A 46,887-nucleotide genomic window follows, 5' to 3' on the forward strand; every position below is an offset into this window, starting at 1 on the left:
TCGTCCACGAAAGTGACCTCCCGCAGGTTGGGCAGCAGGTCGAGATCGTCGAGCGACCTGACGTCGAACAGGTCGTCCTCGCCGTCCCAGGCGGGCGTCCGCGTTCGTCCGGTGGCGGGTCGTCCGTCCGGTGGCTCAGGCGATGAAGTCGTTCTCCAGGTCGCGCTGGTAGCGCTGCTTCAGCGTCGGCATCATCGCGTCGATGAACGAGACGCTGTCCGGGTGGATGGGCCCGTACAGCTCCGTGAGGGCCTGGTCCACCTGCTTGGCGCTCGGGTGCCCGTTGCGCTCCTCGACGTACGCGCGGTACGCCTCGTACGCCGCTTCCTCGAACTTCTCCTGGTCCAGGTCCGCGCCGGCCTCGTCCCGGGGGGCGGGTACGGGCGACTGCTCGGCCGGAGCCGCCGGGGCCGCCGGGGCCGCCGGGGCCGCCGGGGGTACGGGGGTCTGCGCCGCCGGGGTCTCGACCTGCTGGGGGTTGTAGTCGCCCTTGTACTTGGTCGCGTCCGGGGCCACGGGACCGGCGAACCAGGCGCTGTTGTGGGCGGCGGGCATGGCCGTCGGGTCCACCGCGAAGGCCGGCGGGGTGTGCGCGGCGGCGGGCTGGGGCTGGACCGCGGGCTGCGGCTGGGGTTGGGGCTGCGGCTGGTCCGGTGCCCGCACCTGGTCCGGGACCGTGGGGCCGGCCGTCGTCCCCTGCTCGGGGTGTGCGGGGGCGGCCGCCGCCGGCAGGGCCGGGGCGGCGGGGCCGGCCTGGGTGACCTGCGCGGCGGGGGCGGCTTCCGTCGCCGTAGCCGTCGTTGCCGGGGGCAGCAGGACCGGGTCGATGCCCGCCGCCGCCAGGCCCTCCGGGGCGGTCTGCGACAACGGGACGCCGATCCGGGCCAGCCGCAGCGGCATCAGCGCCTCCACCGGCGCCTTGCGGCGCCAGGCCCGCCCGTACCGGGCCTGGAGGCGCGCCTGGTAGATCAACCGGTCCTGCTCCATGGTGACGGCCTGCTCGTAGGAGCGCAGCTCCCACAGCTTCATCCGGCGCCACAGCTTGAACGTGGGGATGGGGGAGAGCAGCCAGCGCGTGATGCGCACGCCCTCCATGTGCCGGTCCGCGGTGATGTCCGCGATCCGGCCCACGGCGTGCCGGGCGGCCTCGACCGTGACCACGAACAGGATCGGGATCACGGCGTGCATGCCGACACCGAGCGGATCCGGCCAGGCCGCCGCGCCGTTGAACGCGATGGTCGCCGCGGTCAGCAGCCAGGCGGTCTGGCGGAGCAGGGGGAACGGGATCCGCATCCAGGTCAGCAGCAGGTCCAGCGCCAGCAGGACGCAGATGCCCGCGTCGATGCCGATCGGGAACACCAGCGAGAAGCTGCCGAACCCTTTTTGCAGGGCCAGGGCCCGTACGGCGGAGTACGAACCCGCAAAACCGATGCCCGCGATGACCAGGGCTCCGGCGACCACGACACCGATGAGTATCCGGTGCGTACGTGTCAGCTGCATCGCGGCCACACGCGATCCCCTCCCCTGTTCGAGCTACGGCAGGCACAGCGTACGGGTGACTGGATGTCAGTGGTCCCGTAGGTCCCCCCAGCGGCGTGCTACTGGGCCGGAGCCGATGCGGACTCGGAAGCGGAACCCGACGGTGCGGCCGACGGGGAGCCCTCGCCGGCGGACTGCGAAGGCGCCGCCTCCTGGTTCGCGGTGGCGATCGACGCCACGCTCTCCTTGGCCGCCGCGATGGCGTTCTCCAGCAGCTTCTTCTTGTCCGGGGCGCCGGCGCCCTCGTAGGCGGCGCCGTTGTAGTCGACGGTGATCACGACGTTCTGGGTGCGGGTCACGATGGTCGTGTTCGAGAAGTCGACGTCCTTCTTGACCGCGTACACGACGGACGAGGCCTGGTCGCCGACCCCGCCGGCCTGCTCGACCTTGACGTCGTTCGCGCCCTCGGTGGTCTTCGACGCCTCGATTTGCTTGTTGTACTGCTCCTCGGCGCGCTTGTTGCCGCTGCCGAGCGAGGCGTGCGAGTCGTAGCGCACGAGGGAGATGGACAGCCAGCGGTACTGCGAGCCCTTCAGGCCGTCCGTGTCGAGGCCGTTCCAGGAGCAGCTGGCGCGGCTGGCGAGGTCGTTCGACTTGGTCGCCGTGCCGTTCTTCTCCTTCGCCTCGGGGACGTAGGTGTCGATGGACTTCGCCGCGACGGTCTTGCAGGGGTCGGGCAGCTTCGCGAACGCCACCTTCTCCAGCACGGGCGCCGCCTTCGCGCTCGGCTTGGACGACGCGGTGGATTCGGACTTCTTGCCGGAGTCCTTCGCCGAGTCCTTGCCCGAGTCGGAGGAGCACCCGGCGACGGTGAGTATCACCGGGACGGCTGCGCAGGCGAGGACGCGGGTGAGGCGCGAGGCTGATCGGTGCATGGTTCCTTCAGACGTTGAGGGTCTACTTTCGGACCCGTTGCGGGCGCGGGACCCGTGCAACGGTAGCCCGACCGGGCGTCCGCCTGCTGTGCGCGCCGTCACGCGGGCCGCGCGCAACCCCCGGCGGGCGGGGCTGTCAGTCGCTGAACCGCTCCACCAGGGCCTCGGCCAACACGCGGGCCTTGTCCTGCGTTTCCGTACTCGGGGGCACGGTGCCCGGCCCGGTCGGCTGGACGCTGTACTCGACGGTGACGATCACGTTCGAGGTGCGGAACACGATCCGTACGGTGCGTGGCCGGGCGGCGGTGGCGCCGGCCGCGCTCAGCTTGTCGTCGAGGTAGGCCTCGTCGCCGAGCCCCTCCAGGACCCGGGAGCCGAGCTCGGGCGGGGCGCTGGGGGAGGGCGAACCGGAGGGGGAACCGGCAGGGGAACCGGAAGGCGCACCGGAGCCGGAGGCGGACGGCGCGGCGGGGCCGCTCGCGGGGGGCGCGGAGGGCGCCGTCGAGGGGGCGGCGGGCGGTGCGGTGGTCGGGGGGTTCGGGGCGGGGTTCGCGCCCGGGTTGGCGCCCGGCGCCGTGCCGGGGTTCGCGCCGGGGGTTCCGCCCGGGGTTCCGCCGGGGGTGGTGACCGGGCCGGGGAACGGCAGCTGGGCCGCCGTCAGCCGGCTGACGTAGACCTCGTGCGCCTTCTCGTCGTCGCTCGTGGTGGCGCGGTCGTACGAGACCACCCGCTCGAAGTTCACCGACAGCAGCAGGGTCCCCTCGGGGACCTGCGAGTTCCAGCGGCAGCCGACGTGCCGGTCGCCGTCGTACGAGGCGTCCGCGATCCCCTCGTAGAGCCGCTCGCGCGCCTCGGTGGTGAGGGAGTCGGCGGCCGGGAGCATCGCCCTGAGCGGCTTGCCGTCGGCGGCCTTGCACGGTTGCGGCAGGCTGCGGTACTTCCCGGGCTGGGCCGGCGCGGCGGTGCTGCCGCCGTTCTTCGGGTCGTTCGTACCGCCGCCGTTGCCGTCGGTGCAGCCGCTGAGGCCCGTCACGGCGGCCGCGATCGCGGTGAGCATCGCGATGCCCGGGAGGACCCGCCGACGTACCGTCTTGCGCTCCACGTCCACTGGCTCCCTGGCTCCCTGGGGAAAATGCGTTGCCGCGACTTGGGCGCGGATGGACACAATGTCTATCGCACACGCTGGTGCCGGCGCCGGTCCCCTGACTGTTTTGGGGTGATGAGCGCCGCTTTTTTCGTATTCCTAATTTTCTGTGGTTTCCGGGGGTTTGACGCCGTATGTCGTACGTAGAGGTTTCGGGAGGAAAGGTCCCGATCCGCATGTGGACGGATCCGGCGTCGGTCGAGGACAGCGCGATGCGCCAACTCCACAACACCGCCGGCCTCCCGTGGATCAAGGGCCTGGCCGTCATGCCGGACGTCCACTACGGCAAGGGCGCCACGGTCGGCTCGGTCATCGCCATGAAGGACGCGGTCTGTCCGGCGGCGGTGGGCGTCGACATCGGCTGCGGCATGTCCGCGGTGAAGACCTCCCTGACGGCGAACGACCTGCCGGGCGACCTGTCGAAACTGCGGTCCCGCATCGAGCAGGTGATTCCGGTGGGGGCGGGCATGCACCGCGAGGCCGTTGACCCGACCCGCCTGTACGGGTTCACCGATGCGGGGTTCGGGGACCTGTGGCAGCGCTTCGACCACGTCGCGGACGCGGTGAAGTTCCGTCGGGAGCGGGCTGGGCGACAAATGGGAAGTTTGGGGCAAGGCAACCACTTCTGGGAACTTTGTATCGATGTCTCCGGTTCGGTGTGGATCATGTTGCACTCCGGATCCCGGAACATCGGCAACGAGTTGGCGGACTTCCACATCAACGTTGCCCGTGGGCTCTCCCACAACCAGGGCCTGGTCGACCGGGACCTCGCGGTGTTCCTCGCGGCGACGCCGGAGATGCGCGCCTACCGGGACGACCTCTTCTGGGCGCAGGAGTACGCGAAGTACAACCGCGCCGTGATGATGAGCCTCTCGAAGGAGGTCATCCGGAAGGAGTTCCGGAAGGCCAAGGTCTCCTTCGACCAGGAGATCAGTTGCCACCACAACTACGTGGCGGAGGAGCGGTACGACGGCATGGACCTGCTGGTCACGCGGAAGGGCGCGATCCGCGCCGGCAGCGGTGAGTACGGGATCATCCCGGGTTCCATGGGGACGGGCTCGTACATCGTGAAGGGCCTCGGCAACGAGAAGTCCTACAACTCCGCCTCGCACGGCGCGGGCCGCCGGATGAGCCGTACGGCGGCGAAGAAGCGGTTCTCGGCGCGCGACCTGGTGGAGCAGACGCAGGGCGTGGAGTGCCGCAAGGACTCCGGGGTCGTGGACGAGATCCCGGCCGCCTACAAGTCGATCGACCAGGTCATCGAGCAGCAGACCGACCTGGTCCAGGTCGTCGCGAAGCTGAAGCAGGTCATCTGCATCAAGGGCTGAACAGACCGTGCGAGGGGCGCCACTTCGGTGGCGCCCCTCGCACGTGCCCTCGCTTACTGCGGGGCGACGGCGACCCGGCCGCTGCGGATCCGCCACAGGCGCATGACGCAACTCTGTTCAGTGCGGTCCAGGGCCGTGGCCGCCGCGGCCGCGTCACCGAGGCGGACGAGTACGGCGTCGTCCTGGGCGGTCCAGGGACGTCGCGGCGGGGCCACCCGCATCCCGGCGGGCCTGATCCAAGCCTGGATCGCGTCGGCGTTCGCCCTTTTGTGGGCGAGGGCGAGGCAGCCGTCGTAGTAGAGGTGCGCGGCCAGTTGCTGGGCCGTCTCCTTGTAGTAGCAGACGTTGTAGACGCCGTCCCGCGCGTTTCGGGAGATGGTGCGCCCCGTTCCGGTGATCTTCTTGCCGTAGTGGCAGAGGAAGGCCGCCAGGGCCGTGCTCGCCGAGGTCAGGGACAGGAACGGAAAACCCTGGGCGGTCCAGCCGAGGGACCCGTCCGCGTCGATGATTCCGCGGAGGTAGTCGGGGCGGGCGAAGTCGGTGCGCGGCGGTTTGACGCTCAGGGACTTCTTGCCGTAAGGAATGCCGAGTTCGTTGATGATGGTCCTGGCCTCAAGAGAGCACAGGGTCCAGGTCGCCGAATGGTGAAGCTCTGAGAAGTTCGTGCTCCTCGTGCGTTCGGTGATGGAGCTGGAGTAGGGCGTGAGCCGCTGGAACTCGCGGAGAATGTGGATGTCCCGAGCGTTGATCTCAGCGATGAGCTTGCCCTTTTGTCCTTGACCTTGGGCGAGGTGCCCGTCGGCCTGGAGGAAGCCGAACATGTAGGCGTACTCGGGGATTCGGAGATCCATGAAGCGCGAGGCGCTAGGGTCCTGGTCGGCCATGAGGAAGCTGATCCCTTCCTTGTGGGTGAGGCCCTCACCCGGGACTGCCATCCCGGGTGAGGGCTGTTTCCTTTCGCCCGACGGTAGGTTGCGCGTTCGCCCGACTTGGTCGCTTTGGCGAGCCATCACTCGAACGTGTGGCGGAATGTTCCGTTCTTCATGGAGGCGCCCTTGACCGACTCCGCCCGCACGGCTGGGGGTTCCCGAACCCCTCGCCTTTCGGGTGGTTGGCAATGGAGCGCCGGGTCATCCGGGAGGGGCGCGGTCGGCGCTGTTCCGATCGTGATCCGGGCGCGTCCGGGATGTGGTCGGCGGCGTGTTTCCATGCGCTGTTCCGGTCGTTCGGTGGGTGGGGGAGTGGGTCGTCGTGGCTGGTCGGTGGCGGGTGCGGGCGGTGGTGGCCGGGGTGGTGGCGGTATGCGTGCTCGGGGTCGGTGGGTGTGCGGGCGGGGATGCCGACGCCAAGGCTGCCGCGCGGCCTTCGGTGGCGCCCGTGGCGACGGTGATCGGGGTGTGGCAGGCGCAGCAGGTGTTCGACCGGTACGTCGCGGCGCGCGGGGCGGCCGTCGCGGGGCTGGACGCCGACGGCTTCGCCCGGGTGGAGACCGGGCCGCTGCTGGCGGAGAGCCTGGCCGTGATCGAGGCGCGGCGCAAACGGAAGGCCGACTGGGAGGCGGGGGTGTTCCGGCGGCCGGAGTTCCTGATTCCGGCGGAGCGGGACCAGCCCGGGTACCCGCGTACGTTCGTCGCGTTGAGTCGGGGTGATTCGCCGATCGACAACCCGCGGGCGCGCGCCGTGCACTACTTCGTCCAGGAGGCGGCGGGAGCGGAGTGGAAGGCGGCCGTCCTGTCCTGGGTGTACGACACGCCCCGCAAGGCAGGGGTGTTCGAGGACAACGCCGGCGCGCTCCACGGCTACGACGTGCGACCCCGTGAGGTCGCGGCTTTCGTGCGGGGCGCGGGGGGCGAGGCCGCGCTCTCGCCGAGGGCCGACGCGGACCGGGAGGTGTGCGGGCGGTACGCGGAGTGGATGAGCTTCACCGCGCCGGAGGGCCGGACGGAGAGCGCGGACTTCGTGCCGGGTCCGTTGACGAGCGGGGTGGTCGAGGCGGCCAACGCGGCGGCCGGTGGGAACTGGCGGATCGTGACCCGGGAGCAAGCCTTCGCGCCGGCGGCCGGCGGGGTCGAGCTGCCGGTGGTCCGGTTGGCGGACGGGAAGGCGCTGGTGACGTGCGCGTTCACCCGGACCGATCGGTGGACGGGCGACCGTTCGGTGACGTTCCCGCAGGGCGGCGTGGGTTCGCACGCCGACGTGGAGGTGCTGCTGGGCGCCGGGGAAGCGCCGCAGAGCGGTGGGGAGTCGCGCCGGTGGCGGCGGACGACGGTGCGGTGGAGCGTGACGGTGACGTTGGAGGTGCCGGAGCGGGGTCCGGCCGAGGCGGTGGCGTGCAACTGCCTCCGTCCGCGCCCACTTTCGGCGGAGGGAGACCCCGAGTAGGACCGCGACGGCGAAGGTGTTCTGGACCGGGGTGTGTGGCATGGGGAGATCCCGTGTGCTCGTCGCCGTGCTCGCTCGGTGAAGGACGCCGAGGTGTGCGGGGCCCGTGAGCGGGTGGAGGCTCCCTTCGGGAGAGCGCCGGAGCTGCTGCGGCCGACGTACGGGGTCGTGAACGACGACGTGCGGCTCGCGGCGAAGGCGTGCGGGGACAAGGCGCTGATCACCTGGACGCACGCCTTCACGACCTGGGGGCAGACGCCGCCGACGCCGCGGCTGCGGGCGGGGGACATCGTGCTGCCGCACGTCACGCCGACGCCGGCGGCCGACCTCCGGTGTGCCTTGGACGCGGCGAGGGCCGCCGGGCTGGAGCCGGCGGCCCTCGTGCGGCACCTGAAGTCGGCCGGGTTGGTCTGACCGGCGCGGCCGGACCGGGTCGGCCCCGAGGGGTTACAGCTCGCGGTGGACCTTCGTGTTCGAGGCCTGGGCGCGGGGGCGGACGACCAGGAGGTCGATGTTGACGTGGCTGGGGCGGGTCACCGCCCAGGTGATGGTGTCGGCCACGTCGTCGGCGGACAGGGGCTCGGCCACGCCCGCGTAGACCTTGGCGGCCTTCTCGGTGTCGCCGCGGAAGCGGGTGGTGGCGAACTCGTCGGTCTTGACCATGCCGGGCGCGATCTCGATGACGCGGACCGGCTGGCCGACGATCTCCAGGCGCAGGGTCTCGGCGATGACGCGGGCGCCGTTCTTGGCGGCGACGTAGCCCGCGCCGCCCTCGTAGGTGGAGTGGCCCGCGGTGGAGGAGAGGACGACGACCGTGCCGTCACCCGAGGCGGTGAGGGCCGGGAGCAGGGCCTGGGTCACGTGGAGCGTGCCGATGACGTTGACCTCGTACATCGTGCGCCAGTCCGCGGGGTCACCGGTGGCGACGGGCTCGGCGCCGAGGGCGCCGCCGGCGTTGTTGACGAGGACGTCGACGGAGGGGAAGCGCTCCAAGGAGACGGCGAAGGCGTCGACGGCGCCCCGGTCGGTGACGTCGAGGGCGTGGGGGGTGGCCTCGTGGCCCGCGGCGGTGAGCTCGGCGGCGAGGGCCTCGATGCGGTCCTTGCGGCGGGCGGTGAGGACGACGTGGTAGCCGGCTGCGGCGAGCTGCCGGGCGGTGGCCGCGCCGATTCCGCTGCTCGCGCCGGTGATAACGGCGGTGCGGGTGGCCGTGCTCATGGGCGGGGCTCCTCGTTCGTTCGTACGGGCGATTTCCGTCAGCATAGGCCGGGACGGGAGGTCGGGCGGGCGCGTGTCGGGCCGCCCGCTCAGTGACTGCGTGGCGCGTACATGATGATGGCCATGCCGGCGAGGCAGACGAGGGCGCCCGTGACGTCCCAGCGGTCGGGCCGGTAGCCGTCGGCGACCATGCCCCAGACCAGGGACCCCGCGACGAAGACCCCGCCGTAGGCGGCCAGGACCCGGGCGAAGTCGCCGTCGGGCTGGAGGGTGGCGACGAACCCGTACAGGCCGAGCGCGATCACGCCGGCGCCGATCCAGGCCCAGCCCCGGTGTTCGCGCACGCCCTGCCAGACGAGCCAGGCGCCGCCGATCTCCAGGAGGGCGGCGAGGACGAAGAGGAGCGCGGAGCGGGCGATCGGCATGGCCGGAAGCCTACGCAGGCGGACGGGGCGGGGGTCGTCCGGCGAATGGGGGGAGGGCTCGCCCTCGTTCGTGTGATGGTCCGATCGGGGGGCGGGCGGGCCGGCTAGCGTCCGCGCGAGGAGGTGGTCGCGGTGCGTCGTGGTGCCGTACGGAGTGTGGTGGTGGCGAGCCTGCTGGTGCTCGGCGGGGCCGGGCAGGCCGGCGCCTGGGCGGGACCGGAGGCCGATCTGGCCTACCACGGGCGGGTGTCCCTGACCCAGGGGCAGCTGCGGGTGTGGATGGTCCCGGAGAACGATGGCCCCTCGGCGCTGGCGAACGCGACCCTGCGGGTCCGCCTGTCGGTGGACCTCGCCGACGTGCAGCACCTCGCCGGGGGCTGTGCGCGGGCCGGACAGCGCGAGGTGGTCTGCGAGACGGGCCCGCTCCCGGAGCACGGCAGGGGCCGGCACATCGGGCTGGCGCTGAACCTGCGGGAGCGGCCGTCGGAGGTGGTGGTGCGGATCGACACCTGGTGGAACGGCGGGGCGACCGACCGCAACCGCACCAACGACGACCACGTGGTGTTGGCCCTGGACACGGGCGACGACTACGCGTTCTGAGCGGCGGCGCCCCGAGCGGGGCGCGCGGTGCCGGGCGGCGCGCGGTGCCGGGCCGGCGTCTTCGATACCGGTCGCCCGCGCTCGGGCCGCCCCGCGCCCCCGTACTACCCCGCGCCGCCGCCGAACTCCGCCACCGCGTCGACCACGATGCGTTCCAGGCGGGCGTGGTGCGCGCCGCGCCAGTAGACGCGTTCGCAGGCCGTGCACTCGGCGAAGACGTCGTACGAGCGCTGCGTGCCGTGTTCCAGCCGGTCGCCGACGCTGTCCTTGTCGGCCGCGCTCAGCGGGCCGTTGCAGGCGGTGCAGCGGGTCCAGGGGGTGAGCACGGGGGCGAACCGACCCAGGACGTCGCGCAGTTGCTCGTCGGGGTTGTCGCTGTAGACGTACGCGCCCGCGAACAGCTCGCGGCGGCGCAGCAGTCCACGGTCGCGGGAGAGCAGGACGCGTTGTTCGGCCGCGGAGCGGGTGGCGAGGGCGGGGTCGCCGATGTCCTCGTTCTCGTACGCGGCGTCGACGCCGAGCAGCCGCAACCGGCGGGCGAGGGTGCCGAGGTGGACGTCGAGCAGGAAGCGCAGCGGTGCGCCGGCGACCCGTTGGGGCCGGTCCACGCCGAACACCTCGACGGACTCCCCCTCGCGGGGGACGTACGAGAGGGGTACCTCGGTGCCGTCGACGAGCAGTCGGCCGACCTCGGTCAGGGGGACGCCCGCCGACTCGACGACGTGGCCGACGCTGGACGCGCCGTCGGTGGTGGTCGGTACGCGTTCGGCGCGCCGGCTGGGCGGGGCGAAGAGGCGCAGTTCGGGGGCGAGGGTGAGCTGAATGTCGGGACCGTTCACGGGGTCAGCATGCCATCGCGGTCCCGGCCCGCGCCGCCGGATTACGGCGGTCGCGCCCGCCGCCGGAACGGCCGGAACCGAGCGGGCGGAGGGCACGGAGCCGAGCGGGTCGAACGGCCGGGCGGCCGGAGCGCCCGCGCGCCCGCCCGCCGGTTCAGGAAGCGGTCGGGGTCAGCTCCAGGCGCCAGTCGTTGCTGGGGTGCGGAACGCCGGCCGGGTACTCGAAGTCGACCTCCCCCCGGCAGGTGAACCCGCCGCGCCGGCAGACCGCGTTGGACGCCGGGTGGTCGATGCCAGGGAAGGCGTGCATGGCGCGGCGGTTGCCGTGGGCGGTGGCGTGGCGGACGAGTTCCGCCAGGGCGGCGACCGCCAGGCCCCGGCCCTGGAACTCGGGGAGGACGGCCCAACCGGTCTCGTACACCGGCTCGTCGCGCCAGTCCCGTTCCCAGTAGCCGATCGAGCCGACGGTCTCGTCCGTGTCCGTGAGCACCACCCGGAACATCCGTCCGGCGGCCGGTTCGCCGGCGCCGAGTTCCTGGTAGCGGCGGTGCCGGTCGGCGAGCTTCTCCGGTGACTCGGGTCCGCCGAGGTGCTCGGTCATGACGGGCTCGTTCTTGCGCTCCAGCAGCCAGAAGTCCCCGGCGGCCCAGGGCTCCAACCGTACGTGTGTCTCCATGGACCCACGCTACGCACCCCGGCGCCCGGCCGGCCCTCCGCGCGGGTCGGCCCGGTCTGGTCGGCCCGGTCAGGGCCAGACCAGGCAGTACGGCTGGTGGCCCGCCTCGTGGAGGCGGTGGGAGAAGTCCTGCCACTCGTGCAGGAGCTGGTAGACGTTGAACGCGTCCCGCGGGCCGCCGCGGTCGGGGACCGTGGACCAGATGAAGGCGGCCGCGCCGACGGATTCCTCTCCCACGCCGCGCAGCGGGTCGACGACCGTCATGGGGAGCTTGACCACCGCGTAGTCGGGGTGGAGGACGACCAGCTCCAGCGGCGGAACCTTGTGGAGGGGTATGCCCTCGATGCCGGTCAGCACCATGGCGGCGACCGTCTCCGGCTTGATCTTGGTGAACATGCCGCCGGTGCCGAGCTCGTCGCCGCCCAGTTCCTCCGGCCGCATCGTGACGGGGACGCGGGCGGCGGTCGCGCCGTCGGGGGCGCCGAAGTACTTGTAGGTCACTCCCATGCCGCGGCCCCGGGGGAGGCCGTCCGGGCCGAGGGCGCCGTCAGGGTCTCGGGTGGGGCCCGGTACGGGGTCCGCGGCTTCCGCTCCGCGGCGCCGGTGCTTGCCTCGGCGGCGGGCATCACGGGCGCGCTGCGGGTCCAGGCCGTCCGTGCCCTCGCCCGGTCCACCACCGCGTTGCATATCTCCACCCGACTGGTATTGCCTGCCCCGGCCCCGCGGCCCCCGCCACGCAGCCTGATCATCATGGCAGTGACCTCCCCCGCGGCGGCGCGGTGAAACGCCCGTCCGCAAGTCTGTCGCGGCCTCTGAGACCATGGCTGGTGTGAGCTACCCGTACCCGTATGAAGCCCCAGTTTCGCAGACGCTCTTCGAGCGCGCGTCCCTCGTGACCCCCGGCGGCGTGAACTCTCCGGTCCGCGCCTTCCGTGCCGTGGGCGGTACGCCCCGGTTCATGGTGTCCGGTACCGGTCCCTACCTGACCGATGCCGACGGGCGTGAGTACGTCGACCTGGTCTGCTCGTGGGGACCGATGATTCTCGGCCACTCCCACCCGCAGGTGATCGAGGCCGTCCAGGCCGCCGTTGCCCGCGGCACGTCCTTCGGCACGCCCGGTGAGGGCGAGGTCGCCCTCGGCGAGGAGATCGTCGCCCGCATCGAGCCCGTCGAGCAGGTGCGCCTGGTGTCGTCCGGCACCGAGGCGACCATGTCGGCGATCCGGCTGGCCCGTGGTTTCACCGGCCGCGCCAAGATCGTCAAGTTCGCCGGTTGCTATCACGGACACGTCGACGCCCTGCTGGCCGCCGCCGGTTCCGGACTCGCGACCTTCGCGCTCCCGGACACCCCGGGCGTGACGGGCGCGCAGGCCGGGGACACGATCGTGCTGCCCTACAACGACCTGGAGGCCGTCCGGGCCGCGTTCGCCGCGCACCCCGGCGAGATCGCCTGTGTGATCACCGAGGCGGCGCCCGGCAACATGGGCGTCGTGACCCCGGGCGAGGGCTTCAACCAGGGGCTCGCCGACCTGTGCCGGGAGAACGGCGCCCTGTACATCTCCGACGAGGTGATGACGGGATTCCGTACCTCCCGCGCCGGTTGGTACGGCGTCGACGGGGTCAAGCCCGACCTGATGACCTTCGGCAAGGTCATGGGCGGCGGCTTCCCGGCGGCGGCCTTCGGCGGGCGCGCCGACGTGATGGGGCACCTGGCCCCGGCCGGCCCGGTCTACCAGGCGGGCACGCTGTCCGGTAACCCGATCGCCACGGCCGCCGGTCTCGCGCAGCTGCGGCTGCTGGACGACGCGGCGTACGAGAAGGTCGACGCGGTCTCCCGGGAGATCCAGGGTCTGGTGACCGGCGCGCTGACCAAGGAGGGCGTCGCGCACCGGTTGCAGACGGCCTCCAACATGTTCTCCGTGTTCTTCACGGCGGACGAGGTCCGCACCTACGACGACGCGAAGAAGCAGGAGAGCTTCCGCTTCAACGGGTTCTTCCACTCGATGCTGGCGCAGGGCGTCTACCTGCCGCCGTCGGCGTTCGAGTCCTGGTTCGTGTCCACGGCGCACGACGAGCGGGCGGTCGAGCGCATCGCCGCCGCCCTGCCGGCCGCGGCCCGCGCCGCCGCCGAGGCGAAGCCGGAGGCAGGCGCGTGAGCGACATCACCGTGGTCCACCTCATGCGGCACGGCGAGGTGCACAACCCGGACGGCGTCCTCTACGGCCGCCGGGCCGGCTACCACCTCTCCGAGCTCGGCCGGCAGATGGCCGACCGGGTCGCCGAGCACCTCCAGGACCGGGACATCAGCCACGTGGTGGCGTCCCCGCTGGAGCGGGCGCAGGAGACGGCCGTGCCGATCGCCAAGACGCACGGCCTGGACCTGGCCACCGACGGGCGGTTGTTGGAGGCGGGCAACGTCTTCGAGGGCAAGACCTTCGGCGTCGGCGACGGCGCGCTGCGCCGGCCGGGCAACTGGAAGCACCTGACGAACCCGTTCAAGCCGTCCTGGGGCGAGCCGTACGTAGAGCAGGTCGTGCGGATGATGAGCGCGATCGAGGCGGCGCGGGACGCCGCGCGCGGGCACGAGGCGGTGGCGGTCAGCCACCAGCTGCCCATCTGGATCGTGCGCAGCTTCGCGGAGAAGCGGCGGCTGTGGCACGACCCGCGGCGCCGGCAGTGCACGTTGGCCTCGCTGACGTCGTTCACGTACCAGGGCGAGCGGCTGGTGTCGGTGGGCTACAGCGAGCCGGCGCGCGACCTGGTTCCGGCCCACCTGTTGGCCGGGGCGAAGCCGGTGAAGGGCAAGTCGAAGGCCTTCGGGGCCTGATTCCCGCTCGGCCGGGGGGCCGTGCGATCCCCCCGGCCCGGGCCCGCCGCCGTCCTCGGTCGAGCGGACCCGCCGCCGGCCGCCCCGGCGCCCCCGCTGCCTGACGACCCCGGCGCCGCCGCGACCGCGCCTCGCGGTCCGGTTGCGCCGTGAAGGTCAAAAGGACGCCATGGTTGGGGATGGGTTCGCTCAAGTTCCGTGCGCTCGGGCGGGGCGGGGTGTCGGCGCCCCTGGATTGTCCGTTTATATGACATTTCATGAGCGACGTACGAGACTTCAGTCGAAGGACACTGCTCGGACTCGGTGCTGCCGCCGCCGCCGCGATGGGTGTCGCGGGCTGTGGCGGCGGAGGCGGCGGATCCGAACAGGGCGGCGCGGGGCCGGACTCCACCGCGGGCCCCGCGAAACCCGACGCCAAGCCGATCGGTGACGGCTCCACCGCCGACACCGGCGGGCAGCCCCGGCAGCCCCCGGCGCCCGTGCCACTCCAGCCGGGCGAGACGCCGCCGCAGTTCGTCGTCTTCAGTTGGGACGGGGCGGGCGAGGTCGGCAACGGCCTGTTCCCGCGCTTCCTCAAGCTCGCCCGCGACCACGACGCGACCATGACCTTCTTCCTCTCCGGCCTCTATCTGCTGCCCGAGTCGAAGAAGCACCTCTACAAGCCGCCGCGCAACCCCGTCGGGGCCTCCGACATCGGCTACCTCAAGGACGAGAACATCCGCGCCACCCTCGGCCACGTCCGCCAGGCCTGGCTCGACGGGCACGAGATCGGCACCCACTTCAACGGCCACTTCTGCGCCGGCCCCGGCTCCGTGGCCCGCTGGACCTCCGAGGACTGGCGCACCGAGATCGACCAGGCCGTGTCGTTCGTCACGGGCTGGCGCACCAACACGGGCTTCGTCGATCTCGAACCGCTGCCCTTCGACTACCGCAAGGAACTGGTCGGCGGGCGCACCCCCTGCCTGCTGGGCCGCGACACCCTGCTGCCCGTCGCCCGCGATCTGGGCTGGCGCTACGACGCCAGTTCGCCCGGCGGCCTGCAGACCTGGCCGGTGAAGAAGGAAGGGATCTGGGACCTGCCGCTCCAGTCGCTGCCCTTCCCCGGGCACTCCTTCGACGTGCTGTCGATGGACTACAACATCCTCGCCAACCAGTCGAAGAACTCGACGAAGGGCGTCCCCGCCAACTACCCCGGCTGGCGCTCCCAGGCCACCGCCACCTACCTCGGCGGCTTCCGACGGGCCTACGAGACCAACCGCGCTCCCCTCTTCATAGGCAACCACTTCGAGGAGTGGAACGGCGGCATCTACATGGACGCCGTCGAGGAGGCCCTCAAGAGCATGGCGGGCAAAAAGGACGTACGCCTCATATCCTTCCGGCAGTTCACCGACTGGCTGGACGTCCAGGACCCCGCCGTACTGGCCAAACTGCACGCCCTCGGACCGGGCAAGCAGCCGGACGGTGGCTGGTCCACGTACCTCTCCCGTACCTGACCAGCGCATTGACTTCGCGTCGGGGGGTGCGGAAGATCCGCAAATCGGTCATGCGAAACTTTTCACATGAGCCTTAGCCGCGCCCTTCGCCGCCGAAGTAGCCGCCGCTCGACCAGCGGCCGCGCCGCCCTGCTGACCGCGGTGGCCCTCGCGAGCGCCCTGACCCTGACGGCGTGCGGCGACGGGGACGGCGGCAAGCCCTCCGGGTCCGCCGGCGGCAACTACGTGGCGGGCCCCAGCGGCATCGCCACCGTCGCCGCGGCCGACCGCAAGGAAGCCCCCAAGCTCGACGGCGAGACGGTCGCCGGCCCGACGCTCGACACGACCACCCTCAAGGGCAAGGTCGTCGTCCTCAACGTCTGGGGCTCCTGGTGCCCGCCGTGCCGCGCCGAGGCCCCGTACTTCGCGAAGGTGTCGAAGGAGATGGCCGACGCCGGCAAGGACGTCACCTTCGTCGGCCTCAACACCCGCGACAACAGCAAGCAGAACGCGGCCTCCTTCGAGGAGACGTACGGGATCACCTACCCCAGCCTCTACGACCCGGACGGCAAGCTGATGCTCCGCTTCCCCAAGGGCACGCTGAACCCGCAGGCCATCCCCTCCACGATCGTCCTCGACAAGCAGGGCCGGATCGCGGCCCGCGCCCTCGTCGCGCTCAACGAGGAGCAGCTGCGCTCGATGATCGACCCGCTCCTCGCGGAGAAGTGACCTCGTGGTCGAGTACCTCCTGGCCGCCGAGCCGATCGGCGTCAACACCACGGTCCTGAACGGCGGCCTGCTGGCCGCCCTGCCGATCGCCCTGTTCGGCGGTCTGGTGTCCTTCTTCTCGCCCTGCGTGCTGCCGCTGGTCCCCGGCTACCTGTCGTACGTCACCGGCGTCGGCGGGGTGGACCTCGCCGAGGCGCGGCGCGGCCGGATGGTCGCCGGGGCCACCCTCTTCGTCCTCGGCTTCACCGCCGTCTTCGTCTCGACCGGCGCGCTCTTCGGGTACTTCGGCCAGACGTTGCAGGCCCACCAGGACGTGATCTCCCGGGTGCTCGGCGCCCTGGTGATCGTCCTCGGCCTGTTCTTCATGGGGCTCATCCCCGGCCTGACGATGCGCGAGTTCCGCTTCCACAGGAAGCCGACGGCGGGACTGCTCGGCGCGCCCGTGCTCGGCGTCCTGTTCGGCGTCGGCTGGACGCCCTGCATGGGCCCGACCTTCGCAGCCGTCAACAGCCTCGCCTTCGAGCAGGCGAGCGCCGGCCGCGGCGCGCTGCTGACCACCGTCTTCTGCCTCGGACTCGGCGTACCGTTCATCCTCGCCGCCGTCGCCTTCCGCAAGGCGCTCGGAGCGTTCGGCTGGGTGAAGAAGCACTACGCGTGGGTGATGCGCATCGGCGGCGGCATGCTGGTCCTCACCGGCATCCTGCTCGTCACAGGATGGTGGGGCAGCATCGTCATGGAGATGCAGAGCTGGAGCGAGAGCTTCACGGTGGGGATCTGAGGACTACACGGACATGAGTACGACCGACAGGGCGCCCGGCGAGGCGCCGCACGACTCCGCCCCCGCGGACCCCACCGAAGTCGTCGACCCCGCCGCGGACGCCACCGACGCAGCGGCCGGCGCGCAGCTGTCCACGGCCCCGCTGGAGGACGCGCCGTCGGCCCCCGTCGGCATCGGCGTGATCGGCTGGGCCCGCTGGTTCTGGCGGCAGCTCACCTCCATGCGGGTGGCGCTGATCCTGCTCTTCCTGCTGTCCCTCGGCTCGATCCCCGGCTCGCTCGTCCCGCAGACGCAGGTCGACGCGATGAAGGTCGCCGAGTGGAAGGACGCGCACGAGTTCTGGGTGCCGATCGCCGAGAAGCTCCAGCTGTTCGACGTCTACAGCTCGGTGTGGTTCTCCGCGATCTACATCCTGCTGTTCGTGTCGCTCATCGGCTGCATCGTGCCGCGCACCTGGCAGTTCGTCGGCCAGCTCACCGGCCGCCCGCCGGCCGCCCCCCGGCGCCTGGACCGGCTGCCGGCGTACGCGACCTGGCGCACGGAGAAGTCCCCCGAGGAGGTCCTCGCCTCGGCGAGGACCCTGCTGGGCGGCCGGCGCTTCCGTACGGAGGCCTCCGGGACGGCCGTCGCCGCCGAGAAGGGCTACCTTCGCGAGGCCGGGAACCTGGCCTTCCACATCGCCCTGATCTTCATGCTGGTGGCCTTCGCGGTCGGGCAGCTCTACAAGTCCGAGGGCGGCAAGCTCGTCCTGCGCGGCAAGGGCTTCTCGAACACGCTGACCCAGTACGACGACTTCAAGTACGGCGGCCTCTTCTCGCCCGACAGCCTGCCGCCGTTCTCGTTCACCCTGGACAAGTTCGACGCGACGTACGAGACGAGCGGCCCGCAGAAGGGCACCCCGCGCGACTTCAAGGCGTACGTCTCCTTCAGCGAGGGCGCGCACGGCAAGCCGGTCAGGACCGAGATCGAGGTCAACAAGCCGCTGGAGGTCGACGGCTCCAAGATCTTCCTCCTCGGCCACGGCTACGCGCCGGTCATCTCGGTGACCGCGCCCGACGGCAAGGTGATCTACAAGGACGCCGTGCCGATGCTGCCCTTCGACGCGAACCTCAGCTCCTCGGGCGCCATCAAGGTCACCGACGGCTACAAGGACAAGGACGGCAAGGCGGAGCAGCTCGGCTTCAACGCCATGTTCGTGCCGACCTTCGCCGGCGAGGGCCATGGCACGATGCTCTCGCAGTTCCCGGCGCTGGACTTCCCCGTCCTCGCGCTCAGCGCCTACCACGGCAGCCTCGGCGTCGACTCGGGCCTGCCGCAGAACGTGTACCAGCTGAACACCTCGAAGATGAAGGAGTTCAAGGACGAGCAGGGCGAGCTGTTCAAGAAGCGGCTGCTGCCCGGCGAGACGATGACCCTGCCGGACGGCGCGGGCACCGTGAAGTTCGAGGGCATCGAGCGCTGGGCGACCTTCTCGGTCACCCAGCAGCCCGCCAACGGCCTCGCCCTCGCGGGCGCCGTCGTCGCCATCGGCGGTCTGGCCGCCTCACTGTTCATCCAGCGCCGCCGGATCTGGGTCCGGGCGGTGACCGGCAAGGACGGCGTCACCGTCGTCGAGATGGCGGGCCTCGGCCGCAGCGAGTCCGCCAGGCTCCCGGAGGAACTCGCGGTGCTGTCCGCCGCCCTCCACCAGCAGGCGCCCTCGGCGCCCGGACAACCTGTCAAGGAAAACGTTGAAGGGGAGCGCGGATGACGCCGCTCGCAGTCGCAGCCAATGAGAACCTGGCGCAGATCAGCAACTACCTGATCTATTCGTCGATGGCGGTCTACACGCTCGCCTTCCTCGCGCACATCGCCGAGTGGACCTTCGGCAGCCGCAGCAAGGTGGCCCGAACGGCCGCGGCGCTGACGGCGCCGCAACCGGCCGGGGCGCCCGCGGTGCAGGTCCGCGGCAAGGGCGGCACCGCCGTCCTCGACAAGCCGAAGGTCATCACCCGCTCGGCCACCGGCTCGCGCGACGTGCCGGACGGCCCCGGCGCCGCCGGCGGGGACCAGCAGGGCGACCTGTACGGGCGGGTCGCGGTCTCGCTGACCGCGCTCGGCTTCCTCATCGAGGCGGCCGGCGTCGTGGCCCGCGCGCTGTCGGTGCAGCGGGCCCCCTGGGGCAACATGTACGAGTTCTCGATCACCTTCTCCACGGTGGCCGTCGGCGCGTACCTGGTGCTCCTCGCGCTGAAGAAGAACGTCCGCTGGCTCGGTCTGATCCTGGTCACCACCGTCCTGCTGGACCTCGGCATCGCGGTCAAGGTGCTCTACACGGACAGCGACCAGCTGGTGCCGGCGCTGGACTCGTACTGGCTGTGGATCCACGTCTCCACCGCCATCTTCTGCGGCGCCGTCTTCTACATCGGCGCGGCAGGCGCGGTGCTCTACCTGTTCCGCGACAGCTACGAGAGCCACCTGGAGGCGGGCCGCACGCCGGGCCGCTTCCGCACCTCGGTGATGGAGCGGCTGCCCTCCTCGGCCTCGCTCGACAAGTTCTCGTACCGCATCAACGCGGCCGTCTTCCCGCTGTGGACGTTCACCATCGTCGCCGGCGCGATCTGGGCGGGCGACGCCTGGGGCCGTTACTGGGGCTGGGACCCCAAGGAGGTCTGGTCGTTCGTGACGTGGGTCGCGTACGCCTGCTACCTGCACGCGCGGGCCACGGCCGGCTGGAAGGGCCGCAAGGCCGCCTACCTGGCGTTGTTCGCGTTCGCCTGCTGGATCTGGAACTACTACGGCGTGAACATCCTGCTCAGCGGCAAGCACTCGTACGCGGGCGTCTGACGCCCACCGGCGGCTCCGAGAGGCCCCGCCGCCCACCACCGACCACGTCGGGGCGGGCGGCGGGGCCTTCTCGTGCTCGGGGGTCCCCGCGTGCTCGGGGGCCCCTTCGTGTTCAGGGGGGCCCGCGTGCTCAGGCGTCCCCGCGTGCTCAGGCGTCCTTCTCCAGGACGTAGGCGCCGTGGCCCTGCGCGGGGCCGAGGAAGAAGTAGAGCTCCAGGGTCCGGCGTTCGTCGCGGCGCAGCTCGAAGGTCCAGGAGTAGCGGCCGGGCGTGCGGGTGACCGTGTTGCTGCGGGTCGCGGTGCCGGTGGCGGCGGGCAGGTCCAGGCGCAGGTGCTGGCCGAGGTTGCGGCCGGCGGACCGGTCGTCGGTGAGCGTCCAGGTGGCCGGCCCGGACAGCCGCCAGCCGGCGGCGTAGTCACGTTCCTGGCCGTCGAGGAGGGTGACGGAGGCGGCGCCGCCGGCGTGGAAGACCACCACCGTGCCGTCGACGCAACGCCAGGTGCCGACGATCTCGGAGAGCCGGGCGTCGTAGACGGCGGGGACGGGGCCGGGGGCGGAGCGCTGCGGGTTCCAGCCGGTCATGGCGAGCAGGGCGGCGACGAGCACGCCGTACGCGAGGAGATTGCGCAGGGCCGTGTCGACGATCCGCGGCCCGCCGTACCGCGGGGGCCGTGACAGTGGCATGGGGCCATTCTGTCAGCCGACTTGAACGCGTTCAATCATCTTTCGCGTCACACGCCGACCCGCTTCCCCTCCAACGCGCCGACCCCCCGCGCGAGTTCCCGGCGGGGTGGAGGCGGCGGCGGGGTGGGGTGTCGCGGTGCGTCAGTCCTTGTCCTTGTCGCGGTCGCGGTCCTTGTCGCGGTCCTTGTCGCGGTCCTCGTCCCGGTCGCCGTCGCGCTCGCTGTCCGTGCCGTCCGCACCGTCCGTGCCGTCCGCGGCCCCCTCGGCCTCCGCGGCCTGCCGGTCCTCGTCCTTCTTGTCCTGCGCGGCGCGCAACGACTTCAGGAAGTCCGGGTTGTCGTCGGGGGCGACCCACTGGTTGCGGCGGGACCGGCCGCCGCCCGCGCCACCGACCGCGGAGCGCTTCTTGCCCGCGAAGAGCCACACCAGCGGACCGACGATCGAGAACAGCAGGATGATGATCACCCAGACCGCCTTGGGGAGGGCCTTGACCTCTTCCTCCGGGGTGTTCAGGCAGTCGACGAAGGCGTAGATGGTCAGTGCGAGGAGCAGCAGGAAGGGCACAAGGCGCAGCACGGTGTGGGACCGACTCCCGGACAGTGGCGGCGGGCCCGCGTCGGGCCCCGGTGACGCTTCCAGGGTAGAGGGTGACGGATACTGGGCCCCATGGCTTACGACGATCTCCGCTCGCTGCTCCGGGCTCTGGAGCGGGAGGGCGACCTCAAGCGCATCAAGGCCGAAGTCGACCCGTACCTGGAGGTAGGGGAGATCGTCGACAGAGTGAACAAGGCGGGGGGTCCCGCGCTGCTCTTCGAGAACGTCAAGGGCTCCGCGATGCCGCTCGCGATGAACGTCTTCGGGACGGACCGGCGGCTGCTGAAGGCCCTCGGCCTGAAGTCGTACGCGGAGATCAGCGAGAAGATCGGCGGGCTGCTCAAGCCCGAACTCCCGCAGGGCTTCATCGGCGTCCGCGAGGCCTTCGGCAAGCTCGGCTCGATGGTGCACGTCCCGCCGAAGAAGGTGAAGGGCGAGTCCGCACCCGTCCAGGAGGTCGTCCTCACCGGCGACGACGTCGATCTCGACCGGCTCCCGGCGCTGTTCACCTGGCCCAAGGACGGCGGGGACTTCTTCAACCTCGGCCTGACGCACACCAAGCACCCCGAGACGGGCGTGCGCAACCTCGGCCTCTACCGCCTCCAGCGCCACGACAAGCGCACCATCGGCATGCACTGGCAGATCCACAAGGACAGCCGCAACCACTACGCCGTCGCCGCGGCGAAGGGCGAGCGGCTGCCCGTCGCGATCGCCTTCGGCTGTCCGCCGGCCGTCACCTACGCCTCCACGGCGCCGCTGCCGGGCGACATCGACGAGTACCTGTTCGCCGGCTTCGTCGCGGGCAAGCGGATCGAGATGGTCGACTGCAAGACGGTCCCGCTCCAGGTCCCGGCCAACGCCGAGGTCGTCATCGAGGGCTGGCTGGAGCCGGGGGAGATGCTCCCCGAGGGCCCCTTCGGCGACCACACCGGTTTCTACACCCCGCAGGAACCCTTCCCCGCGTTGAAGATCGACTGCGTGACGATGCGCAAGCGTCCGCTGATCCAGTCGATCGTGGTCGGCCGCCCGCCGACCGAGGACGGCCCGCTGGGCCGGGCCACCGAGCGGTTCTTCCTGCCGCTCCTGAAGATCATCGTGCCGGACATCGTGGACTACCACCTGCCGGAGTCGGGCGGCTTCCACAACTGCGCGATCGTCTCGATCGACAAGAAGTACCCGAAGCACGCGCAGAAGGTCATGCACGCCGTCTGGGGCGCCCACATGATGTCGCTGACCAAGCTGATCATCGTGGTGGACAAGGACTGCGACGTCCACGACCTGCACGAGGTGTCCTGGCGGGCGCTCGGCAACACGGACTACGCGCGTGACCTGACGGTGGTCGAGGGCCCGGTGGACCATCTGGACCACGCCTCGTACCAGCAGTTCTGGGGCGGCAAGGCGGGCATCGACGCCACGAAGAAACTCCCGGAGGAGGGTTACACGCGCGACGGCGGCTGGCCCGACATGGTGGAGTCCGACCCCGCGACGGCGGCCCTCGTGGACCGCCGCTGGAAGGAGTACGGACTGTGAGCCCCATCGCCGTGGGCGGACCCGCCCTCTTCATCGGTACCGACACGCCCTGTGTCGCGCTCGTGCGACCCGAGATCGATCCGGCGCAGCCGGGTGTGCGGGAGGCGGCCGAGCGGGCCGGGGTGAGCCCCGAGGAGTTCGCGGGGCCGTCCGACCTGTGGCAGTTGATCGCCGACCGGACGGACGGGGAGGGCCGCGAGATCGCCCTGACCGAGCTGTCCACCGCCGACGCCGACGCCTTCGCGGGCAGCCTGCTGGACGCGACCGCCGACCCGGACGCCGAGTTCACGATCGTGCTGACCGTGGCCGCCCACGACGTCCTGCGCCTCAGCGGCCGGCCCGCCGGCGAGGGCTTCGCCTTCCTGGCGTCCGTCGTCCCGCCGCCGTCGGAGGGCACGCCTCCGCTGGAGGTGGAGATCGGCCCGACCGCCCTCGCCGACCTGCGCGTCGAACTCGAACAGTTCCGGAGGTCCCTCCGATGACGTCGGCCGCCGAAGGGGTCCTCGGATCCGGGCCCGCGCCCCGCGCGAACGGCAAGGTGAAGGCGTTCCTACGGCTCGTGATGATCGAGCACTCGGTCTTCGCGCTGCCGTTCGCCTACATCGCCGCCTTCACCGCGATGTTCCGGCTCGACGGGACCGTGCACTGGGGCACGCTGCTGCTCGTGACCATCTGCATGGTCGGGCTGCGCACCTTCGCGATGGCCGCCAACCGGATCATCGACCGGGAGATCGACTCCCGGAACCCGCGCACCGCCGGCCGCGAGCTCGTGACCGGAGCGGTGTCGGTGCGCTCCGCCTGGACCGGGGCCGGGATCGCGCTAATCGTGTTCCTCGGCTCGGCGGCGCTGTTGAACCCGCTGTGCCTGATGCTGGCGCCGATCGCCGTGGTGCCGATGGTGGTCTACCCGTACGGGAAGCGGTTCACGGACTTCCCGCACGCCATCCTGGGCGTCGCCCAGGCCATGGGGCCCATCGGAGCCTGGCTGGCCGTCACCGGTGAGTGGTCCTGGGACGCGGTCGTGCTGGGGCTCGCCGTCGGCGTGTGGATCGGCGGGTTCGACCTGATCTTCGGCTGCCAGGACGTGGCGGCCGACCGGGCCGAGGGCGTCCGCTCGGTGCCGGCCCGTTTCGGCATCCCGGCGGCCCTGTGGGGCGCCCGCGGCGCGCACGTGGTGACCACCGGCCTGCTGGCCTGGTACGGCGTGCTGACGGGCGCGGGCGTGCTGTTCTGGGCCGGCCTGGTGATCGTCATCGGCGCGTTCCTGTACGAGCACACCATCGTCAGGCCGCACGACCTGTCCCGCCTGAACCGCGCGTTTTTCACGGTGAACGGGTTCATCGGGATGGCCCTGTTCGTGTGCGCGCTGCTGGACCTGATCGTGCGGGGGCTGACCTTCTAGAGCGTGAGGGTGGTGCGGGGGGCCGGCCGGCGGAAGAAGAGGGCCGTGACCACGCCGGCCGTGAGGCCGCAGAGGTGGCCCTGCCAGCTGATCCCGTCGTCGTCGGGCAGGAGGCCGTAGAAGATGCCGGCGCCCCAGTAGAGGCCGATCACCACGCCCACCACGATGCCCAGGACCTTGCGCTCGACGAAGCCCCGTACGACGAGGTAGCCGAAGAGGCCGAAGACGAGGCCGGAGGCGCCGGCGGTGATGCTGTCCGTCTCCGCGATCAGCCAGGTGCCGATGCCGTCGGCGACGATGATGATGGCGCTGACGGCGAGGAAGCGGCGGATGCCGCTGAGCGCTGCGACGAAACCGAAGACCAGCAGCGGCACGCTGTTGGAGGCGACGTGGTCGAAGCCGAAGTGCAGGAACGCGCCCAGCGGGGACCGCAGGAGGCTGTCGGGCTCCCGGGCCAGGATGCCGTACTCGTCGAGCGCGTGGCCGGTGGCGTGGTCGACCGCTTCTATCAGCCAGAGCAGGCCCACCCACCCCAGCATCAGCAGGACGGCCGCCTTGGCCCGCCGCGTTCGGCTCCACTCCTCCAGGTGTGCTTCCGCCACGGCGGCCCCGCCCCCTCGTGTGTCGTACGTCCCACCCCTTGAACGTCGGGTCACCTTACCCAGTGCCCTTCCGGTGTGGCCGGATAGTCTCGGAGGTATGACTGAGCGCAATCGCACCCCGTGGGTGGTCGGGGTTTCCGGGGCGTCCGGGACGCCGTACGCGGCGGCGGTGCTCCGCGGGCTGCTGGCCGCGGGGGAAAGTGTGGACCTGGTGGTGAGCAGGGCCTCCCGGCTCACCCTCCTGGACGAGACCGGCATCGCCTTCCGTGACGCGCACTGGCGCGAGGACCTGTCCCGGTGGCTGGAGCGCGGGGCGGACGGGAAGCCGGGTACGTTCGCGGCGCCGGTACTGGACGACGTCCGGCACTGGGCGGCCGGCGACCTGGCGGCCGGGCCGAGCTCGGGGTCGTACCCCGTGCAGGGGATGTTGATCGTGCCGGCGTCCACGGCCTGTGTGGCCGGAGTGGCGCTCGGGCTGTCGAAGGACCTGCTCCAGCGGGTGGCGAGCGTGACGCTCAAGGAACGGCGCCGGCTGGTGGTCGCGGTGCGGGAGACCCCGCTCAGCGGGCAGACCCTGAAGCAGCTGGTGGCGCTGGACGAGGCGGGCGCAGTGGTGCTGCCCGCCTCTCCGGCGTTCTACGCGGGGGCGACGCACATCCAGGATCTGGTGGACTTCGTCGCGGGGCGGGTGCTCGACGCGGCGGGTGTGCCGCACCGGCTGTACCGCCGGTGGGAGGGGGAGCTCGGTGGCTCCCGTCCTCCCGAGGGGGCAAGCGGCGGTGACTAGCGCTTCTTGGTGCTGCGCGGCTTGCGGGTCTTGTCCACGCGGTGAGCGGCGGACGGCTGGTCGGTGCGGGATCGGTTGGCCAGCTCCTGGAGCTGTCGCATGTGCGCGTAGGCCATCTCGATCGTGTACACGGTGAACCACTCCTGAAGATCGTCATCGATCTGTTGAAAGATTCGCAGGGTGTTGACCCTACGTGCCTTTGATTCTATACCTAGACTTGCAGCATCGCCGAATAATGGAAGGCTCCACGTAATGGACACGGTGGACAGGCAGCTCATCCAGGCACTTCGCGAGAACGGTCGTGCCTCGTATGCGGAGCTGGGCCGTCTCGTGGGCCTCTCCGGCCCCAGCGTCACCGACCGCATCAACCGGCTGGAGACGGCCGGCGTCATCACCGGCTACCGCGCGACGGTGGCCGCCGCCGAGCTCGGGCTCGGCGTCACCGCACTGATCGGCATCTCCCTCTCCGACGCCGCCGACCACGAGGACGTGGCCCGTCGGCTGCGCGACCTCGCGGAGATCGAGGACTGCTGGTTCATCGCGGGCGACGACTCCTTCATGCTGAAGGTCCGCGCCAGCGACGTCGACGGCCTGGAGAAGATCATCCGTAGGCTCTCGGGCACCAAGGGCGTCTCGCGCACCCGCACCACGATCGTGCTCTCCACGAAGTGGGAGAACCGGGTCGGGGAGCTGCCCGAGGAGAGCTGAGAGTACGGTGGGTGGCGGTTGCAGGCAGGTCGGGACAAAGAGGAGACACCGGCATGGACGCTGGGCTCAAGCGTGAGCTGGAGGAGAAGGTCCGCTCCGGCGAGCGGCTGACACGTGAGGACGGCATCGCCCTCTACGCGTCGGACGACCTGGCATGGCTCGGCGGCCTCGCGCACGAGGTGCGCATGCGCAAGAACGGTGACGTGGTCCACTTCAACGTCAACCGCCACCTCAACATGACGAACGTGTGCACCGCCTCCTGCGCGTACTGCTCCTTCCAGCGCAAGCCGGGGGAGAAGGACGCGTACACGATGCGCATCGAGGAAGCCGTCCGCCTGGCCAAGGCCATGGAGAACGAGAACCTCACCGAGCTGCACATCGTCAACGGCCTGCACCCCACCCTGCCGTGGCGGTACTACCCGCGTTCGCTGTCGGCCCTCAAGGAGGCGCTGCCGAACGTCTCGCTGAAGGCGTTCACGGCGACGGAGATCCACCACTTCGAGACGATCTCCGGCATGTCGGCCTCCGACATCCTGGACGAGCTGATCGAGGCCGGTCTGGAGTCGCTGACCGGCGGCGGCGCGGAGATCTTCGACTGGGAGGTCCGCCAGCACATCGTGGACCACCGCACGCACTGGGAAGACTGGTCGCGCATCCACCGCCTCGCGCACTCCAAGGGGCTCAAGACCCCGGCGACGATGCTCTACGGGCACATCGAGGAGCCGCGCCACCGCGTCGACCACGTACTGCGGCTGCGCGAGCTCCAGGACGAGACCGGCGGCTTCCAGGTCTTCATCCCGCTGCGCTACCAGCACGACTTCGTGGACATGAAGGACGGCAAGGTCCGCAACAAGCTCCAGGCGCGCACCTCGATGGCGACCGGCGCCGAGGCGCTGAAGACCTTCGCGGTCTCCCGGCTGCTCTTCGACAACGTCCCGCACGTCAAGGTGTTCTGGGTGATGCACGGCGTGCAGACCGCCCAGCTCGCCCTGCTGCACGGCGCGGACGACATGGACGGCTCGGTCGTCGAGTACAAGATCACGCACGACGCCGACAACTACGGCACCCCGAACAAGCTCGGCCGCGAGGACCTCCTCGACCTCATCCGCGAGGCGGGCTTCCGCCCCGTGGAGCGCAACACGCGCTACGAGATCATCCGCGAGTACCCCGGCCCGGACGCCGACCTGCGCGAGACCCCGCAGGCGATGCGCCTCTGAGCGAGCCCGGCGATGACGGAGCCCCGGTCCCCAGGGACCGGGGCCTTCCCGTTCCCCGCCCCGGCCGCGCCCCGGCCGGTGCGGTGCCGAGGCGGCACCGACCCCGGCGAGCTGTCGAGGGGTGCCGGCGTGCTTCACTGGACGGGCAAACGCCCTGTCCGTAGGACGACGAGAGAGAAGGTGGGGTCACCGTGTCCCTCAAGACGAGCGCGACGATCCGCTACACCGCGATGCGCCTGGGCATCTTCGTCGGATGCCTGGTCCTCGTCGCCCTGCTGGTCCGCCTGGGCTGGGTGCCCTCCGGCCTCGGCGACGCCAACCCCGCCTGGATCGTGCTGCTCGCCCTCGTGCTGTCCGCGCCGCTGTCGTTCGTCCTGCTGCGCAAGCAGCGCGACGCGATGTCCGTGCAGATCTCCGGGCGCGTCGCGGGTGCGAAGGACAAGCTCGCGGCGAACCGCAGCCAGGAGGACGTGGCCGACGACGCCGCCCGCGTCGGCTGACCGGAGCCGCGTTGGCTTCCTCACACACCGAACCGCCCCAGCTACGGGACCACCGCCCGTAACGCTGGGGCTTTCGTGTTTTCCGGGCCGTGCGGGGCGGGCGCCGAGGTCTTGTGGATCAAAGAATGACTTTGGGCTTCTCAAAGGAGAAGTGTTAGCGTGTTCAACATGTTGACCACAGTTGCGCACCCGATGACCGCGAGCGTCCCGCTCGTGGCGCGCCTGCACGTCGACCTCTGCCGCCGCGTGTCCGCGGCCTGTTGCTGTTGTCGCTGATTCCCTCCGCAGTCGAGCTTCCCTCCGCAGTTGAGCTGAATCGATACAGCAGTGGTCCCGGCCGGCCCGGCCCCTTCCGGCTGCTGCCGCACCGCACCCCTCGCAGAACCTTCCGCCGTACCTCGTGCGTCCCCCCGGAGAGTGTCCGTGTCCGCCACGCCCCAGGCCCAGGCTCCCGCCAAGGCCTCCTTCAAGTTCCCGTTCTGGGCCCAGATCGTCGCCGGTCTCGTGCTCGGTGTGCTGTTCGGCTGGCTCGCCCGCAGCCAGGACATCAGCTGGCTGAAGACCACCCTCGAACAGGTCGGTGACATCTTCGTCCAGCTGCTCAAGCTGGCCGTCGCCCCGCTCGTGTTCTTCGCGATCCTGGTGTCCATCACCAACCTGCGGAAGGTGAACAACGCCGCGCGGCTCGCCTCCCGCACCCTGCTCTGGTTCATGATCACGTCGCTGATCGCGGTCGGCATCGGCCTCGCGATCGGCCTGCTGACCGACCCGGGCGCGGGCACCGGCCTCACCCCGGCCGACGGCATGGAGCCCAAGCGGACCGGCTCGTGGATCGACTTCCTGACCGGCATCGTGCCGAAGGACATCATCACGCCGTTCACCGAGCTGAACGTGCTCCAGATCGTCTTCCTGGCCGCCGTCGCCGGCATCGCCGCCCTCCAGCTCGGAGCCAAGGCCCAGCCGGTCCTGAACCTCGCCGAGTCGGTCCTGGAACTCCTCCAGAAGGCCCTGTGGTGGGTCATCCGCCTCGCCCCGATCGGCACCATCGGCCTCATCGGCACCGCCATCGCGAGCTACGGCTGGGACCTCCTCGGCAAGTACGCCACCTTCACCGCCGACGTCTACATCGGCTCGGCGCTCGTCATGTTCGGCGTCTACCCGCTGCTGCTGTGGGCCGTCGCCAAGGTCAACCCGCTGCACTTCTACAAGGGCGCCTGGCCCGCGATCCAGCTCGCCTTCGTCTCCCGCTCCTCGGTCGGCACCATGCCGGTCACCCAGAAGGTCACCGAGCGCCTCGGCGTCCCGAAGGAGTACGCCTCCTTCGCCGTCCCGTTCGGTGCCACCACGAAGATGGACGGCTGCGCCGCGATCTACCCGGCGCTGGCCGCGATCTTCATCGCGAACATCTTCGACGTGCAGCTGGGCATCAAGGAGTACCTGCTCATCGCGTTCGTCTCGGTGGTCGGCTCCGCCGCCACGGCCGGTCTGACCGGCGCGACCGTGATGCTGACCCTGACCCTCTCCACGCTGGGTCTGCCGCTGGCCGGTGTCGGCCTGCTCATGGCGATCGACCCGATCCTCGACATGATGCGCACCGCCACCAACGTGGCCGGCCAGGCCGTCGTCCCGGTCATCGTCTCCGCCCGTGAGGGGATCCTGGACAAGGAGGCGTACGCCACCGCCTCCGCCTCCCCGCTGGACGAGAAGGCCGAGCAGGCCGAGACCCCGGCCGAGGAGAAGGCCGGCGCCCCGGTCCCCGTCACCGCCTGATCCGGACGCGCCCCGAGCGCGCCCGCCACCGCGACCCCCGCCCCCGTCCGGGCGGGGGTCGCGGTGTTTCGCGTACGGGGCGTCGTCCGCGCGGGGGTCACACGGGCTTCACGGGCGGCGTCAGGAGCGTGCGACGAACTCGGCCCAGGCGCCCGGGGCGAACGCGAGGTGGGGGAGCGCGGTGTCCTTGGAGTCGCGGACGTGGACGGTGGCGGGGGTGCGGGCCACCTCGACGCAGTCGTTCCCGTCGCTGCTGTCGCTGTAGCTGCTCTTGAACCAGGTGTAGGCCACCTCGACGCAGGAATCGCCTTCGCTGCCGTCGCTGTAGCTGCTCTTGAACCAGCGCAGCTCGGGGTAGTCGATCATGTCTCTCCCAGCAGGTTTTCGATGAAGCCCCGCGACTCCACAGGCGTGAGCGCTTGGGCTCGGATCATTCCATAGCGCAGTTCAAGGATCCGAAGATGCTTCGGGTCGGTTACGGGGCGCCCGCCGAAGGCGCCTTCCGAACGCCCGACAGCCGTTCCGTCTCCGAACTTCAGCACCTCGATGCCGCCATCCATACCGGCATGGACCTCGCAGTCGGTCGGCATCACTTGAAGGGCCAGGTGCCGCAACCGGCTCACCTCCAGCAGGCGTTCAAGCTGTTCGCGCCACACCATTGTGCCTCCGATGCGCCGCCTGAGGCTCGCCTCTTCCTGGACGATGCTGAGAGACGGTGAGGGGGCCCGGTCGAAGAGCGAACGCCGGGTCATCCGGGCGGAGACGTACCGTTCCACTTCGTCCTGCGAGTAGGCGGGCTGGCGCATCTCGAACAAGGCCCGCGCGTAGTCCTTCGTCTGCAGAACCCCGTGTATTCCGTGGATGCGGTAGGCCCCGATTTCGACTGCACGGGCCTCCATGTTCGCCAGGTCTCGGACCTTCTTCGGGTAGCGGACCCGTTCCATGTCCGCCTTCATCGCGGCGATCTTCCCGTTCGCCCGTAGGGCGTCGTCGGCCTTGTCCAGGTATTCCGGGCGCGGGATTCGCTTGCCCGCCTCGATCTTGCGGACCAGGTCCTCCCCGTACCCGACTTCCACGCCGAAATCGGCGGCCCGCTTGCCGGCCTCCTCACGCCACACCCTCAGCTGGCGGCCGAGCGCCGACAGGACGGCGACGCCCTGTTCGTCATCCGGGTCGACGTCCCAGCCCGCGTCTTCCGTACCATCCGTGTCCATCGTCATGCCCGCTCGCTCCCGACGCACCGAAAATCGACTCAGCAGTCCTGCCCCTACGGCGTCCGGGACAGCCCCTACAGCGCGGGACAAGCGCGGGACAAAGTCCGGACCGAAGGAGGTTCGCCCTGAAAACGGTAGGCAGGGCGCTCCACGCTGGGCGATGTGAATACTCAAATCTGGTTCACCGAATACCAGTTCGGCGTGCGGCTCGCCGCGACCCCGTACGGCGCGCACCGGGCGCGGCGGCTCGCCGTCGAGCAAGTGCGGTCCTGGGGACTGCCGCCGGACGGGCCCGCGCTGATCGTGGGTGAGTTGGCGGCCAACGCGGTCACGCACGGGCGGGTGCCGGGGCGGGACTTCCAGGTCGTGCTCACCCGTGCCGGCAGTGTGCTCCGGATCGAGGTGGTGGACACGCGCCGGGACCGTGTCCCGGGTCTTGGCGACGCGGACGTGGACGCGGAGTCCGGGCGGGGGCTGGCACTGGTGGCCGCGCTGGCCGACCGGTGGGGCGTGGATCAGGGGCCGCCGCCGCGCAAGGTGGTCTGGGCGGAACTGGACCTGCCCGGAGAGGGCTCGGACCGTGACGCGGCGGGTCGGGACGCGGTCGTGCTCGACCTTTGAATACCAAGTACCGAGGTGAAACCAACCCACCCCACCCCTCCGGCTCCCCGCTCACTCACACGAGTGAACTACGCCATCTGGGCTGGCTTTTGCTGCGGTTGAGCGGCATATGCTCGGCCTCACAACTCTCAGACATGAGACGGCCCCCGCCGGGACGGGCATCCCGAGCGAGGGCCTGACCAATCAGGAAGAAGCACCTTCCCCATGGCTTCAAGGCACCCTAGCGCGCCCCAGCGCGCCTCGTCCCGTGTTCCTGCCGGGACCATTCGATCCGGTGTGGTCCCCGTCAACGTGCGGCACACCAGTCACTACACCGTGGTGGGCAACCACCTCGCCCAGCACCGTTCCCTGTCGCTGGTGGCGATCGGGCTCGCGCTGCACATCCAGTCCCTGCCGGCCGGCGCCAAGATCGGCATCAAGGCCCTCGCGAACCGTTTCCCCGAGGGCGAGGTACGCATCGCCAGGGCCCTGCGGGAGCTGGAGGAATACGGCTACCTGGAGCGCATCCGGGAACGCACCACCGGCGGACGCATCCTGACCCGGACGGTCTCCTACAACCACCCCGGGGCGGCCCGTCCGGAGCTGTCGATCCCGTCGCCGCTGCCGGTGCCTGTGCCTGTGTCGGCGCCCGTTCCGGCGCCCGTTCCGGTGCCGGTGCGGGTGTCGGTTCCTCTGTCGCCGCCGCTCGCCCCCGAGCCCGCCCCGGCTCCGAAGCCCGCCCCGGCCCCCGAGCCCGCCCCCGCCCCGGAGCGGGCCCCGGCCCCCGAGTCCGCCCCGGCCCCCGAGCGGGCTCCCGGTCCCGTGCGCGCCGGCTGCCTGCGGCAGGACGCCGTGGACCTGCTCGCGCGGCTGCGGGTCGACGATCCCCGGTTGCTGCTCTCCGAGCGTGCCGTCCGGCAACTCGCGCCCGACGTCGCCTCCTGGCTGGACCGGGGCGCCGCACCCGAGGCCGTCCGGCAGGTGCTCGCCGCCGACCTGCCCGCCGACCTCCGGCACCCGGCCGCGCTGCTCGGCCACCGCCTCAAGGAGTCGCTGCCCCCGTACCTCCCGCCGCCGTCCCCGGTCTTCGCGTCCGCGCGCCCCGACCCGCTGCAGAACTGCGACGGCTGCGACCGCGCCTTCCGCGCCCCGGCCCCGGGCCGCTGCGCCGACTGCCCGCCCGAGGGCGTCGCCGCCGCTTGAGCCGCCCCGCAGGGCCCCTCAACCCCTTGTCCTCAAGTGGGCTTGAGCTTCTAGGGTCTCGACATGGCCGTACCGCGTGCGGGCTCCGTGTCGAAGTACCAGGAGGGGACTTTCCATGACGACCCAGCAGGGACCGGACGCCGAACTCGCAGGACAGCCGGCCGCGTACTGGACCGGCGTCGCCCATGAGGCGCTCACCGCCCACACCCGGGCCCGCCAAGTCGAACTGGGTTACACCCACCCCCAGTTCTGGCTGCTGCGCCATCTGTCGGCCCACGACATCTCGCCCGACGGCGAGGGGATGACCCTGGACGCGCTGCGCGAGGCCATGACCGGGTACATCCGTCCCGAGGACGACCTGGCCGCGGAGGCCGAGGTGCTCCTGGAGCGCGGCTGGTTGACCCGGGACGCCGAGCGGCGGCTGTGGCTGACCGAGGCGGGGGAACGGGCCCGTGTCGAGCTAGGACGCAACGGGCCCGCGATCCGCGCCGCCCTGCACGAGGGCATCGACGACGCGGACTACGTCACCACCCTGAAGGTGCTCCAGCGGCTGATCCACAACGCCGGCGGTCTCCCGCAGGTCCGCTGAGCCCGCCCCCCGAGGGGCGGGGGCGGGTCCCGGACGTACGGCTCCGGGCCGAGCCGGCCGCGCTCAAGGGCGGTTGCCGGCGTGGGTGGTCAGGAACTCCGTGCGTTCCGGAGTGGCCGGGAGGGGGGCCACGGCCGCGGCGAGGCGGGCCGCGAGGTCCGGGAAGAGGAGCCAGGCCGTGGCCGGGCGGGTGACGGCGGCGTGCAGGAGGTCGCCCTCGTAGAAGCAGGCGTCCAGCAGCGGGTCGTCGACCAGCAGGTCGACCGCCAGCGGCAGGACGTGGGGGAGCGCCACGTCCTGGCTGATCAGGGTGCGCAGGTCCGCGGGCGCGAGGCTGCCCAAGGGACGCCGGCGCAGGGCGTGGACCTTGGTGGCGAGGCTCGTCGCGTTCGGCGACGCGGGTGGCCACGGGGGGCCGTCGATCTCGTCGAGGGTGCGGTCCAAATGGTGGAGCATCATGTCGCCCTTGCGTCTGCCGGGTTGCGGAAGAGTGGAGAAGCCTCCCTGTCTACCAGTCGGGAGCGCCTATCGGCGGGAGTACGAGCCGATGCCGACGAGGCAGTACACGTACTCGTTCAGGACGCTGCCGCCCAACGTGTAGCGGTAGGAGAAGGCGTATTCGGTCTTCGAGTTGGTGTTGCAGCGGTCCATGTCCGAGGTGAACGGGATGCTCTCGATGACCCGGTAGTGCGCGTCGGACGCCGTGCAGGGCACCTCGTTCACGTCAGTGACGCGCTGTGCCGTCGTCGAGTCGGGGAGCTGCCCGTTGAGGCAGGTGCCCCGGTCGAAGGGGGTGGGCGCCTCGCTGGTGGGGGTGACGGGGTAGGCCGCCGAGGGGGTCGGGTCCGGTGCCGGGGCGGCGCTCTGCGAGGGGGTCGACTCGGTCGCCATGTAGGTGGGGGCGGGGGTGGCGGGTGGCGAGTACTGGCCCGGGACGGGCGTGTCCGAGGGGCTCGCGGAAGCGGAGGCCTTGTCGTTGGAGTTGGCGGTGTTGCGGGAGTCGTCGTCGTTGTTGACGAGGAGGACGACGACGGCGAAGGCCGCGATCAGGCCGAGAGCCCCCAGGATGCCGGCTCGGACGTTCTTGGCGGGCGCGCCGGGTGCGCCGGGCGACCCCGGGCCGGCGGGTGCCGCCGCGGCCATCGGGGTCGTCGCGCCGAACGTGCCGCCGGTCACGAGGATCCGCAGCAGTACGTCCTTGCCGGCCACCTGCGCCCGGATGAGGTCGCCGTTGCGGGTGGGCGGGATGCGCAGGTTGACCGGGCCATCCGCGAGGTTGACGCTGATGACCGTCCCCGCCGCGGCCTGCTCGGCGGTGAGCGTGAGCTGGATTTCCTGTGACGACACCGGAGTCCCCTTCCGATCGCGGGCCCGAAGCCGTCGGACGGACCGCCCCGATTCTGCCCGCTGCGTGTCGGCGAGCGCATGCGTTCGGCCGTACTCAGTAAGGCGGTTGGGAGCCACGGGCGTCAAAGGGATTGCGGCGGCGATTCGTTCGGCGGCCCTCGGACCGGGGCGAGGCGCACCGGGCGGTGTGCCGACGGCTCGGGCCACCGGATCGAGGAACTCGGCGAGACCGTGAGGACGCGCCGGCGGGGAGTGCCTCGTCGGCTGATCCGCGGCACGGAATTTCACGGCGGGCGGGGACGGCGTCCGGCGCGCCGCCGCTCCGCCGAACTCCCGTGCGGTCGGGGACGGTCGGCCCGGGGACAGCCCTCCGGCGGCGGTCCCGAGGGCCGCCGAACGGGCCTCCGGGAGGAGGAAGACCCGGTCCGGGGGGTGGTCGGACCGGGTTACCCGTGCGTAGATTACCGGCGGTAACTCCGATCGCCGACCGAGGAGAGCACGCCGTGCATGCCGAGCCGAAGCTGGTGGAGCCCGTCAAGACGACCGTCGCCGGGGTGGTGCGGGAGGTCTCCGTGCCCCCACTCGCGGGGATGCCCCAACGGGGCTCCCTCGGGGACCTACCGTTCGACAACGCCCGCGAGGCCCCCGGCGAGGCCGTCCTCGCCCGCAAGGCCCCCGACGGCACCTGGCACGACGTCACCGCCGACCGGTTCGCGGCCGAGGTCCTCGCCGTCGCCAAGGGGCTCATCGCCGAGGGACTCAGGGCGGGCGACCGGCTGGCCATCATGGCCCGCACCACCTACGAGTGGACCCTGCTGGACTTCGCCGGCTGGGCCGCGGGCCTGGTCACCGTACCGATCTACCCCACCTCCTCCGCCTCGCAGGCGCGGTGGATCCTCCACGACTCCGGCGCCGTCGCCTGCGCCGTCGAGGACACCGCCCAGGCCCGGATCATCAGCGCCGAGCGCGGCAACCTGCCCGGACTGGCGCACCTGTGGGAGTTCGACACGGGCGCGGTGGCCCGCCTCGTCAAGGCCGGGGAGCACCTGCCCGACGCTCTCGTCCACGCGCGCCGGGAGGCCCGTACGCCGGACACCGTCGCCACGCTCGTCTACACCTCCGGCACCACCGGCCGGCCCAAGGGCTGCGTCCTGACCCACGCCAACTTCTTCGCCGAGGTCGACAACGCGGTGGGGCTGCTGCACCCGGTCTTCAAGTCGGTCACCGACGAACCGGCCTCCACCCTGCTGTTCCTGCCGCTCAGCCACGTCTTCGGGCGGATGGTCGCCGTCGGCTGCATGCGGGCCCGGGTCAGACTCGGCCACGCGCCGAGCATCCGCACCGAGGACCTGCTCGCGGACCTGGCGGGCTTCCGGCCGACGTTCCTGCTGGCCATCCCGTACGTCCTGGAGAAGGTCTACAACACCGCCCGCGCCACCGCCGAGCGGATGGGCCGCGCCGCCTCCTTCGACCGGGCCGCCCGGATCGCGCAGAGCTTCGGCGAAACCGTCGAGGGCAAACGCCCCGGCATGGGACTGCGCGCCGCCCACGCCCTGTACGACCCGCTCGTCTACCGGCGCGTCCGGGCCGCCCTCGGCGGACGCGTCCGCTACGTCCTCAGTGGCGGCTCCCCGCTCGGCCGGCGGCTCGCCGCCTTCTACACCGGCGCCGGCGTCGAGGTCTTCGAGGGCTACGGACTGACCGAGACCACGGCCGCCTCCACCGTCACCCCGCCGCTGCGCCCCCGCCTCGGCACCGTCGGCTGGCCGCTGCCCGGCACCTCCGTACGGATCGCCGACGACGGGGAGGTGCTGTTGCGCGGTGCCCACGTCTTCGCCGGCTACTGGAACGTCGCCGCCCAACCGGCGGGCGAGTGGCTCGCCACGGGGGACATCGGCGAACTCGACGCGGACGGCTACCTGACCATCACCGGCCGCAAGAAGGACATGATCATCACCTCCGGCGGGAAGAACGTCGCCCCCGCGCCCCTGGAGGACTGGTTGCGCGCCCATCCGCTCGTCGGCCAGTGCATGGTGATCGGTGACAACCGGCCTTACGTCACCGCCGTCATCACGTTGGAGCCCGACGGGTTGGCGCACTGGCGGCAGATGAACAAGAAGCAGGGCGTGCCGATCCGTGAGCTGGTCACCGACGAGGTCCTCCTCGCCGACCTCCAGCGCGCGGTGGACGAGGCGAACGGGACGGTCTCGCGCGCCGAGTCGATCCGCCGCTTCGCCGTCCTGCCGGGGGACTTCACCGAGGAACGCGGGCACCTGACGCCCTCGCTCAAACTCCGGCGCGGCGCTGTCGCCCGGGACTGGGCCGCCGAGATCGACGCCCTGTACCGGGGCCCGCGGGAGCGGTGAGGGCGGGGGGCGTCCACGACGGCGGTCATATGATCACGGCGACCCGGTGCGCGGAGATCGACCGCGCGCCCGAGCTTGGGGGGAGCCGTGACCGTGAGCCTGTCCGCAATCGTGCGCGAGGCCGTGCGCAGAGCCGTGCCCGGGGCCTTGCCCACAGCCGTACCCGGAGCCGTGCCCGGGGCCTTGCCCACAGCCGTGCCCGGAGCCGTGTCCGTGCTGGTGGCGGTCGTCTGCGCGGGTGGCGCGCTGGCCGGGTGCACCGGTGCCGAGCCGACGCCGAAGTCCACCGCGGACGCCGCGCCGACCCCGCCCCCGATCGTCACCCGTACCCCGGCCCCGGCCACGACCCCGCCGCCGGCGGGCACCGAGGAGTTCGGGCCGGTCGTCGCCCGCGAGGGTGACGCCAGCGCCTACGCCCCCGTACGGGGCGCCGACGGCGTGCTGCGGGTACCCGTCTCCCTCACCAACGGGGGCACCGTACGGGCCTTCTACGAGGTCACCCTGCGGGTGACCGGCCCCGACGGCTACGAGGCCACGGGCAGTCTCAGCACGGACACCGTCGGCGTGTACCCCGGCGCGTCCTGGCCCACCGAGGTCGAGGTGTCGATGCCGGGCCGGGCGGCGCCGGCCGACCCGAAGGTGGAGATCGCCCGGGTCGAGGTGGACCGGCATTAGCCCCTCTCCTCGGATCTTGCCGGTTGAGCCCGTGTCGTCCGGTGCCGTGCATCGCCCTCCGGACGGCCCCGCGCCCCGGCGGGAAGGCCCGCCGGGGCGCGAGGGGTGGCGACGGTCTAGCAATTGCCGCGTGCCGGGCGGCCCGCGAAGCGGTCCGCGAGCCAGTTGCCGGCCGCCAGGGAGTGCGTGATCACACCGCTGACGTGCTCGCCGAGCCAGATCGTGTCGAACTCGACGTTCGCGCCCCGCGCGCACCAGTCCGCACGCAGCCGGCTGCCGACCCCGTACGGGATCAACTCGTCGGCGAGCGCGTGGTACTGGTGCACCGGCGCGGCCGGGGCGGTGCCGCCGAGCCGGCTCTGCCCGAGCCGGGCCCGCCAGTCGGGCCGCTCCAGCGGGTTGCGGGTGGTCAGGTCGGAGATCCGCTTGAAGGATCCGGCGATCGCGTCGATGGCGACGCAGTGCTCCTTCATCCCGGCCACCAGCGCCTTGCCCGCCGGGTTGAGGTAGGAGTCCAGCCGCAGCTCGGGGAAGGCCGCGTCCTGCCCGGCCGCCGCCATGAAGATCAATCCGGAGCCGTAGGAGCCGTCGTTGAAGTCGGCCACCTTGAGCAGGTCCGCCGGGACGCCGCCCGTCGCCGTGCCCTTCACCTTCAGCTCCGGTGCGTACGCACCCTGCAACTCGGCGGCCCACCCGGCGGCCTGACCGCCCTGCGAGTACCCCATGATGCCGACCGGGGTGTCCGGGCCGAGCCCGGCCGCGGGGAGGCGGACCGCGGCGCGGGCGGCGTCGAGGACGGCGTGGCCCGCCGACGGGCCGACGGTGTAGGTGTGCACGCCCGGAGTGCCGAGGCCCTCGTAGTCGGTGACGACCACGGCCCAGCCGCGCAGCGTCAGCTGCTGGATGAGGTTGGCCTCCATGGAGGTGCCGTACGGCAGGTTGTTGCTCGGCGCGCAGGAGTCGCCCATGCCGACCGTGCCGACGGCGTAGGTGACCAGCGGGCGCGGGCCGCTGCGGCCGTCCTGCGGGACGATGACGGTGCCCGAGACGACGTTGGGGGCGCCGTCGGCGGTGGTCGAGCGGTAGTGCACCTTCCACGCCTTGGTGTTCGTGGGCTGCCCGGGCAGCGGATGGAAGGCGGAGGGCGCGCTGGAGACGAGGTCACCGGGGGCGCCGGCGGTGGGGGCGGCGGCGGTGTCGGCGCCGGCGGCGGAGGCGGAGGGGATCCAGGCGGACATGGCCATGGCGGCCACGACGGCGAGGGCGGTCCTGCGAAAGCGCATGGGGCGGCTCTCCCAACGGTCCGTACGGGGTGGGTGAGGAGAAGGTAGTGACCGACCGGTCAGGATGTCGCTGACCGCGCAGCTCACCTTTCCTGACCCGGAGGCCCACCACCGTCCGGCGCGCCCTACCCGCCGGACGCGATCCGGTACGCCCCCGGCGTCGTGCCCGTCCAGCGACGGAACGCGCGGTGGAACGCGGTGTCCTCGGAGAACCCCAGCCGGGCGGCGAGTTCCGCGATCGGCTCGCCGCTCTCGGCCAGCCCCGCGATCGCCGCGTCCCGCCGCACGTGGTCCTTGAGCTGCTGGAACGACGTCCCCTCCTGCCGGAGCCGGCGGCGCAGCGTCGCGGGGGACACCGCGAGCCGGGCCGCCACCTCCCCGAGCTCCGGCAGCCGCGGGGAGGTCCGCAGCCGCCGCGTCAGGGTCCGGCGCACCTGCTCCGCGACCGTGGTCCCGTACGCGGGGCGCGAGAGCAGGTCGAACGGGGCCCGGCGCAGCATCGCGTCCAGCGCGGCCTCGTCCCGCACCAGGGGCGCGGTCAACCAGTGCGCCCCGAACACCGCCTCGGTGCGCCCCGCGCCGAAGCGCACCGGGCAGTCGAAGAGCAGCGCGTACTCGTCCGCGTGCGGCGGCGCCGGATAGCTGAAGGACGCCGAGGCCAGCGGGATGCGCCGGCCGATCAGCCAGCTCGCGAGGCGGTGCCAGATGGCGAGCACGCACTCGGTGAGGAACCGTTCCTCGTCCCGCTCGAAGTCGTTGCCGACGGTGAACCGCGCCTCGCCGCCCTCCGCGTCGACGTGCAGCGCCAACTCGGGCCCGCCCGGGAACAGTCCGTAGAAGGCCGCCCCGCGTTCCACGGCCGCCCCCAGGTCCCGGCAACCCAGTGAGGCGTGGCACATCATCGCGAAGGTGCCGGGTCGACTCGGGACCGCCGACAGGCCGAGGAACTCGTCCTGAGTGGCCCGGTACAGCGCCCGGAACAGCCGGGCGAACTGCGCGGACGTGATCAGCGCCCGGTCGTCGCCCAACAGCAGCGGCGGGATCTGCGCCTCCTGGAGCAACGGCAGCAGGTCGAAGCCGGCGCCGCGCGCCCCCGCGAGCACGGCGCGCACGTGGTGCACGGTGACCGTCCGCCTCCCCATGACCTCGACGGTAGCCGCAATGAGCGCTGGGGTCAGTGGGGGTGACGCGTCCGGTCATGCCGGAGCGGGCCCGCCGGTGCCTAGCGTCGAGGGTCACCTACTGCGGGAGGGCACGCGATGGACGGTCGGCCGGACACGCTGGCGGAGTTCACCCGGTGGACCGAGGAGAGGTACGGGCCCGGCACGGCCCTGCGCTTTCGCGCGGGACCGGACGGCTGGACGACCCGGACCTACGCCGAACTGGCCGCCGCGGTAAGGGCGGTCGGGCGCGCGCTGATCGGCCCGGACCTGGCCGTCGCGGCGGGCGAGCGGGTGGCCGTCCTGGCGGAGACCGGGCCGCTGTGGACGTACACGCACTTCGGGGTGCTGGCCGCCGGCGCCGTCCTCGTCCCCGTGTACCCGACGGCGGGGGAGGAGGAGCTGGCGTGGGTGCTGTCCGACTCGGCGGCCGTCGTGGCCGTCTGCGACGACGCCGCCCAAGCGGCCCGGGTGGAGGCCCTGCGGCCGAAACTGCCCGCGCTGCGGGCCGTCGTACGGATGGACGCCCTGGCCGGTCGGGCCGCCGCCCCCGCGGCGCGCCTGCGGGAGCGGGCCGCCGCGGTGGGCCCCGACGACGACGCCTCGATCGTCTACACCTCGGGCACCACGGGCCCGCCCAAGGGCTGTCGGCTCACCCACGGCAACTTCGGGGCGGTGCAGGACGGCACGCTGCCCCTGGTCCGGGGCGGGCCGGGGGACTCCACGTACCTCTACCTGCCGCTGGCGCACCTGCTGGCGCAGCTGATCCAGTTCACGACGCTGCTGGAGGGCGGCGAGCTCTGCTACCTCGGCGGCCGGGTCGAGGACGTCGTCGCCGAGCTGGCCGAAGCCCGGCCCACCCACCTGCCGTCCGTGCCGCGGCTGTTCGAGAAGGTCCACGCGGTGGTCCTGGCGCTGGCCGAGGGACAGGAGGGCGGCCGGGAGCGCTTCGCGGAGGCCGTCCGGCTGGGGGTGCTCGCCCGCGAGGGCCGGCTCCCCGAGGAGGCGCGGGCCGCCCACGCGGCCGCCGAGGAATCGCTGTACTCCCCGGTCCGGGCGGTCTTCGGCGGTCGCCTGACATGGGCGCTGACCGGCGGCGCCCCCATCGCCCCCGACACGCTGGACTTCCTGCGCGCCTGCGGGATCCGGGTCTTCGAGGGCTACGGGATGACCGAGTCCGGCGGGGTGATCAGCCTCAACCACCCGGACGCCGTCCGGTACGGCACGGTCGGCCGGCCCATCGCGGGCTGCGAGGTCCGGATCGCCGCGGACGGGGAGATCCTCGCCCGCGGCCCGATGGTCTTCCCCGGCTACCACGCGAACGCCGCCGCCACCGCGGAGACCGTCGACGCCGACGGCTGGTTGCACACCGGCGACCTCGGCGAACTCGACGCCGACGGCTTCCTGTCGGTCACCGGCCGCAAGAAGGAACTCATCATCACCTCGGCGGGCAAGAACATCACCCCGACCGAGGTGGAGTTCGCCGTCAGGGCCGCCTCCCGGTACGTCTCCCGGGCCGTCCTGATCGGCGACCGGCGACCCCACCCGGTGGCCCTGATCACCCTGGACGCCGAGGAGATCGCCGGGTGGGCGGCCCGCCGCTCCCTCGACCCCGGGCCCCGCCCGGGCGCCCACCCGGAGGTCCGCGCCCTGGTCGCGGAGGCCGTCGCCACCGCCAACGCCACCGTCTCCCGCCCGGCCCGCATCCGCGCCTTCCACGTCCTCGACGCGGACTTCTCCGTCGAGGACGGCACCCTCACCCCGACCCTCAAACTGCGCCGCGGCGCGGTCGCCGAGCGGTACGCGGCGCAGATCGAGGCGCTGTACGGGCAGTGAGGTCCGGCTCGCCGGCGCCCGGCCGAGGCGCGCGTCGCAGGGGACCGGTACGACCCGACCCGGGCCCCGGCCAGGTCAAGCACTGGAGGGCGAAGAGTTCGAGGGCGGGGAGGCCGCCGGCGAAGGAGATCACCCCGGGGCGTTCGGTCAGCGCCGGGATCTCGCGTACGCATGAGAAGGAGTGGGCGGCACCTACTCGTTCACCAGGTGAACGCTCCCCGCCCCCTCGCCAACTGATGCCCCATCAGCTACACCGGAGCCATGACAACGGACGAGCGAGCAACAGACCGGGACGACGCGCCGACCCCGGGCGCCTGCGACACCCGGGGCCAGGACACCCGGGTGGAGGACTACGCCGCGCTCGCGGCCGTCGGCCCGTACGGCGTCCGCCCGGGCCACGCGCTGATCACCATGGTGGAACCGCACCCGGGCCACGAGTTCGCGTACAACCGCTGGTACGAGGACGACCACTACTACGCCGGCGCGATGGCCATGCCCTGGATGTACGCGGGCCGCCGCTGGGTGGCCACCCGCGAGCTCCAGGAGCTGCGCTACCCGGAGAAGTCGGCGGTGGTCCAGCCCGTGACGGCCGGGTGCTACATATCGACGTACTGGGTGACCCAGGGCCGCTACGACGAGCACATGAAGTGGACCGTCGGCATCAACAAGCGGCTGAACCGCGACGGCCGCGTCTACCGCGACCGCACCCACGTCTTCACGGCCTTCCAGGACCACGCGGCCACCGTCTACCGCGACGGTGCCGCCGGCCCCCGGGACTTCCACGCCCTCGACCACCCGTACGCCGGGCTGGTGGTCCAGGTCGTCGACGCCGAGGGGCCCGAACAGCGGGCGGAGCTGCTGGAGTGGCTGCGCTCCCGGGCCCTGCCGAAGAGACTGAACGGTTCTCCGGCGGCGATGGTGACCGTCTTCCGGCCGACGCCACTGCCCGGCGACCGGATGACCTACGTCAAGCAGGTCGAGGGGGTCGACACCCGACTGACCCTGCTGTGGTTCCTGGAGGTCGACCCGCGGGCCTGCTGGGAGCACTTCCGCGGGCTGGACGCGGAAGTCGCGGGATCGGGGCTGGGACGGGTGGAGCTGGTGGCGCCGTTCATTCCCACCGTGCCGGGGACGGACCGGTACGTCGACGAACTCCGGTAGGGGCTCGCGTCGACGTTCCGCTTGGCGTTCCGTTCGGGCTTCCGGTCGCCGCGCCCCGGGTGCGGGCACGGCCGAGCCCCCTCGGCCAGGACGGCGGGCCGGTCGAGAGGGCTCCAGTCAGTGGTGCGCTTACAACGGTCGAGGTGGACGGCGTGATGTTCAGACGAGGCGCCCCGACCGGCCCTGGGTGACGTCGGTGACGAAGGAGGTCCAGGAACCCGGGGCGAAGGTGAGGGACGGGCCGTCCTGCACCTTCGAGTCACGGACCGAGATGGACGCGACGACGGGGGACTTGACCTCGACGCAGGCGCCGTTTCCGCCGGAGTAAGAGGACTTGGTCCAGTTTTCCGTGGCGCCCTGACGAATAGCCATGTTTCTCTCCGGTTCAGCGAGTAGTTCCGGTTCGCGCCGGCCGAATTCTCCGACCGACGTGATCGACGCTACCCGCACCTCCCGATGGGTGAAGGAGGCATTCACTCGACCGGGTGGCATATTCCATTCAGGCCTTCTGTGGCTGGGGATGGACGGTGTACCGTACCCGGCCCTCCGTCATCCCCCGTCGCTTTCGCCACCCCGGCACCACCCGTTACCCGGCTTTGACCGCGTAGTGCTCGATGATCTCGCCGATGAACTGCCTGGTCTGCTCGACGTTGAGCGCCTGGGCGCGCAGGTGCTCGTACATCACGCTGTACTTCTGGACGTCGTTGGCCTTCTCCAGGTACAGGTCGCTCGTCACGCCCTCGATGTAGACCACCGTCGAGTCCGAGGCGTCGGGGAACTCCAGGATCGCGTACTGGCCGTTGACACCGGGGTGCGCGCCCATCGAGAAGGGCATCACCTGCACCGTGATGTACGGCTGCTCGGACTGCTCTATCAAGTACTCCAACTGCCGCACCATCAACTGCGGATCGCCCACGTGCCGGCGCAGCGCGGCCTCGTCGATGACCGCCCACAACCGCAGCGGACCGACCTCCGGATTGTTGTTGTCCGTCTCCGAGAGCCGCTTCTGACGGTGCATCCGGACCTGGACGCGCTTCTCCACGTCGGCCGGCGCCGTCTCCGGCAGCGCGCCCCGGATCAGGGCCTGCGCGTACTCGGGCGTCTGGAGCAGCCCGGGGACCATCTGAGGCTCGTAGGTGCGCAGGCTGGCCGCGTCCGTCTCCAGACCGATGTAGACGCTGTACGGGATGTCTCCGAAGGCGTGCCACCAGCCCTGTTGGCGCGAGTCCTTCGCCATCTGCATCAGCGAGTCCACGAGGCGCGGGTCCTCGACCTCGTACACCTCGCACAGGTCGCGGACGTCGCGCTGGCTGATGGACCTGCGGCCGTTCTCCAGTCGGCTGATCTTCGACTGGGAGACGAGGAGGCGCTCGGCGACCTGTTCGGCCGTCATGCCCTTGTCCTCGCGGAGCTTGCGCAACTCCATGCCCAGTCGGCGGCGTCGGACGGTGGGATTGACATTGGACGCCACGGGTCGGCCCCTCTCTCTGTGTGTCTGCTGTTCAGCAGACTGCCACCGAAGGGCGCGACGCCGCTGGGGAACGGCAGGGAAATGCGAACGCGCGGGGTGGCGGAGCCGGTGGTCCGGCCCCGCCGCCCCGCGCGCAGGCGACCTGCGGACCGGGTCTTTGGGGGACTTCCGGTCGAGGTGCCGACGAAGCGGTGGAACGGTGGAACGGTGGTGCGCAGTGGGCCCCGCGGCGGTGTACCAGGGGTGTCGCGGGCCCCACGGGGGTCGTGCCTGCTGCTGCGGTCCTGCTCCGCCCGCAGGCGGTGCTGCTCCGTCCGCTAGTGCGCGGCCACGCGGGCCATCGCACCCGTCCGGCGCGGCTGCAGCGGTACGCCGCCGCTCGCCGTGGGCCGGGCGGCCGGCGGAGCCGGTGCGCGGTCACGGCGCGGCTGGGCGGCCACGCCGTTCTGGACGTCCATCACGGCGTGCGCCACGAGACCGCCCATGGGGTCGTGCCGGATCAGGTCCCGCAGTCGGGACCTGGACGACCGCCCCTCGTTGCCGGGGTACAGGTGCTTGCCGAGTCCGACCGCGTGGGCCAGAGCGGCGAGCGCCGCGGTCCGCGGGTCCGGCGGTACACCGGTGCGGATCGCACTGTCCAGCCGGGCACGGATCTCCCGGCTGATCGCCGTGTCGGTCGCCTGGTAGCGAGTCGTCGGCAGCACCCCGCACATCTGACCGGCGACGGCATGGACCATGCCGCAACGCTCCAGATGGGCGAGGTAGATCTGGCGGAGCCCCAGCCGGGGTCCGCCGATCCAGTGGACGGCCCGTACCGGGCTGCCGCGCCTGCGCAGCAGTTCCAGTGCGGAGTCCAGTGTCGGATCTCCTGTCGGCCGTGGCATCACCACGGCGATACGATCCCCGTCAGGGGCTATCCGTCCTGCCAGAGCCAGCTCCACTAGCTGTGCCCCGGCCAGGCCGAGGTCGAGCGACTGCGGCTGCGCCGTGGTTCCCGTGGTCGGGTCCAAGGCGAGCAGCAGGAGCTCCTCCGGAATTGTTCTGCGGCTCTTGCCCATCCATGCCTCCCCGCGTGGATGAGTGACAGGGTGACGCCTCTCACATTCATCTGTCGAGAGCGCGTGGCCGCTTTGTGGGGGAACCCGCAGCTATGTCGTTCTCGTCTCGCGCGGGGGCGATGCCCCCTAGACGGGACACTGTTAGACGGTTCGGACAGCGACCGGACGGCGATCGAGGAGGAACGGTGGCGGGCGAGTCCCCCGACAAGTCGGTAGATGAAGGAGCGTCGGGGGCGGCGGAGTCCTCGTCCGCGGAGCGGGATCCGAGGATGTCGGTGTTCCAGCCGCGCGACCCGCTGAAGGAGGCCGTGGCGGCCTGGGTGGCGACGGCCGGGCCGACCGCGTCGGCCGGCGGCGCGGACGCGGACGCGCGCGCCGAGGCGGGTGTCGGGGCGGACGTCGAGTCGGGCTCGGGCTCCGGTGGAGACGCCGGTGCGGGCGCCGACGAGACGCAGGCGTTCGAGGCGGTTGCCGACGCCGAGCCGTCCTCCGGTCGGGTGGACTCCCCGGCCGGGCCTTCGAAGCTCGCGGGCCTCGTACGGCAGTCCCCGCCCGCCTCGGCGTCTGCGGACGCGGCGGCGGACGCGGCGGCGGACGCGGCAGCGACGGACCGGGAGCCGGGTTCCGCTTCGGCGGATGGGGCGGGTGCGGCGGATGCCGGTACCGACACGCCCGGCGTGACGGCGTTCGGAGTGGCCAGGTCCGGTTCCGTTTCGAAGTCCGGTACGGATTCCGCTTCGGGTGCCGGCGCTGCTTCCGGTACGGGTTCCGCGGGCGCCGGCGACGGTACGCGGGAGCGGGCCGGGGACTCGGCGCGGGATCCGCGTGCTGCGGACGAGCCCGCGACCACGGCCTTCGGTGCGGTGAAGTCCGGCCCCGCCCGAGAGGGTGGGCGGGCCGACGAGAGCGAGCGCACCGCCGTGTTCCGGGCGCCGAAGGTGGACGCCGCCTCGACTGCCGGGTCGCCCGCCGCGGACCAGCCCGAGGTGACCGCTTTCGGGGTGGTCAAGTCCGGTTCCGCTTCCGACGCCGCCCGGGACGGCGCGGCGAAGCCCGCGCACGATGCCCGGACGACGGCGTTCGGGGTGATCAGGCCCGAGGAGAACCCGAAGGACACCCCCCGCGCCGAACCCGGTGCGGAGCCGAGGCCACAGGGCGGCTCGCAGCCCGGGCCGGACGCCGAGCGGAGGCCGCAGGGCGGCGCGCAGGCCGAGCCCGGCACCGAGTCGAGGCCGCAGGGCGGCGCGCAGCCCGGGCCGGATGCCGAGCGGCGGCCGCAGGGCGGCTCGCAGGCCGAGTCCGGTAGGGAGCAGAAGTTGCAGGGCGGCTCGCAGACCGCGCCTGGTGCCGAGCAGAAGTCGCAGGGTGGCTCGCGGCCCGGGCCGGATGCCGAGCGGCGGCCGCAGGGCGGCTCGCAGGCCGAGTCCGGTAGGGAGCAGAAGTTGCAGGGCGGCTCGCAGACCGCGCCTGCT

At 71.7% G+C, this 46,887-nt stretch carries 48 protein-coding genes and 1 pseudogene; 27 read left to right on the top strand and 22 right to left on the bottom strand.

What is annotated here, in order from left to right:
• Positions 1-135: 135 nt before the first annotated feature.
• From AB0D46_RS22570 to AB0D46_RS22580, 3 genes are all read right to left on the bottom strand, one after another.
• Positions 136-1,509, bottom strand: a complete 1,374-nt coding sequence (locus AB0D46_RS22570; RefSeq protein WP_362879873.1) for a DUF2637 domain-containing protein — start codon at positions 1,507-1,509, stop codon at positions 136-138.
• Between the two features lie 89 nt (positions 1,510-1,598).
• Positions 1,599-2,414 carry a DUF3558 domain-containing protein gene (locus AB0D46_RS22575; RefSeq protein ID WP_362879874.1) on the bottom strand — a complete coding sequence of 272 codons (816 nt, stop codon included), beginning with the start codon at positions 2,412-2,414 and terminating at the stop codon, positions 1,599-1,601.
• A 136-nt stretch (positions 2,415-2,550) separates the two neighbouring features.
• Positions 2,551-3,516 (bottom strand): DUF3558 domain-containing protein, encoded by a 966-nt coding sequence (locus AB0D46_RS22580; protein WP_362879875.1) that lies wholly within the window; start codon positions 3,514-3,516, stop codon positions 2,551-2,553.
• A gap of 176 nt (positions 3,517-3,692) precedes the next feature.
• Between AB0D46_RS22580 and AB0D46_RS22585 the strand changes: the two genes are divergently transcribed.
• Positions 3,693-4,886, top strand: coding sequence for an RtcB family protein (locus tag AB0D46_RS22585; RefSeq protein WP_362879876.1), 1,194 nt, complete (start codon positions 3,693-3,695; stop codon positions 4,884-4,886).
• A 53-nt stretch (positions 4,887-4,939) separates the two neighbouring features.
• On the opposite strand, the gene AB0D46_RS22590 is transcribed toward AB0D46_RS22585, so the two are convergent.
• Complete coding sequence (locus AB0D46_RS22590) at positions 4,940-5,770, bottom strand: hypothetical protein (RefSeq protein WP_362879972.1); 831 nt, start codon at positions 5,768-5,770, stop codon at positions 4,940-4,942.
• 367 nt (positions 5,771-6,137) lie between these two features.
• Between AB0D46_RS22590 and AB0D46_RS22595 the strand changes: the two genes are divergently transcribed.
• Positions 6,138-7,268 carry a hypothetical protein gene (locus AB0D46_RS22595; RefSeq protein ID WP_362879877.1) on the top strand — a complete coding sequence of 377 codons (1,131 nt, stop codon included), beginning with the start codon at positions 6,138-6,140 and terminating at the stop codon, positions 7,266-7,268.
• 78 nt (positions 7,269-7,346) lie between these two features.
• The gene (locus AB0D46_RS22600) at positions 7,347-7,682 is read left to right on the top strand and encodes a hypothetical protein (RefSeq protein ID WP_362879878.1); all 336 of its coding nucleotides are present in this window, start codon (positions 7,347-7,349) and stop codon (positions 7,680-7,682) included.
• A gap of 33 nt (positions 7,683-7,715) precedes the next feature.
• Here the strand turns inward: AB0D46_RS22600 and AB0D46_RS22605 are convergent, their stop codons facing one another.
• Complete coding sequence (locus tag AB0D46_RS22605) at positions 7,716-8,486, bottom strand: SDR family oxidoreductase (protein ID WP_362879879.1); 771 nt, start codon at positions 8,484-8,486, stop codon at positions 7,716-7,718.
• Positions 8,487-8,575: 89 nt separating this feature from the next.
• Positions 8,576-8,911 (bottom strand): YnfA family protein, encoded by a 336-nt coding sequence (locus AB0D46_RS22610; protein WP_362879880.1) that lies wholly within the window; start codon positions 8,909-8,911, stop codon positions 8,576-8,578.
• A 132-nt stretch (positions 8,912-9,043) separates the two neighbouring features.
• Between AB0D46_RS22610 and AB0D46_RS22615 the strand changes: the two genes are divergently transcribed.
• The gene (locus AB0D46_RS22615; RefSeq protein WP_362879881.1) at positions 9,044-9,511 is read left to right on the top strand and encodes a hypothetical protein; all 468 of its coding nucleotides are present in this window, start codon (positions 9,044-9,046) and stop codon (positions 9,509-9,511) included.
• A 104-nt stretch (positions 9,512-9,615) separates the two neighbouring features.
• On the opposite strand, the gene AB0D46_RS22620 is transcribed toward AB0D46_RS22615, so the two are convergent.
• The 3 genes from AB0D46_RS22620 to AB0D46_RS22630 all read right to left on the bottom strand — a co-directional run bounded on the left by AB0D46_RS22620 (position 9,616) and on the right by AB0D46_RS22630 (position 11,713).
• Positions 9,616-10,350, bottom strand: coding sequence for a Mut7-C RNAse domain-containing protein (locus AB0D46_RS22620; protein WP_362879882.1), 735 nt, complete (start codon positions 10,348-10,350; stop codon positions 9,616-9,618).
• A 154-nt stretch (positions 10,351-10,504) separates the two neighbouring features.
• Positions 10,505-11,026, bottom strand: a complete 522-nt coding sequence (locus AB0D46_RS22625; protein WP_362879883.1) for a GNAT family N-acetyltransferase — start codon at positions 11,024-11,026, stop codon at positions 10,505-10,507.
• A gap of 69 nt (positions 11,027-11,095) precedes the next feature.
• Positions 11,096-11,713, bottom strand: a complete 618-nt coding sequence (locus AB0D46_RS22630; protein ID WP_362879884.1) for a hypothetical protein — start codon at positions 11,711-11,713, stop codon at positions 11,096-11,098.
• 133 nt (positions 11,714-11,846) lie between these two features.
• On the opposite strand from AB0D46_RS22630, the gene hemL reads away from it, so the two are divergent.
• The 7 genes from hemL (at position 11,847) to ccsB (ending at position 19,657) form a co-directional block, all read left to right on the top strand.
• Positions 11,847-13,181 (top strand): glutamate-1-semialdehyde 2,1-aminomutase, encoded by a 1,335-nt coding sequence (gene hemL / locus AB0D46_RS22635; RefSeq protein WP_362879885.1) that lies wholly within the window; start codon positions 11,847-11,849, stop codon positions 13,179-13,181.
• 23 nt (positions 13,182-13,204) lie between these two features.
• Positions 13,205-13,852: a histidine phosphatase family protein gene (locus AB0D46_RS22640; RefSeq protein WP_362879974.1), complete on the top strand. Its 648-nt coding sequence runs from the start codon at positions 13,205-13,207 to the stop codon at positions 13,850-13,852.
• 257 nt (positions 13,853-14,109) lie between these two features.
• The gene (locus AB0D46_RS22645) at positions 14,110-15,345 is read left to right on the top strand and encodes a hypothetical protein (RefSeq protein WP_362879886.1); all 1,236 of its coding nucleotides are present in this window, start codon (positions 14,110-14,112) and stop codon (positions 15,343-15,345) included.
• Between the two features lie 66 nt (positions 15,346-15,411).
• Positions 15,412-16,053, top strand: a complete 642-nt coding sequence (locus AB0D46_RS22650; protein ID WP_362879887.1) for a TlpA disulfide reductase family protein — start codon at positions 15,412-15,414, stop codon at positions 16,051-16,053.
• A 4-nt stretch (positions 16,054-16,057) separates the two neighbouring features.
• Positions 16,058-16,831, top strand: coding sequence for a cytochrome c biogenesis protein CcdA (locus AB0D46_RS22655; protein ID WP_362879888.1), 774 nt, complete (start codon positions 16,058-16,060; stop codon positions 16,829-16,831).
• Positions 16,832-16,844: 13 nt separating this feature from the next.
• The gene (locus AB0D46_RS22660; protein ID WP_362879889.1) at positions 16,845-18,581 is read left to right on the top strand and encodes a cytochrome c biogenesis protein ResB; all 1,737 of its coding nucleotides are present in this window, start codon (positions 16,845-16,847) and stop codon (positions 18,579-18,581) included.
• Positions 18,578-19,657: a c-type cytochrome biogenesis protein CcsB gene (ccsB, locus tag AB0D46_RS22665; protein ID WP_362879890.1), complete on the top strand. Its 1,080-nt coding sequence runs from the start codon at positions 18,578-18,580 to the stop codon at positions 19,655-19,657. The genes AB0D46_RS22660 and ccsB overlap by 4 nt, the downstream gene beginning before the upstream one ends.
• Positions 19,658-19,805: 148 nt before the next feature.
• Here ccsB and AB0D46_RS22670 read toward each other — a convergent pair whose 3' ends face one another.
• Both AB0D46_RS22670 and AB0D46_RS22675 read right to left on the bottom strand, forming a co-directional pair.
• Positions 19,806-20,342, bottom strand: a complete 537-nt coding sequence (locus AB0D46_RS22670; RefSeq protein WP_362879891.1) for a hypothetical protein — start codon at positions 20,340-20,342, stop codon at positions 19,806-19,808.
• 141 nt (positions 20,343-20,483) lie between these two features.
• Positions 20,484-20,918, bottom strand: coding sequence for a PLD nuclease N-terminal domain-containing protein (locus AB0D46_RS22675; RefSeq protein ID WP_362879892.1), 435 nt, complete (start codon positions 20,916-20,918; stop codon positions 20,484-20,486).
• A 90-nt stretch (positions 20,919-21,008) separates the two neighbouring features.
• On the opposite strand from AB0D46_RS22675, the gene AB0D46_RS22680 reads away from it, so the two are divergent.
• From AB0D46_RS22680 to mqnP, 3 genes are read left to right on the top strand one after another with little or no spacing between them, the layout of a single operon-like run.
• The gene (locus AB0D46_RS22680; RefSeq protein WP_362879893.1) at positions 21,009-22,466 is read left to right on the top strand and encodes a menaquinone biosynthesis decarboxylase; all 1,458 of its coding nucleotides are present in this window, start codon (positions 21,009-21,011) and stop codon (positions 22,464-22,466) included.
• Complete coding sequence (locus AB0D46_RS22685) at positions 22,463-22,948, top strand: hypothetical protein (RefSeq protein ID WP_362879894.1); 486 nt, start codon at positions 22,463-22,465, stop codon at positions 22,946-22,948. Before AB0D46_RS22680 ends, AB0D46_RS22685 begins: the two co-directional genes overlap by 4 nt.
• Positions 22,945-23,868: a menaquinone biosynthesis prenyltransferase MqnP gene (gene mqnP / locus AB0D46_RS22690; RefSeq protein ID WP_362879895.1), complete on the top strand. Its 924-nt coding sequence runs from the start codon at positions 22,945-22,947 to the stop codon at positions 23,866-23,868. Before AB0D46_RS22685 ends, mqnP begins: the two co-directional genes overlap by 4 nt.
• Here mqnP and AB0D46_RS22695 read toward each other — a convergent pair.
• Complete coding sequence (locus tag AB0D46_RS22695; RefSeq protein WP_362879896.1) at positions 23,865-24,470, bottom strand: rhomboid family intramembrane serine protease; 606 nt, start codon at positions 24,468-24,470, stop codon at positions 23,865-23,867. The two genes, mqnP and AB0D46_RS22695, sit on opposite strands and share 4 nt — an antisense overlap.
• Before the next feature lie 97 nt (positions 24,471-24,567).
• Between AB0D46_RS22695 and AB0D46_RS22700 the strand changes: the two genes are divergently transcribed.
• Positions 24,568-25,257, top strand: a complete 690-nt coding sequence (locus tag AB0D46_RS22700; RefSeq protein WP_362879897.1) for a UbiX family flavin prenyltransferase — start codon at positions 24,568-24,570, stop codon at positions 25,255-25,257.
• On the opposite strand, the gene AB0D46_RS22705 is transcribed toward AB0D46_RS22700, so the two are convergent.
• Positions 25,254-25,388, bottom strand: coding sequence for a hypothetical protein (locus tag AB0D46_RS22705; protein WP_362879898.1), 135 nt, complete (start codon positions 25,386-25,388; stop codon positions 25,254-25,256). The genes AB0D46_RS22700 and AB0D46_RS22705 overlap by 4 nt on opposite strands.
• A gap of 121 nt (positions 25,389-25,509) precedes the next feature.
• Between AB0D46_RS22705 and AB0D46_RS22710 the strand changes: the two genes are divergently transcribed.
• The 4 genes from AB0D46_RS22710 (at position 25,510) to AB0D46_RS22725 (ending at position 29,452) form a co-directional block, all read left to right on the top strand.
• Positions 25,510-25,965, top strand: coding sequence for an Lrp/AsnC family transcriptional regulator (locus AB0D46_RS22710; protein WP_281206151.1), 456 nt, complete (start codon positions 25,510-25,512; stop codon positions 25,963-25,965).
• A gap of 53 nt (positions 25,966-26,018) precedes the next feature.
• A complete protein-coding gene (gene mqnE, locus AB0D46_RS22715; protein ID WP_362879899.1) occupies positions 26,019-27,182 on the top strand; it encodes an aminofutalosine synthase MqnE in 1,164 nt (387 codons plus the stop codon).
• Positions 27,183-27,373: 191 nt separating this feature from the next.
• Positions 27,374-27,682, top strand: a complete 309-nt coding sequence (locus AB0D46_RS22720; protein WP_281206153.1) for a DUF4229 domain-containing protein — start codon at positions 27,374-27,376, stop codon at positions 27,680-27,682.
• A 417-nt stretch (positions 27,683-28,099) separates the two neighbouring features.
• Positions 28,100-29,452: a dicarboxylate/amino acid:cation symporter gene (locus AB0D46_RS22725; RefSeq protein ID WP_362879900.1), complete on the top strand. Its 1,353-nt coding sequence runs from the start codon at positions 28,100-28,102 to the stop codon at positions 29,450-29,452.
• A gap of 120 nt (positions 29,453-29,572) precedes the next feature.
• Here AB0D46_RS22725 and AB0D46_RS22730 read toward each other — a convergent pair whose 3' ends face one another.
• Entirely contained in the window at positions 29,573-29,818 is a 246-nt protein-coding gene (locus AB0D46_RS22730) for a DUF397 domain-containing protein (RefSeq protein WP_362879901.1), read from the bottom strand.
• On the bottom strand, positions 29,815-30,672 hold the full coding sequence (locus AB0D46_RS22735) for a helix-turn-helix transcriptional regulator (protein WP_362879902.1): 858 nt from the start codon (positions 30,670-30,672) through the stop codon (positions 29,815-29,817). The genes AB0D46_RS22730 and AB0D46_RS22735 overlap by 4 nt, the downstream gene beginning before the upstream one ends.
• Positions 30,673-30,819: 147 nt before the next feature.
• Here AB0D46_RS22735 and AB0D46_RS22740 point away from each other — a divergent pair, with 147 nt between their 5' ends.
• From AB0D46_RS22740 to AB0D46_RS22750, 3 genes are all read left to right on the top strand, one after another.
• Positions 30,820-31,287 carry an ATP-binding protein gene (locus AB0D46_RS22740; protein ID WP_362879975.1) on the top strand — a complete coding sequence of 156 codons (468 nt, stop codon included), beginning with the start codon at positions 30,820-30,822 and terminating at the stop codon, positions 31,285-31,287.
• Positions 31,288-31,563: 276 nt separating this feature from the next.
• Complete coding sequence (locus AB0D46_RS22745; protein ID WP_362879903.1) at positions 31,564-32,469, top strand: helix-turn-helix domain-containing protein; 906 nt, start codon at positions 31,564-31,566, stop codon at positions 32,467-32,469.
• A gap of 115 nt (positions 32,470-32,584) precedes the next feature.
• A complete protein-coding gene (locus AB0D46_RS22750) occupies positions 32,585-33,058 on the top strand; it encodes a MarR family winged helix-turn-helix transcriptional regulator (protein ID WP_362879904.1) in 474 nt (157 codons plus the stop codon).
• Between the two features lie 63 nt (positions 33,059-33,121).
• Here the strand turns inward: AB0D46_RS22750 and AB0D46_RS22755 are convergent, their stop codons facing one another.
• Both AB0D46_RS22755 and AB0D46_RS22760 read right to left on the bottom strand, forming a co-directional pair.
• A complete protein-coding gene (locus tag AB0D46_RS22755) occupies positions 33,122-33,517 on the bottom strand; it encodes a contact-dependent growth inhibition system immunity protein (RefSeq protein ID WP_362879905.1) in 396 nt (131 codons plus the stop codon).
• Positions 33,518-33,583: 66 nt separating this feature from the next.
• The gene (locus AB0D46_RS22760) at positions 33,584-34,405 is read right to left on the bottom strand and encodes a hypothetical protein (protein ID WP_362879906.1); all 822 of its coding nucleotides are present in this window, start codon (positions 34,403-34,405) and stop codon (positions 33,584-33,586) included.
• A gap of 503 nt (positions 34,406-34,908) precedes the next feature.
• Between AB0D46_RS22760 and AB0D46_RS22765 the strand changes: the two genes are divergently transcribed.
• On the top strand, positions 34,909-36,771 hold the full coding sequence (locus AB0D46_RS22765) for an AMP-dependent synthetase/ligase (RefSeq protein WP_362879907.1): 1,863 nt from the start codon (positions 34,909-34,911) through the stop codon (positions 36,769-36,771).
• A 93-nt stretch (positions 36,772-36,864) separates the two neighbouring features.
• Positions 36,865-37,446, top strand: a complete 582-nt coding sequence (locus AB0D46_RS22770; protein WP_362879909.1) for a hypothetical protein — start codon at positions 36,865-36,867, stop codon at positions 37,444-37,446.
• A gap of 116 nt (positions 37,447-37,562) precedes the next feature.
• Here the strand turns inward: AB0D46_RS22770 and AB0D46_RS22775 are convergent, their stop codons facing one another.
• Positions 37,563-38,729, bottom strand: a complete 1,167-nt coding sequence (locus AB0D46_RS22775; RefSeq protein ID WP_362879910.1) for a lipase family protein — start codon at positions 38,727-38,729, stop codon at positions 37,563-37,565.
• A gap of 125 nt (positions 38,730-38,854) precedes the next feature.
• Positions 38,855-39,871, bottom strand: coding sequence for an AraC family transcriptional regulator (locus AB0D46_RS22780; RefSeq protein WP_362879912.1), 1,017 nt, complete (start codon positions 39,869-39,871; stop codon positions 38,855-38,857).
• A gap of 117 nt (positions 39,872-39,988) precedes the next feature.
• Between AB0D46_RS22780 and AB0D46_RS22785 the strand changes: the two genes are divergently transcribed.
• Complete coding sequence (locus AB0D46_RS22785; protein WP_362879913.1) at positions 39,989-41,725, top strand: AMP-dependent synthetase/ligase; 1,737 nt, start codon at positions 39,989-39,991, stop codon at positions 41,723-41,725.
• Between the two features lie 261 nt (positions 41,726-41,986).
• Positions 41,987-42,886 (top strand): hypothetical protein, encoded by a 900-nt coding sequence (locus AB0D46_RS22790; protein WP_362879915.1) that lies wholly within the window; start codon positions 41,987-41,989, stop codon positions 42,884-42,886.
• A 159-nt stretch (positions 42,887-43,045) separates the two neighbouring features.
• On the opposite strand, the gene AB0D46_RS22795 is transcribed toward AB0D46_RS22790, so the two are convergent.
• The 3 genes from AB0D46_RS22795 to AB0D46_RS22805 all read right to left on the bottom strand — a co-directional run bounded on the left by AB0D46_RS22795 (position 43,046) and on the right by AB0D46_RS22805 (position 45,415).
• A complete protein-coding gene (locus AB0D46_RS22795; protein WP_362879916.1) occupies positions 43,046-43,258 on the bottom strand; it encodes a DUF397 domain-containing protein in 213 nt (70 codons plus the stop codon).
• A gap of 214 nt (positions 43,259-43,472) precedes the next feature.
• Complete coding sequence (locus AB0D46_RS22800) at positions 43,473-44,357, bottom strand: helix-turn-helix transcriptional regulator (RefSeq protein WP_362879917.1); 885 nt, start codon at positions 44,355-44,357, stop codon at positions 43,473-43,475.
• 317 nt (positions 44,358-44,674) lie between these two features.
• Positions 44,675-45,415, bottom strand: coding sequence for a GPP34 family phosphoprotein (locus tag AB0D46_RS22805; protein ID WP_362879919.1), 741 nt, complete (start codon positions 45,413-45,415; stop codon positions 44,675-44,677).
• Positions 45,416-45,600: 185 nt separating this feature from the next.
• Here AB0D46_RS22805 and AB0D46_RS22810 point away from each other — a divergent pair.
• Positions 45,601-46,887 (top strand): annotated as a pseudogene (locus AB0D46_RS22810) (hypothetical protein); the annotation flags it as partial.

The organism is Streptomyces sp. NPDC048383, assembly GCF_040651775.1.
Lineage (GTDB): Bacteria > Actinomycetota > Actinomycetes > Streptomycetales > Streptomycetaceae > Streptomyces.

Bases quoted from the DNA above. Each gene is read 5' to 3' on its own strand.
- AB0D46_RS22785 (WP_362879913.1), top strand. From the start codon at position 39,989: ATGGACGGTCGGCCGGACACGCTGGCGGAGTTCACCCGGTGGACCGAG.
- AB0D46_RS22630 (WP_362879884.1), bottom strand. From the start codon at position 11,713: ATGCAACGCGGTGGTGGACCGGGCGAGGGCACGGACGGCCTGGACCCG.
- AB0D46_RS22590 (WP_362879972.1), bottom strand. From the start codon at position 5,770: ATGGCCGACCAGGACCCTAGCGCCTCGCGCTTCATGGATCTCCGAATC.
- AB0D46_RS22625 (WP_362879883.1), bottom strand. From the start codon at position 11,026: ATGGAGACACACGTACGGTTGGAGCCCTGGGCCGCCGGGGACTTCTGG.
- AB0D46_RS22610 (WP_362879880.1), bottom strand. From the start codon at position 8,911: ATGCCGATCGCCCGCTCCGCGCTCCTCTTCGTCCTCGCCGCCCTCCTG.
- AB0D46_RS22650 (WP_362879887.1), top strand. From the start codon at position 15,412: ATGAGCCTTAGCCGCGCCCTTCGCCGCCGAAGTAGCCGCCGCTCGACC.
- AB0D46_RS22710 (WP_281206151.1), top strand. From the start codon at position 25,510: ATGGACACGGTGGACAGGCAGCTCATCCAGGCACTTCGCGAGAACGGT.
- AB0D46_RS22750 (WP_362879904.1), top strand. From the start codon at position 32,585: ATGACGACCCAGCAGGGACCGGACGCCGAACTCGCAGGACAGCCGGCC.
- AB0D46_RS22795 (WP_362879916.1), bottom strand. From the start codon at position 43,258: ATGGCTATTCGTCAGGGCGCCACGGAAAACTGGACCAAGTCCTCTTAC.
- AB0D46_RS22700 (WP_362879897.1), top strand. From the start codon at position 24,568: ATGACTGAGCGCAATCGCACCCCGTGGGTGGTCGGGGTTTCCGGGGCG.
- AB0D46_RS22605 (WP_362879879.1), bottom strand. From the start codon at position 8,486: ATGAGCACGGCCACCCGCACCGCCGTTATCACCGGCGCGAGCAGCGGA.
- mqnE (WP_362879899.1), top strand. From the start codon at position 26,019: ATGGACGCTGGGCTCAAGCGTGAGCTGGAGGAGAAGGTCCGCTCCGGC.
- AB0D46_RS22640 (WP_362879974.1), top strand. From the start codon at position 13,205: ATGCGGCACGGCGAGGTGCACAACCCGGACGGCGTCCTCTACGGCCGC.
- AB0D46_RS22805 (WP_362879919.1), bottom strand. From the start codon at position 45,415: ATGGGCAAGAGCCGCAGAACAATTCCGGAGGAGCTCCTGCTGCTCGCC.
- AB0D46_RS22755 (WP_362879905.1), bottom strand. From the start codon at position 33,517: ATGATGCTCCACCATTTGGACCGCACCCTCGACGAGATCGACGGCCCC.
- AB0D46_RS22645 (WP_362879886.1), top strand. From the start codon at position 14,110: ATGAGCGACGTACGAGACTTCAGTCGAAGGACACTGCTCGGACTCGGT.
- AB0D46_RS22670 (WP_362879891.1), bottom strand. From the start codon at position 20,342: ATGCCACTGTCACGGCCCCCGCGGTACGGCGGGCCGCGGATCGTCGAC.
- AB0D46_RS22790 (WP_362879915.1), top strand. From the start codon at position 41,987: ATGACAACGGACGAGCGAGCAACAGACCGGGACGACGCGCCGACCCCG.
- AB0D46_RS22775 (WP_362879910.1), bottom strand. From the start codon at position 38,729: ATGCGCTTTCGCAGGACCGCCCTCGCCGTCGTGGCCGCCATGGCCATG.
- mqnP (WP_362879895.1), top strand. From the start codon at position 22,945: ATGACGTCGGCCGCCGAAGGGGTCCTCGGATCCGGGCCCGCGCCCCGC.
- AB0D46_RS22780 (WP_362879912.1), bottom strand. From the start codon at position 39,871: ATGGGGAGGCGGACGGTCACCGTGCACCACGTGCGCGCCGTGCTCGCG.
- AB0D46_RS22730 (WP_362879901.1), bottom strand. From the start codon at position 29,818: ATGATCGACTACCCCGAGCTGCGCTGGTTCAAGAGCAGCTACAGCGAC.
- ccsB (WP_362879890.1), top strand. From the start codon at position 18,578: ATGACGCCGCTCGCAGTCGCAGCCAATGAGAACCTGGCGCAGATCAGC.
- AB0D46_RS22575 (WP_362879874.1), bottom strand. From the start codon at position 2,414: ATGCACCGATCAGCCTCGCGCCTCACCCGCGTCCTCGCCTGCGCAGCC.
- AB0D46_RS22585 (WP_362879876.1), top strand. From the start codon at position 3,693: ATGTCGTACGTAGAGGTTTCGGGAGGAAAGGTCCCGATCCGCATGTGG.
- hemL (WP_362879885.1), top strand. From the start codon at position 11,847: ATGGCTGGTGTGAGCTACCCGTACCCGTATGAAGCCCCAGTTTCGCAG.
- AB0D46_RS22735 (WP_362879902.1), bottom strand. From the start codon at position 30,672: ATGACGATGGACACGGATGGTACGGAAGACGCGGGCTGGGACGTCGAC.
- AB0D46_RS22680 (WP_362879893.1), top strand. From the start codon at position 21,009: ATGGCTTACGACGATCTCCGCTCGCTGCTCCGGGCTCTGGAGCGGGAG.
- AB0D46_RS22660 (WP_362879889.1), top strand. From the start codon at position 16,845: ATGAGTACGACCGACAGGGCGCCCGGCGAGGCGCCGCACGACTCCGCC.